At 66.5% G+C, this 55209-nt stretch carries 53 protein-coding genes, 1 tRNA gene and 2 pseudogenes (1 of these 56 only partly in view); 25 read left to right on the top strand and 31 right to left on the bottom strand.

What is annotated here, in order from left to right; translation table 11 throughout:
- On the bottom strand, positions 1 to 3 hold the start of the coding sequence (locus ACNA7R_RS03610) for a phosphopantetheine adenylyltransferase (RefSeq protein WP_416282176.1). It extends 483 nt beyond the left edge of the window; the window shows 3 of its 486 coding nt (coding positions 1-3); the start codon lies at positions 1 to 3; its stop codon lies beyond the left edge, outside the window.
- Between the two features lie 138 nt (positions 4 to 141).
- Here ACNA7R_RS03610 and ACNA7R_RS03605 point away from each other — a divergent pair, with 138 nt between their 5' ends.
- The 3 genes from ACNA7R_RS03605 (at position 142) to ACNA7R_RS03595 (ending at position 4368) form a co-directional block, all read left to right on the top strand.
- Positions 142 to 2400, top strand: coding sequence for an NADP-dependent malic enzyme (locus ACNA7R_RS03605; RefSeq protein WP_416282174.1), 2259 nt, complete (start codon positions 142 to 144; stop codon positions 2398 to 2400).
- Between the two features lie 105 nt (positions 2401 to 2505).
- Positions 2506 to 3924 carry a PQQ-binding-like beta-propeller repeat protein gene (locus ACNA7R_RS03600; protein WP_416282173.1) on the top strand — a complete coding sequence of 473 codons (1419 nt, stop codon included), beginning with the start codon at positions 2506 to 2508 and terminating at the stop codon, positions 3922 to 3924.
- Between the two features lie 72 nt (positions 3925 to 3996).
- Complete coding sequence (locus ACNA7R_RS03595) at positions 3997 to 4368, top strand: 30S ribosomal protein S8e (RefSeq protein ID WP_416282172.1); 372 nt, start codon at positions 3997 to 3999, stop codon at positions 4366 to 4368.
- Positions 4369 to 4431: 63 nt separating this feature from the next.
- On the opposite strand, the gene ACNA7R_RS03590 is transcribed toward ACNA7R_RS03595, so the two are convergent.
- Positions 4432 to 4656 (bottom strand): hypothetical protein, encoded by a 225-nt coding sequence (locus tag ACNA7R_RS03590; protein ID WP_416282170.1) that lies wholly within the window; start codon positions 4654 to 4656, stop codon positions 4432 to 4434.
- Between the two features lie 243 nt (positions 4657 to 4899).
- Complete coding sequence (locus ACNA7R_RS03585; protein ID WP_416282169.1) at positions 4900 to 5895, bottom strand: PhoU domain-containing protein; 996 nt, start codon at positions 5893 to 5895, stop codon at positions 4900 to 4902.
- 200 nt (positions 5896 to 6095) lie between these two features.
- On the opposite strand from ACNA7R_RS03585, the gene ACNA7R_RS03580 reads away from it, so the two are divergent.
- From ACNA7R_RS03580 to pstB, 4 genes are all read left to right on the top strand, one after another.
- Entirely contained in the window at positions 6096 to 7070 is a 975-nt protein-coding gene (locus ACNA7R_RS03580; RefSeq protein ID WP_416282168.1) for a PstS family phosphate ABC transporter substrate-binding protein, read from the top strand.
- A gap of 28 nt (positions 7071 to 7098) precedes the next feature.
- Complete coding sequence (gene pstC / locus ACNA7R_RS03575) at positions 7099 to 8022, top strand: phosphate ABC transporter permease subunit PstC (RefSeq protein ID WP_416282167.1); 924 nt, start codon at positions 7099 to 7101, stop codon at positions 8020 to 8022.
- Positions 8019 to 8954: a phosphate ABC transporter permease PstA gene (gene pstA, locus ACNA7R_RS03570; RefSeq protein WP_416282165.1), complete on the top strand. Its 936-nt coding sequence runs from the start codon at positions 8019 to 8021 to the stop codon at positions 8952 to 8954. The genes pstC and pstA overlap by 4 nt, the downstream gene beginning before the upstream one ends.
- A gap of 343 nt (positions 8955 to 9297) precedes the next feature.
- Positions 9298 to 10089, top strand: a complete 792-nt coding sequence (pstB, locus tag ACNA7R_RS03565) for a phosphate ABC transporter ATP-binding protein PstB (protein ID WP_416282181.1) — start codon at positions 9298 to 9300, stop codon at positions 10087 to 10089.
- A 171-nt stretch (positions 10090 to 10260) separates the two neighbouring features.
- Here the strand turns inward: pstB and arsB are convergent.
- Positions 10261 to 11379: pseudogene (gene arsB / locus ACNA7R_RS03560) on the bottom strand (ACR3 family arsenite efflux transporter).
- Positions 11380 to 11524: 145 nt separating this feature from the next.
- On the opposite strand from arsB, the gene phoU reads away from it, so the two are divergent.
- Entirely contained in the window at positions 11525 to 12196 is a 672-nt protein-coding gene (phoU, locus tag ACNA7R_RS03555; protein ID WP_416282164.1) for a phosphate signaling complex protein PhoU, read from the top strand.
- A gap of 276 nt (positions 12197 to 12472) precedes the next feature.
- Complete coding sequence (locus ACNA7R_RS03550) at positions 12473 to 12709, top strand: hypothetical protein (protein ID WP_416282163.1); 237 nt, start codon at positions 12473 to 12475, stop codon at positions 12707 to 12709.
- 69 nt (positions 12710 to 12778) lie between these two features.
- Here the strand turns inward: ACNA7R_RS03550 and ACNA7R_RS03545 are convergent, their stop codons facing one another.
- The 5 genes from ACNA7R_RS03545 to ACNA7R_RS03525 all read right to left on the bottom strand — a co-directional run bounded on the left by ACNA7R_RS03545 (position 12779) and on the right by ACNA7R_RS03525 (position 18421).
- Complete coding sequence (locus ACNA7R_RS03545; protein WP_416282162.1) at positions 12779 to 13168, bottom strand: hypothetical protein; 390 nt, start codon at positions 13166 to 13168, stop codon at positions 12779 to 12781.
- The gene (locus ACNA7R_RS03540; RefSeq protein WP_416282160.1) at positions 13168 to 14838 is read right to left on the bottom strand and encodes an FAD-dependent monooxygenase; all 1671 of its coding nucleotides are present in this window, start codon (positions 14836 to 14838) and stop codon (positions 13168 to 13170) included. Before ACNA7R_RS03540 ends, ACNA7R_RS03545 begins: the two co-directional genes overlap by 1 nt.
- On the bottom strand, positions 14835 to 16442 hold the full coding sequence (locus tag ACNA7R_RS03535) for an electron transfer flavoprotein subunit alpha/FixB family protein (protein WP_416282159.1): 1608 nt from the start codon (positions 16440 to 16442) through the stop codon (positions 14835 to 14837). The genes ACNA7R_RS03540 and ACNA7R_RS03535 overlap by 4 nt, the downstream gene beginning before the upstream one ends.
- A 2-nt stretch (positions 16443 to 16444) precedes the next feature.
- Positions 16445 to 17308, bottom strand: coding sequence for an electron transfer flavoprotein subunit beta/FixA family protein (locus tag ACNA7R_RS03530; protein ID WP_416282158.1), 864 nt, complete (start codon positions 17306 to 17308; stop codon positions 16445 to 16447).
- A gap of 246 nt (positions 17309 to 17554) precedes the next feature.
- Positions 17555 to 18421, bottom strand: a complete 867-nt coding sequence (locus tag ACNA7R_RS03525) for a polymer-forming cytoskeletal protein (RefSeq protein ID WP_416282157.1) — start codon at positions 18419 to 18421, stop codon at positions 17555 to 17557.
- Positions 18422 to 18541: 120 nt separating this feature from the next.
- On the opposite strand from ACNA7R_RS03525, the gene ACNA7R_RS03520 reads away from it, so the two are divergent.
- Positions 18542 to 18751, top strand: a complete 210-nt coding sequence (locus ACNA7R_RS03520) for a DUF5800 family protein (protein ID WP_278304646.1) — start codon at positions 18542 to 18544, stop codon at positions 18749 to 18751.
- 72 nt (positions 18752 to 18823) lie between these two features.
- On the opposite strand, the gene ACNA7R_RS03515 is transcribed toward ACNA7R_RS03520, so the two are convergent.
- Entirely contained in the window at positions 18824 to 19399 is a 576-nt protein-coding gene (locus tag ACNA7R_RS03515) for a hypothetical protein (protein ID WP_416282156.1), read from the bottom strand.
- A gap of 96 nt (positions 19400 to 19495) precedes the next feature.
- On the opposite strand from ACNA7R_RS03515, the gene ACNA7R_RS03510 reads away from it, so the two are divergent.
- Positions 19496 to 19849, top strand: a complete 354-nt coding sequence (locus ACNA7R_RS03510) for a DUF192 domain-containing protein (protein WP_416282155.1) — start codon at positions 19496 to 19498, stop codon at positions 19847 to 19849.
- Here ACNA7R_RS03510 and hpt read toward each other — a convergent pair whose 3' ends face one another.
- Entirely contained in the window at positions 19850 to 20410 is a 561-nt protein-coding gene (gene hpt, locus ACNA7R_RS03505) for a hypoxanthine/guanine phosphoribosyltransferase (protein WP_416282154.1), read from the bottom strand. It abuts the gene before it with no gap.
- Between the two features lie 243 nt (positions 20411 to 20653).
- Between hpt and ACNA7R_RS03500 the strand changes: the two genes are divergently transcribed.
- Positions 20654 to 22180: a (R)-citramalate synthase gene (locus ACNA7R_RS03500; RefSeq protein WP_416282153.1), complete on the top strand. Its 1527-nt coding sequence runs from the start codon at positions 20654 to 20656 to the stop codon at positions 22178 to 22180.
- A 151-nt stretch (positions 22181 to 22331) separates the two neighbouring features.
- On the opposite strand, the gene ACNA7R_RS03495 is transcribed toward ACNA7R_RS03500, so the two are convergent.
- The 5 genes from ACNA7R_RS03495 to ACNA7R_RS03475 form a co-directional block, all read right to left on the bottom strand.
- Positions 22332 to 22529, bottom strand: coding sequence for a hypothetical protein (locus tag ACNA7R_RS03495; RefSeq protein ID WP_416282152.1), 198 nt, complete (start codon positions 22527 to 22529; stop codon positions 22332 to 22334).
- A 46-nt stretch (positions 22530 to 22575) separates the two neighbouring features.
- Complete coding sequence (locus ACNA7R_RS03490) at positions 22576 to 23997, bottom strand: 4Fe-4S ferredoxin N-terminal domain-containing protein (RefSeq protein ID WP_416282151.1); 1422 nt, start codon at positions 23995 to 23997, stop codon at positions 22576 to 22578.
- Positions 23998 to 24381: 384 nt separating this feature from the next.
- On the bottom strand, positions 24382 to 24711 hold the full coding sequence (locus tag ACNA7R_RS03485; RefSeq protein ID WP_416282150.1) for a type II toxin-antitoxin system PemK/MazF family toxin: 330 nt from the start codon (positions 24709 to 24711) through the stop codon (positions 24382 to 24384).
- Between the two features lie 3 nt (positions 24712 to 24714).
- Positions 24715 to 25074: a hypothetical protein gene (locus ACNA7R_RS03480; RefSeq protein WP_416282149.1), complete on the bottom strand. Its 360-nt coding sequence runs from the start codon at positions 25072 to 25074 to the stop codon at positions 24715 to 24717.
- A gap of 235 nt (positions 25075 to 25309) precedes the next feature.
- Positions 25310 to 25394, bottom strand: a tRNA-Ser gene (locus ACNA7R_RS03475).
- A 125-nt stretch (positions 25395 to 25519) separates the two neighbouring features.
- Here ACNA7R_RS03475 and ACNA7R_RS03470 point away from each other — a divergent pair.
- On the top strand, positions 25520 to 26470 hold the full coding sequence (locus tag ACNA7R_RS03470; RefSeq protein ID WP_416282147.1) for an AAA family ATPase: 951 nt from the start codon (positions 25520 to 25522) through the stop codon (positions 26468 to 26470).
- Positions 26471 to 26520: 50 nt separating this feature from the next.
- On the opposite strand, the gene ACNA7R_RS03465 is transcribed toward ACNA7R_RS03470, so the two are convergent.
- From ACNA7R_RS03465 to ACNA7R_RS03445, 5 genes are all read right to left on the bottom strand, one after another.
- Positions 26521 to 26709: a hypothetical protein gene (locus ACNA7R_RS03465; protein WP_416282146.1), complete on the bottom strand. Its 189-nt coding sequence runs from the start codon at positions 26707 to 26709 to the stop codon at positions 26521 to 26523.
- 49 nt (positions 26710 to 26758) lie between these two features.
- Positions 26759 to 29449, bottom strand: a complete 2691-nt coding sequence (gene ppc, locus ACNA7R_RS03460; RefSeq protein WP_416282144.1) for a phosphoenolpyruvate carboxylase — start codon at positions 29447 to 29449, stop codon at positions 26759 to 26761.
- A gap of 587 nt (positions 29450 to 30036) precedes the next feature.
- Positions 30037 to 31011 carry an electron transfer flavoprotein subunit alpha/FixB family protein gene (locus ACNA7R_RS03455; RefSeq protein WP_416282143.1) on the bottom strand — a complete coding sequence of 325 codons (975 nt, stop codon included), beginning with the start codon at positions 31009 to 31011 and terminating at the stop codon, positions 30037 to 30039.
- Entirely contained in the window at positions 31008 to 31778 is a 771-nt protein-coding gene (locus ACNA7R_RS03450) for an electron transfer flavoprotein subunit beta/FixA family protein (RefSeq protein ID WP_416282142.1), read from the bottom strand. The genes ACNA7R_RS03455 and ACNA7R_RS03450 overlap by 4 nt, the downstream gene beginning before the upstream one ends.
- Before the next feature lie 2 nt (positions 31779 to 31780).
- Positions 31781 to 34312, bottom strand: a complete 2532-nt coding sequence (locus ACNA7R_RS03445; protein ID WP_416282141.1) for a GcvT family protein — start codon at positions 34310 to 34312, stop codon at positions 31781 to 31783.
- 313 nt (positions 34313 to 34625) lie between these two features.
- Here ACNA7R_RS03445 and ACNA7R_RS03440 point away from each other — a divergent pair, with 313 nt between their 5' ends.
- On the top strand, positions 34626 to 36341 hold the full coding sequence (locus tag ACNA7R_RS03440) for a formate--tetrahydrofolate ligase (RefSeq protein ID WP_416282140.1): 1716 nt from the start codon (positions 34626 to 34628) through the stop codon (positions 36339 to 36341).
- 6 nt (positions 36342 to 36347) lie between these two features.
- On the opposite strand, the gene ACNA7R_RS03435 is transcribed toward ACNA7R_RS03440, so the two are convergent.
- Positions 36348 to 36920, bottom strand: coding sequence for a hypothetical protein (locus tag ACNA7R_RS03435; RefSeq protein WP_416282139.1), 573 nt, complete (start codon positions 36918 to 36920; stop codon positions 36348 to 36350).
- Between the two features lie 143 nt (positions 36921 to 37063).
- On the opposite strand from ACNA7R_RS03435, the gene fdhF reads away from it, so the two are divergent.
- The 5 genes from fdhF to ACNA7R_RS03410 all read left to right on the top strand — a co-directional run bounded on the left by fdhF (position 37064) and on the right by ACNA7R_RS03410 (position 41043).
- Complete coding sequence (fdhF, locus tag ACNA7R_RS03430) at positions 37064 to 39199, top strand: formate dehydrogenase subunit alpha (protein ID WP_416282138.1); 2136 nt, start codon at positions 37064 to 37066, stop codon at positions 39197 to 39199.
- Positions 39200 to 39598: 399 nt separating this feature from the next.
- A complete protein-coding gene (locus ACNA7R_RS03425) occupies positions 39599 to 40036 on the top strand; it encodes a universal stress protein (protein ID WP_416282137.1) in 438 nt (145 codons plus the stop codon).
- A 138-nt stretch (positions 40037 to 40174) separates the two neighbouring features.
- Positions 40175 to 40357, top strand: coding sequence for a hypothetical protein (locus ACNA7R_RS03420; RefSeq protein WP_416282136.1), 183 nt, complete (start codon positions 40175 to 40177; stop codon positions 40355 to 40357).
- A gap of 25 nt (positions 40358 to 40382) precedes the next feature.
- Positions 40383 to 40538, top strand: coding sequence for a hypothetical protein (locus tag ACNA7R_RS03415; protein ID WP_416282135.1), 156 nt, complete (start codon positions 40383 to 40385; stop codon positions 40536 to 40538).
- Positions 40539 to 40620: 82 nt separating this feature from the next.
- A complete protein-coding gene (locus ACNA7R_RS03410) occupies positions 40621 to 41043 on the top strand; it encodes a universal stress protein (RefSeq protein ID WP_416282134.1) in 423 nt (140 codons plus the stop codon).
- Positions 41044 to 41129: 86 nt separating this feature from the next.
- On the opposite strand, the gene ACNA7R_RS03405 is transcribed toward ACNA7R_RS03410, so the two are convergent.
- Together ACNA7R_RS03405 and ACNA7R_RS03400 are read right to left on the bottom strand one after the other, a co-directional pair.
- Positions 41130 to 42926: a BCCT family transporter gene (locus ACNA7R_RS03405; protein WP_416282133.1), complete on the bottom strand. Its 1797-nt coding sequence runs from the start codon at positions 42924 to 42926 to the stop codon at positions 41130 to 41132.
- 308 nt (positions 42927 to 43234) lie between these two features.
- Positions 43235 to 43540: a hypothetical protein gene (locus tag ACNA7R_RS03400; RefSeq protein ID WP_416282132.1), complete on the bottom strand. Its 306-nt coding sequence runs from the start codon at positions 43538 to 43540 to the stop codon at positions 43235 to 43237.
- A 229-nt stretch (positions 43541 to 43769) separates the two neighbouring features.
- Here ACNA7R_RS03400 and ACNA7R_RS03395 point away from each other — a divergent pair, with 229 nt between their 5' ends.
- Both ACNA7R_RS03395 and ACNA7R_RS03390 read left to right on the top strand, forming a co-directional pair.
- The gene (locus ACNA7R_RS03395; protein ID WP_416282131.1) at positions 43770 to 45140 is read left to right on the top strand and encodes an aminomethyl transferase family protein; all 1371 of its coding nucleotides are present in this window, start codon (positions 43770 to 43772) and stop codon (positions 45138 to 45140) included.
- A gap of 3 nt (positions 45141 to 45143) precedes the next feature.
- Complete coding sequence (locus ACNA7R_RS03390; RefSeq protein WP_416282130.1) at positions 45144 to 46010, top strand: methylenetetrahydrofolate reductase; 867 nt, start codon at positions 45144 to 45146, stop codon at positions 46008 to 46010.
- Between the two features lie 85 nt (positions 46011 to 46095).
- On the opposite strand, the gene epsC is transcribed toward ACNA7R_RS03390, so the two are convergent.
- The gene (gene epsC, locus ACNA7R_RS03385) at positions 46096 to 46953 is read right to left on the bottom strand and encodes a serine O-acetyltransferase EpsC (protein ID WP_416282129.1); all 858 of its coding nucleotides are present in this window, start codon (positions 46951 to 46953) and stop codon (positions 46096 to 46098) included.
- A gap of 109 nt (positions 46954 to 47062) precedes the next feature.
- Here epsC and ACNA7R_RS03380 point away from each other — a divergent pair, with 109 nt between their 5' ends.
- Entirely contained in the window at positions 47063 to 47929 is an 867-nt protein-coding gene (locus ACNA7R_RS03380; RefSeq protein WP_416282128.1) for a bifunctional 5,10-methylenetetrahydrofolate dehydrogenase/5,10-methenyltetrahydrofolate cyclohydrolase, read from the top strand.
- On the opposite strand, the gene ACNA7R_RS03375 is transcribed toward ACNA7R_RS03380, so the two are convergent.
- Entirely contained in the window at positions 47926 to 48096 is a 171-nt protein-coding gene (locus tag ACNA7R_RS03375; protein ID WP_416282127.1) for a hypothetical protein, read from the bottom strand. The genes ACNA7R_RS03380 and ACNA7R_RS03375 overlap by 4 nt on opposite strands.
- A 248-nt stretch (positions 48097 to 48344) precedes the next feature.
- Between ACNA7R_RS03375 and ACNA7R_RS03370 the strand changes: the two genes are divergently transcribed.
- On the top strand, positions 48345 to 48797 hold the full coding sequence (locus tag ACNA7R_RS03370) for a hypothetical protein (protein ID WP_416282126.1): 453 nt from the start codon (positions 48345 to 48347) through the stop codon (positions 48795 to 48797).
- Here ACNA7R_RS03370 and ACNA7R_RS03365 read toward each other — a convergent pair.
- The gene (locus ACNA7R_RS03365) at positions 48782 to 49471 is read right to left on the bottom strand and encodes an O-methyltransferase (protein WP_416282125.1); all 690 of its coding nucleotides are present in this window, start codon (positions 49469 to 49471) and stop codon (positions 48782 to 48784) included. The genes ACNA7R_RS03370 and ACNA7R_RS03365 overlap by 16 nt on opposite strands.
- Before the next feature lie 56 nt (positions 49472 to 49527).
- A complete protein-coding gene (locus tag ACNA7R_RS03360; RefSeq protein ID WP_416282124.1) occupies positions 49528 to 50790 on the bottom strand; it encodes a Zn-dependent hydrolase in 1263 nt (420 codons plus the stop codon).
- Between the two features lie 90 nt (positions 50791 to 50880).
- On the opposite strand from ACNA7R_RS03360, the gene ACNA7R_RS03355 reads away from it, so the two are divergent.
- Positions 50881 to 51348, top strand: coding sequence for a dCTP deaminase (locus ACNA7R_RS03355; protein ID WP_416282123.1), 468 nt, complete (start codon positions 50881 to 50883; stop codon positions 51346 to 51348).
- 63 nt (positions 51349 to 51411) lie between these two features.
- Here ACNA7R_RS03355 and ACNA7R_RS03350 read toward each other — a convergent pair whose 3' ends face one another.
- Positions 51412 to 52449 carry a DMT family transporter gene (locus ACNA7R_RS03350; protein ID WP_416282122.1) on the bottom strand — a complete coding sequence of 346 codons (1038 nt, stop codon included), beginning with the start codon at positions 52447 to 52449 and terminating at the stop codon, positions 51412 to 51414.
- Between the two features lie 132 nt (positions 52450 to 52581).
- Positions 52582 to 54159 carry a long-chain-fatty-acid--CoA ligase gene (locus tag ACNA7R_RS03345; RefSeq protein WP_416282121.1) on the bottom strand — a complete coding sequence of 526 codons (1578 nt, stop codon included), beginning with the start codon at positions 54157 to 54159 and terminating at the stop codon, positions 52582 to 52584.
- A 158-nt stretch (positions 54160 to 54317) separates the two neighbouring features.
- Here ACNA7R_RS03345 and ACNA7R_RS03340 point away from each other — a divergent pair, with 158 nt between their 5' ends.
- Entirely contained in the window at positions 54318 to 54932 is a 615-nt protein-coding gene (locus ACNA7R_RS03340; protein WP_416282120.1) for a universal stress protein, read from the top strand.
- Between the two features lie 29 nt (positions 54933 to 54961).
- Here ACNA7R_RS03340 and ACNA7R_RS03335 read toward each other — a convergent pair.
- Positions 54962 to 55209, bottom strand: a pseudogene (locus ACNA7R_RS03335) (hypothetical protein); the annotation flags it as partial.

Raw genomic sequence — 55209 nt, 5'->3', positions numbered from 1 at the left:
CATACTCAACCCACTGGAGCGGTGCGTATAAAACGGTCGACTCCGCGAACGCGACGATCCCGACGCGCTCGAGCGGTAGTTCGACGATCGTCGATTGTGCCTTTCACATTGTTTTTAGTGGTGCCCCACAGTCCCACCGGTATGGGACTCGACGAGGACTCACTGGAGTATCACCGGACGGATCCGCCGGGAAAGATCGAAATATCGACGACGAAACCGACGAATACACAGCGGGATCTCTCGCTCGCGTACTCGCCGGGCGTCGCCGCTCCGTGTATGGAAATCGCCGACGACGAGGCGGATTCGTACACCTACACGGCGAAGGGGAACCTCGTCGGGGTCGTCTCGAACGGGTCGGCGGTGTTAGGCCTCGGTGACATCGGCGCAGCGGCGTCGAAACCGGTCATGGAGGGGAAGGGGGTGCTGTTCAAACGGTTCGCCGACATCGACGTCTTCGACATCGAACTCGACGAGGCCGACCCCGAGGAGCTCATTACGGCCACGAAGATGATGGGGCCGACCTTCGGCGGGATCAACTTAGAGGACATCAAGGCGCCCGAGTGTTTCACCATCGAGGAACGGCTCGGCGAGGAGATGGACATCCCCGTCTTCCACGACGACCAGCACGGGACCGCCATCATCTCCGGGGCCGCGCTCGTCAACGCCGCCGACATCGCGGGGAAGGCGCTCGAGGACCTCGAGGTCGTGTTCTCGGGTGCGGGCGCGAGCGCGATCGCGACGGCCCGCTTTTACGTCTCGCTGGGGGTCCGACGGGAGAACATCACGATGTGTGACTCCTCGGGGATCATCACCGCACGCCGGGCCGAAGCCGGCGACGTCAACGAGTACAAACAGGAGTTCGCCCGCGACCTGCCCGAGGGCGACCTCGCGGACGCGATGGAGGGAGCGGACGTGCTGGTCGGCCTCTCGGCGGGCGGGATCGTCTCCCAGGAGATGGTCCGCTCGATGAACGAGGATCCGATCATCTTCGCGATGGCCAACCCCGATCCCGAGATCGGTTACGAGGAGGCCAAGGCTGCCCGTGACGACACGGTAATCATGGCGACCGGTCGGTCGGACTACCCGAATCAGGTCAACAACGTCCTCGGATTCCCCTTCATTTTCCGAGGAGCACTCGACGTCCGGGCAACCGAGATCAACGAGGAGATGAAAGTCGCCTGCGCCCGCGCGCTGGCCCAGCTCGCCCGCGAGGACGTCCCCGACGCCGTCGTCAAGGCCTACGGCGACGAGCCACTGCAGTACGGCCCCGACTACATCATCCCGAAGCCGGTCGACCCGCGCGTGCTGTTCCGGGTCGCCCCCGCCGTCGCCGAGGCAGCGATGGAAAGCGGCGCCGCCCGCACCGAGATCGACCTCGAGGAGTACGAAGAACAGCTCGAGGCCCGGCTGGGCAAGTCCCGCGAGATGATGCGGGTCGTCCTGAACAAGGCCAAAAGCGACCCCAAGCGGGTCGCTCTGGCGGAGGGCGAGAACGAGAAGATGATCCGAGCGGCCTACCAGATCCAGGAGCAGGGGATCGCGATGCCGATCCTCATCGGCGACGAGAGCGAGATCCGCCAGACCGCAGCGAACCTCGGACTCGACTTCGAGCCCCAGGTCGCCGACCCCGCAGTCGGCGACTACGAGGCCTACGCCGACCGACTGCACGAGCTGCGCCAGCGAAAGGGGATCACCCGAACCGAGGCCGGCGAGCTGATCGCCACCGACTCGAACTACTTCGGCAGCGTGATGGTCGAACAGGGCGACGCCGACGCCCTGCTGACCGGCCTCTCGTATCACTACCCCTCCGCGCTGCGCCCGCCCTTACAGGTGATCGGCACCGCCGACGACGTCGACTACGCCGCCGGAGTCTACATGCTGACGTTCAAGAACCGCGTGATCTTCATCGCGGACGCGACGGTCAACCAGAACCCCGACGCGGACGTCCTCGAGGAGGTGACCAAACAGACCGGCAAGCTCGCCCGCAGGTTCAACGTCGAGCCCCGGGCGGCCCTGCTGTCGTACTCGAACTTCGGCAGCGTCAACAACGAGGGGACCCGCAAACCACGTCGGGCCGCGGCCCGGCTCCAGGACGACCCCGAGGTCGACTTCCCCGTCGACGGCGAGATGCAGGCCGACACCGCCGTCGTCGAGGAGATCCTCGAGGGAACCTACGGCTTCTCCGAACTCGAGGAGCCGGCGAACGTGCTCGTCTTCCCGAACCTCGAGGCCGGCAACATCGGTTACAAGCTGCTCCAGCGCCTGGGCGGCGCGGAGGCCATCGGTCCGATGCTCGTCGGGATGGACGAACCAGTTCACGTCCTCCAGCGGGGCGACGAGGTCAAAGACATCGTCAACCTGGCGGGCGTGGCGGTCGTCGACGCCCAGCAAGACGAGTAGTCGAACGGCCGGGAGCCCGGGCGCCCTCGAGTTCGCGAGCCCGAGACCGAACACCGAGATTCTTTTGTGGGATCGCTTCCTCGAATTTTCACAGAGCCTCCCGCCATGTCACACCGATCGCAGTCTCCGGTCGCCGATCCCGAATCGAACGACTCGCGTCCTCGCAGACGGTTCCTCCAGACCGCGGGCGTCGCCGCGACCGCAGGGCTCGCGGGCTGTGCCCTGTGGGAGCCGACGGACGACGACGAGCCCGGCGCGAACGGCGACGAACCGGACGTCGCCGACGACGTCTCGACGTACGCGACCCACCCCGACGACGACGTGACGATGTTCCGGCGCGGACTGCGACGGCTCGGCTACTATCCCGACGAGACCGTCCCCGATTCGGTCAGCGTCAACTGGTCGTTCCCGATCAACAACGTCGGCCACACCGCCGCGAAGTCGAGCCCCCTGCCGACGCCCGACGGCGACACGATCGTGATCGCCGGCGACACCGGATTCGTCCACGGCGTCCAGCCCTCGGGCGAACCCCGCTGGCTGACCGAAACCGGTGCGACGGACCTCGGATTCCACGGCTCGCCCGCGATCGTCGGCGACACCGCCTACATCGGCGGCTACGACGGCGACCTGTACGCCATCGACGTCGAGACCGGAGAAATCGTCTGGCGAACCCGCGCCCACGAACTCGAGGGGACGCTGGCGATCGGCTCGAGTCCAGCTTACTACGACGGGACGCTGTACGTGATCGCCGAGTACGGCAGCCCCTCCTCGGGGGCGCTGTGGACGTTCGACGCGGCGACCGGCGAGCCGACCTGGCACGACGACCGCATCTGGGGCCAGCCCCACCCCTCGCCGACGGTCGACCTCGAGACGGGCCGGATCTGTGCGGGCTCGAACGACGGCGTCGTCTACTGCTGGGAGTTCCCCTCCCTCGAGTTCGCCTGGGAGTACCAGACCGGCGGCGAGGACGGCCCCGACGGCGAGGCGAAAGCCGGCGGCGAGTTCAACCTCGGCGCGGAGATCAAGGGGACGATCGCGGCCCACGACGGCTACGGCTACGTCGGCTCCTGGGACGAGCGCTTCCACTGCATCGACCTCGAGGACGGCACCGAGGAGTGGACCTTCGAGTTCGAGAACCGATCAATGGCCAATCCCGCCCTCGATCCGGAGGAAGACGTCGTCTACACCGGGAGCAACGACGACCACGTCTACGCCATCGACTGCGAGACCGGCGAGGAGCTGTGGTCGACCGACGTCAACGGCTCGATCATCGGCGCGGTGACCGCCACCGCCGGGACGATCCTCGTCGGCTCCTACGACTCGTACCTCTACGCGCTGGACAAGGAAACGGGGGAACGGCGCTGGCGGGTGCAGAACCGCGGCCACGTCACGAGCGCGCCGGTTCCCCACGACGGCCGGATCTACTACGCCGAGCGGGGGGTCTTCACGAACTACTGGGACGACGATGCGGAGACGATCCTCGAGGAGCCGGGCCACGCCTACTGTCTGGTCCCGGAGGAGTGAGCGTCAGCCGGCCGGAATCGGCGGTCGATCCGAAAGCGTGGATTCAAGTATCCGCCGGGCCGTTGTCCGGGTATGCAAAACCAGGGACGCTCCACGCGCAAGCGAACCGGTGGCCGACTGAAGAACGTCCGAAAGCGCCGCAAGAACGAACTCGGTCGACTCCCGACCGAGACCCAGGTCGGCGAGCCCCGGTTCCGCGTCGTCGACGTTCGCGGTAGCAACACGAAGACCCGCGCCCTCGCGACGAACGTCGCGAGCGTCAACGAGGGTGGCGAGACCGTCACCGCGGAGATCGAGGACGTCGTCGAGAACGACGCCAACCCGAACTACGTCCGACGGAACATCATCACGAAGGGTGCCGTCATCGAGACCTCCGAGGGCCAGGCCCGCGTGACGTCCCGACCCGGTCAGACCGGTCAGGTCAACGCCGTTCTCCTCGAGTAGACTGCACGACCGTTCTCTCGGATACTCGCTTCGCCAAGCGACGGCGCCGCGAATCGAAGCGGCTCACCGCCACGCATCGAGGTCGACGAACGCGTCCGCGGTCGCGGTCAGCCACGCCGTCCGCGTCACGTCGTTCGAGCCGCCCGCCGGATAGACGGTCAGCCGATCCTGCCTGTTCTCCTCGCTGACGACGACGGCCACGAGTCGCTCGCACGTCGGTCTCGAGGGGGTAGCGCCCGTCGATCGCTCGCTGGTCGTTCTGCCGTCGGAAGTCGTGGGTTCGTGCATGGTCGGTCTGGCACCGAGTGCCACGTCCGATCGGAGGCGAGGTCCGAAGAAAGCGATTGCTAGTTGTGGTATCGATCCCTCCGTACCCGACCCGTTCGGACAGTACGGATCCGTACCGGAGACGACGGTGTGGGGCCGCGGTTCGGGCCGGGACTCGGAGTCATACGGACTGCTGTAAGTCATTTCCGGTGCAACCGCGAACCGTCCTGCGGTTGCATCGGTAAATCGTTACAGCAGACCGTATCAGGGACGCGGTGCCGCCTTCTGTAACGCCGTCTCGGCGATGTTGCCACCGTAGTCGGCGCTTCTGGACAGCGAGTCCACGATCAGTCCAAGCGACTGGGCCTGCACCGGCTCGAGGTCCCGGAGGATGTCGTCGATGTAGCGGGTGTGTTCGTCGATATCGAGGACGGCCTCGCGGGCGGCGTGTCCGAGCCGGTTGGCCTCGTCGGTCTCCTCGGCGAACAGCGCGTCCATCGCCTTCTCGAGGACGTCGGCGGCGTCGGTCCGCAGGGCGATCAGCGCCTCGGCGGCGTCCTCGGGGATCGCATCGAGCTTGAGCGCGAGATTGGAAATCTTGGCGGCGTGGTCGGCGACGCGTTCCAGCTGGCGGGCGCTCGAGTGGAAGTCGAAACAGTCCTCTCGAGGGACGCCGAGCTCCTCGGCCGCCCGCGGGGAGCGAAGCGTCGCCCGGAAGATCCGCGAGACGACCAGCCAGAGCCGGTCGACGTCGTCGTCGCGCTCGATGACGTCCTGGGCGATGTCGTCGTCGTTCTCGACGAGGGCCGTGACGGCGTCCTCGAGCATCGAGGTCGCGATCAGGCGCATCCGGGAGACGGCGTTGACGATCGAGAGTTCGGAGGAGTCGAGTAAGTCCTGGATAACGACGCTGTCGGTCGTCTCCTCTAAGACCTCGACACCGACGAGACTCTGGGTCGCGTCGCGGATCGCCCGGCGCTGGTCGGTCGTGATCCGGGTCGCCTCGAGGCGGATGATGTCGAACCCGCTGACGTACATCGTCATCACCGCCCGAGTGAGTCGCTCGCCCTCGAGATCCGAGACGTCGAGGGTCCCCTCCTGACGGTCGGTCTCGCTGGCCGGCGTGAGCAGCAGCGAGTCCTCCTCGGGGTAACACTCGACGGTCGTGCCGGCGCTGACGCCGTTTTCCGTCGCCCACTGTTTCGGCAGCGAGACCGTGTACGTAGAGCCGCCGGTCACCTGCACCTTGCGCGTCTCCATACCCGTGCGTTCGGTTCTGACCGTATAAACGACACTGATCTATAGAGGCGTCACAGATCGGTCTAGGTCTTTTATCGGCGGCTATTCGGTGCGTTCGTCCCGCTCTGTGGGTTCGCTGACACTGGGAACCGGTGTCGAACATAGGAGTATATAGAGAACATAGTAGGGTACTTAGACGCCATCGGCTATAGAGTCACCCGATGGGAAACGACCCGAGATCGGATTCTGGCGGCGCGGTTTCGCGTCGCCACGTGCTGCTCGGCGCCGCCAGCGCAGGGCTGGCGGGGACGGCTGGCTGTCTCGTCCGCGGCCAGGACAGCGGTCTCGAGGGCGAGATCGTCGTCGACGGTTCGAATACGCTGTTGCCGAACAGCGCGCTCGTCGCCGAGATGTTCGTCTGGGAGAACAACCAGGTACAGATCCCCGTCAGGGGATCGGGGACCGGCGCCGGGTTCCAGCAGTTCTGTCGCGGCGAAACGGCGCTGCAGAACGCGAGTCGCGAGATCGCCGACGACGAAACCGAGCTGTGCGATGCGAACGGCGTCAACTGGTTTCAGCTCGAGGTGGTTCGGGACGGGCTGGCGCTCATGAAACACCCCGAGAACGACTGGTGTGACTGTCTGACGACCGACCAGCTTCGCGAGCTGTGGCAGCGTGGCTCCGACGTCGAGACCTGGCAGGATCTGGACGACGACTGGCCCGACGAGGAGATCTCGCTGTACGGTCGGGACTCCGCGTCGGGAACGTTCGATTACTTTACGGAGACGATCAACGGGACTGTCGGGGACATCCGCAACGACTACAGCGGAACGCCGGACACGAACGCGATCGTCCGCGGCGTGAGCGGCAATCGGAACGCGATCGGGTTCGGCGGCGCGGGGTACTATTACGAGAACGAGGACGACCTCGGGCTGATCGCGGTTGACAACGGCGAGGGCTGTGTCTACCCCGAACCCGAGACGATCGAGGACGGGAGCTACGAGCCGCTGTCGCGACCCATGTACCTCTACGTCCGCGAGGACGAACTCGAGCGCCCCGCCGTTCGGGAGTTCCTGCGATTTTACCTGGACAACACCCAGGAGACGGCTCGCGAGGTCGGGTTCTACGCGGTTCCCGACGAGACGATCGACGAACAACACGCCAAACTCGACGAACTGACGGAGGCATACCGATGAACGACGCCGAAACCGGGAGGGAAGGCAGATGAGCACCGAACCGGTCGATCTTAGCCGCGAGAGCAACGACGTCGGCACCGTCGTCGACAGGGCCGCGAAGTGGATCTTCTTCTCGTGTGCGCTCGTCACCGTGCTGACGACGCTCGCGATCATCGCGGTCCTGGTCGACGGCGCGATCGACTTCTTCGCCGAGGTTTCGATCGTCGAGTACCTGACCGGAACCGAGTGGAACCCTCGAGACGCGGCGAACCCGGACTTCGGCGTGTTACCGCTCGTGTGGGGGACGATGGTCATCACGGTCGGCTCCGCGCTGATCGCGATTCCGGTCGGCACGCTGACGGCGATCTACCTCGCGGAGTACGCCGACGAGCGGGTTCGCCGGAGCGTCAAACCGACGCTCGAGGTTCTCGCCGGGATTCCGACGATCGTCTACGGCTTCTTCGCGCTCTCGTTTATCACGCCGATCATCCAGTTCTTCCACCCGGACGTCGGCACGTTCAACGCGCTTTCGGGGGCGATCGTCGTCGGGATCATGATCATTCCGATGGTGTCGTCGATCTCCGAGGACGCGATGAGTTCGGTGCCGGACTCGCTTCGGAACGCGGCCTACGGGCTCGGCGCAACGAAGTTCGAGGTGTCGACGCAGGTCGTGTTGCCGGCGTCGCTGTCGGGGATCCTCGCGGCGTACGTCCTCGCGATCTCGCGGGCGATCGGCGAGACGATGGCGGTGACGCTGGCCGTCGGCATGCTGCCACAGATCACGGCCAGCCCGTTCGCCGAGATGCAGACGATGACCGCCTACATGGTCGAGATCGGGACCGGCGACGCGTCGGTCGGTTCGATCGGCTACATGAGCCTGTTCGCGATCGGGCTCACGCTGTTCGTGATGACGTTTCTGATGAACGTCGGTAGCATGTGGATTCGATCCCGCTACCGGGAGGAGTACCAATGAGCACGCCGACAGAAATCGACGGCTTCGGGGGCGAGGACGAGTCGATCCGCCGAATGCGCCGCTACGGCCGACTCTTCCTCGGCGCCTGCATACTCGCCACGATGGTCGGGATCGTCGCGCTGATCGCGCTCGTCGCAGACGTCGTCTACGAGGCGTGGGGGTGGCTCACCTGGGAGTTCCTGACCTACCCACCCTCCTACCTGGTCGAACACTACGATCCGTCGAACTACGGCGACCTGCCGACCGGCCCCGGCGGAATGTACCCGGCGATCGTCGGCTCAATCTACCTCATCGCGATGACGGCCGTCTTCACGCTCGTGCTCGGGGTCGGCGCCGCGATCTACCTCGAGGAGTACGCCAGTGAGAGCCTGCTGACGCGGTTTATCGAGGCCAACATCGCGAACCTCGCGGGCGTCCCGTCGATCGTCTACGGACTGCTCGGGCTCGCCCTGTTCGTCAGGGCGATCGGGACGGGCTCGAGCCTGCTGGCCGGTGCGCTGACGCTGACGCTGCTGATCCTGCCGATCGTCATCGTCCAGACTCAGGAGGCGCTGCGGGCGGTTCCGGACTCGATGCGCCAGGCCTCCTATGGCACCGGCGCGACGCAGTGGCAGACGATCCGCAACGTCGTGCTCCCCGAGGCGATTCCGGGCATCATGACCGGGATCATCCTCTCGCTGTCCCGGGCGATCGGCGAGACGGCGCCGATCATCATGGTTGGCGCGGCGACGTCGATGTTCGCTCCGCCGAGTCTGACGAACCCGCTGGGATCGTTCGCGGCGATGCCGATGCAGATCTTCGAGTGGGCGAAAGCCCCGGAAGGTGACTTCCAGCACGTCGCCGCCGCCGGGATCATCGTTCTCCTCACCGTCCTCCTGTTGATGAACGCGACGGCGATCTACATTCGAAACAAGTACGATCGACGGGCGTAGCCGTCAATGCTGTCGGTCGATCCAGCCGTTTCGGTTTTTGTCACAAGAGAGTTCCCTGTATTGGCTCGGCTTCTCCGAAGAGTACTATAGCTCTATATAGAGGACATAGTACGGTATTTAGCAACGCCGCGCCTCCGTCGAACCGATGAGCGACGAGACGAGCGACCGACGAACGACGCTGCGATCGGCGGTCACGTCTATCGGGTCGGACCGCGGTCGTTTCGCAATACGTAACTTGCTCAGCACCAATGCCGAGACAACCGGTATGACTGCAAACAGCGGCTCGGAGGCGGTCGAGACGACAGCACCCGAACGGACGGCCGAGGCCGACTCCGGCGTCGAGATGTCGGCCGCCGACAGGCCGCTCGGCTCGCCCCGAGTCGACCGCGCGATCATCGAGTCCCGGGACCTCGACGTCTTCTACGGCGACACGCAGGCCCTCCAGGGAATCACCATGGACATCCCCGAAAAGCAGGTGACGGCCCTCATCGGTCCCTCGGGCTGTGGGAAGTCCACCTTCCTGCGGTCGATCAACCGCATGAACGACCTGATCGACGTCGCCCGCGTCGAGGGCGATCTCCACTTCCACGGGAAGAACATCTACGACGAGGACGTCGACCCCGTCGCCCTGCGCCGGAAGATCGGGATGGTCTTCCAGAAGCCGAATCCCTTCCCCAAGTCGATCTTCGACAACGTCGCCTACGGACTACGCGTCCAGGGAAAAGACGACGACGTCGAAGAGAAGGTTCACAAAGCTCTCGAGCGCGCCGCACTCATCGACGAGGTCGAGGATCAACTCGACTCGAGCGGCCTCGATCTCTCGGGCGGCCAACAGCAGCGCCTCTGTATCGCCCGCGCCATCGCGACCGACCCCGAAGTGATTCTGATGGACGAGCCCGCCTCGGCGCTCGATCCGGTCGCAACCTCGAAGATCGAGGACTTAGTCGAGGAACTCGCCCAGGAGTACACCGTCGTGATCGTCACCCACAACATGCAGCAGGCGGCCAGGATCTCCGATAAGACCGCCGTCTTCCTCACCGGCGGGAAGCTCGTCGAGTTCGACGACACCAACAAGATCTTCGAGAACCCCCAGAGCGACCGCGTCGAGGACTACATCACCGGCAAGTTCGGCTGATCCGTCACGGCCGATTCGTCGGCCGTCTCGCTTTTTTACTCGGTCGCTACCGTCGGTCGGAATCAGGAGTGTCTGGATCGTCATAGATTCATACGGTTTACTGTACGTCAGTTCCGGCGCAACCGAGACCCGGTCGGCGGTTGCGCCGGGACATCGGTACAGCAATCCGTATCAGTCGTGGTCGGTGGCCATCTTCGGTGTCGAGTCGTCGATCGTCGCCGTCGGTTCGGTCAACTGCCCGGTCTCGTAGCCGGCCCAGTCGAACTTCTGCTGGGAGTAGATCGCGACGTTGACCAGCGCGAGCAACACCGGGACTTCGATCAGCGGCCCGATGACGGTCGCGAACGCCACCCCGGAACCGACGCCGAACACCGCGACGGCGACGGAGATGGCGAGTTCGAAGTTGTTCGAGACGGCGGTAAAGCCGATGGCCGTCGTCGTGGAGTAGTCGGCGCCGATCCCCCATCCCATCGCGAAGCTCACGAGGAACATGACGACGAAGTAGATCGTCAGCGGAACGGCGATCCAGAGGACGTCGGTCGGCTGGTCGAGGATGTTGTCCCCCTGCGTCGCGAACATGACGATCACCGTAAAGAGGAGGGCGATCAGCGTGACCGGACTGATCTTCGGGACGAACTCCTCCTCGTACCACTCCTCACCTTTCGATCGGACGCCGCCGAATCGAGTCAGGATCCCGCCAGCGAACGGAATACCGAGGAAGATCGCGATCGCCCAGAACACCTGGGTGACGGTGATGTCGAAGGTGCCGATGCCGGCGACGAGCGCGTCCATTCCCAGAAGCGGCGGGAGGAACAGCGCGAAGAACCAGATGTACACCCCGTAGGTAACGATCTAGAAGACGCTGTTGAACGCGACCAGTCCGGCGACGTACTCGCTCGAGCCGTCCGCGAGGTCGTTCCAGACCAGCACCATCGCGATACAGCGGGCCATCCCGATGAAAATCAACCCGAGGAAGTACTCGGGGTGGGCCGGGAACGGCGGCACGAGCCCGCTGAAGAAGATCACGGCCAGCAGGAACATCAGCGTCGGTCCGATCAGCCAGTTCTGGATGAGGCTGAGACTGAGCACTCGCCACGCGCTGAACACCCGCGGGAGCCGTCCGTAGTTGACCTTCGCCAGCGGCGGGTACATCATCGCGATCAGCCCGATTTCGACGAGGTGGTACTCCTGGATCGGCTCGACGATGCCGGGCGCGACGTAGCCGAGACCGACGCCGATCCCTATCGCGAGGAAGATCCAGACTGTCAGGTACTTATCGAGAAAGTCCATCGACCGCGGATCACCACAGTCCGGACAGCCACAGTCGGGCGCGGGATCGAAACCGCTCGACTCGGTCCCGTACGCTTCGGCTCGCGGCCGAGACGGGGGTATCCCAGGCGCAAGCTACATCAAGACGGGACGAACTGTGTCTGGTATGGCCAGAAAGTCGTATCAGGAGAAACTCGCGGAGCTGCGCGAGGACGTCCTCTACATGAGCGAGGTCGTCATGGAGCGGCTCCGCATGGGGCTGTCCGCCCTCGAGCAGAAGGACACGGAACTCGCCGACGAGGTGATGGAGGGCGACCGCGAGGTCAACGAACTGTACCTCAATCTCGAGCAGGAGTGTATCGAGCTGCTGGCGCTCCAACAGCCCGTCGCCAGCGACTTGCGGTTTATCGCCTCGACGTTCAAGATTATCACCGACTTAGAGCGAATCGGCGACCTCGCGGTCAACCTCGGCGAGTACACCCACGAGGCTGAACACGACCGGTTCCCTGACGTCGACGTCCAGGCGATGGGAGAACTGACCCTCGAGATGATCGAGGACGCGATGCTCGCCTACGACGAGGAGGACACCGACGCCTGCCGGGAACTCGCCGACCGCGACGACGACGTCGACCACTTCGCCGAGCGAGCCAGCGAAGTCGTCGTCCGGGACCTGATCGAGCGGGAACTCGACTCGCCCGACGAGGTCGAGCGGATCCTCCAGGACGTCTCGCGGCTCCTGTTGACGATCCGGGACCTCGAGCGGGTCGGCGACCACGCGGTCAACATCGCCGCCCGCACCCTCTACATGGTCGAGAACGACGACGAACTCATCTACTGACTCGATCTCGCGTTCGGCTTGTCGAAACGATATTCGACTGAAAGTTCTTGTCGGGAGACGAGTTACTTCGACTCCCGGATGACCGAACTCCGATCCGTTAGTCGACGTCACGTACTCGGCGGTAGCGCAACCGTTACTGCCGCCGTAACCGGCGGCTGTCTCGGACGAGCGTCCAGCGAGTCGAGCACGGAGTGTTCGTTCCCGAACGAGGCGCCGTTCGAAACCGAGGCGATCAGTCAACTGACGGTTCGATCCGAACGCCTCACGGCGGATTCGGTGACCGACTTCGGGATCAGCGTCGTCCTCGAGACCGACCCCGATTCGGTCGACCTCGTCGAGATCAGAGCGGCGGACGGAACCATCCGAGCCGCAACGGCGGTCACCGAGGCCGAGGCGACGATCACCTGGCGGCACGGGTCGGAACCGCCGTCCGGCGTGCGCTACGACCTGTACGCGCGCTGGACGGGCGAAACCGTCGATCGGTCGACGATCAAGGCGACCTGTTCCGACTGACGGCCGTTCGGCTCTCTCGGTCACTGCTCGAGGTACCGTCGGCGAGCCGTGGCCTCGCGGCGCCGCCTGCTACCGGCTCGCCCTCGCCGATCGGTTTCGTCGCTCCGGGACGCCCGTCAGTAGCTGGGCCGTGTCGACGACGTTTCGCGTCTCGAGCAACAGCTCGGCGGCCTGGCGGACCGTGAACTCGGCCTCGAGTTCGACGCCGTGACACCGCGCGTAGCACTCGAGCCAGTCGTTCATCGCCCGCTCTATGGCCGCGAACTCGGCTTCCGAGAACGCGACGAGCCGTCCCCCGGTCCGGGCCTCGACGTAACACCAGATCGCCTGGCCCGCGCCCTCGCGGAGGTACTCGCGAGCGCGCTCGGAGTCGGCGGCCGCCTCGCCCGCCTCGAGTGCCGCTCGGTCGCGTTCGGCCCGCCGGGCGAGCGCGGCGATCCTGGGTCCGTACCGGCTCATCACCCTTCGCGGTACTCGACGCCCTTCCCGCCCCGGGGGTGCTCCCAGGCGGTGTCGGCGACGATCGCGCAGGTGCCACACTCCACGCAGGGCTGGGTGTCGAGGCTGACGACGGTCTCCTCGTCGCCGTTCGTCTTCACTTGCTCCGTGCGGTAACAGCCCCCGCCGAACTCCTCGGCGCTGACGGGGCAGGCGTAGACGGCGGCCCCGCTCGCTTCGGCGGAGTCGTCGCGAAGCTCGATGTGGGGGTTGCCGACGTCCGTGTCGTAGGTGAGGTCGCCGATCCGTTCCTCGAGGCTCGGCGGCTCGGCGTCGTTCTTCCAGCGGATGCTCTTCCCGCGGGCCTCGCCGATCACCGTCGGCACCGTCGTGTACCCGGTGCGCGTGTCGGGCAGCATCGACACCAGGAACGGCGAGTTGTACGCCCGCTCGAGGACGCGGTCGGCGAGCGAGTTCCCGAGCGCGACGCTTCCGAGCGGGGACTCGAGCACGCGGTCGACGGCGTTCGTGACGACGTCGCGCTCGCCGACGGCTCGGGCGAGGTCGTACTGTTTGGGGCGGAGTTTGGCCATCGTCCCCGAGTCCTCGAGCAGCTTCGCGTAGCGCCGGCCCGCGGCCTCGGGGTCGGCGTTACCCCGCGTGATCGCGAAGGCGTCGGCCGCGAGCGCGCCGGCCGTGACGGCGTGGTTCATCCCCTTGATGATCGGGCCCTGTGCCTGCATCTGGCCGGCGGCGTCCCCGACCAGCATCAGACGATCCCGGTAAGGCTCGCGATGGGCGACCTTCTTCGAATCGGGGACGAGCTTCGCGGCGTACTCCCGCTCCTCGTAGCCGTCGCCGATCCAGTGGGCCATCACGGGGTGGGTCAGTAGGGCGTCGAGCAGCTCGTGGGGTTCGGCCTGCTCGGCAACGAGACTGTCGAGGTGGAAGACGGTCCCGATCGACAGCGACTCCTCGTTGGTGTAGAGAAAGCCACCGCCGCGGACGTCCTCGAAGAGGTCGCCCGAGAACAGGTGGGCGACGCCCTCGTCGTCGTCGATCCCGAACCGGTGGTTGACCGCGTCGGGATCCATATCGACGACCGCCTTGACGCCCTGGAACCACTCGTCGGGCTCCTCCCAGTCCATGAGGCCGGCCTCGCGGGCCAGCTCGGAGTTGACGCCGTCGGCGGCGACGATCAGGTCGGCCTCGATCGGATCCAGTTCGTCGCAGGTGACGCCGACGATCTCTCCCCCCTCTCGGAGAAGGCCGTTCACCCGGACGTTCGTCAGGACGCCCCCGCCCGTCTCGCTGGTCTTCTCGTGGACTCGTTGCTCGAGCCAGGAGTCCATCTTCCGGCGGAGCACGGCGTCACACCAGTCGGTGTCGTGCTCGTGGAGGTCGGTCAGGTCGTAGGTCTTGACCTTGTCGCCGGCGATGTTGTGGATCCGGTAGTCCGTGACCGGGCGTTCGGCGGCCGCCTCGCGGAAGCCGTCGAACAGGTCGTCGATCGTGTAAGGAGCCGAGTCCTCGGCGTAGACCAGCCCGCCGGAGACGTTCTTCGAGCCGGCTTCGACGCCCCGCTCGAGGACGAGCGTCTCGACGCCGTGCTCGGCGAGCCTGGCGGCAGCGGCGGCGCCGCCGGGACCGCAGCCGACGACGACGGCCTCGTAGTGCTCCCGTTCGGTCATCGGTCCTCACCTCCGCTTCCGTCGGCGATCGCCTCGAGCCTCGTCTCCCCGGATTCGACCGCCGAAGTGAGTCTGGGGAGGACCTCGAACAGGTCGCCCTCGATGTAGTAGTCGCTGAAGTCCCGGATCCTGGCGTCGGGGTCCGTGTTGATCGCGACGATCGTATCCGATTCGTCCATGCCGACCTTGTGCTGGACCGCCCCGGAGACGCCCGCGGCGATGTAGACGTCGGGCGCGACGACCTGGCCGGTCTCGCCGATCTGGCGTTCCTCCTTCGAGTACTCCTCGACGTGACCCTCGAACTGGTAGGCCGAGGTGACGATCCCCCGGGTGATGCCGAGTTCGGCGTCCTCGAAGGCGTCGACGAGATCGAGCCCGAGTTCCATCCCGCGGGTGGGATCGTCGGCGATCCCCCGACCCAGACAGACGATCACCTCGTGCCCCGCGAGGTCGATCCCGGCCTCGAGCCGGTCGTGCTCGGTGATCTCGACGCGGACCCAGTCCTCGTCGAGTTCCATGTCGTGTTCGACCACGAGTCCCTCCCGCTCGTAATCGGGTTCGATCGGGTCGAAGCTACCCGGGATGATCGAGGCACCCTGTGGGTGGAAGTCCCGACCTGGATTGTCGAGACAGAGGATCGTCGAGTACTCGAACCCCGAGAAGTCGGGTCGTTTCATGTGCAGGACCTTCTCGAAGGTCTTCTTGACGCCCGGTTCGCCCGTCTTCACCGGATTGGAGACCTCGTTCTCCTCGATGTAGAGGTCCGAACAGTCGGAGGCGAGCCCGGAGTCGAGTTCCGCCTGCACCTTCGCCGAGAGGTCCCGCCCGTTGTTCGTCGCCGGGAACAGGACGTAGCGGGGCTCGTCGTACTCGCGCCAGTCGGTGCTCTCGACGGTTCCCTGACCGCGGGCCATGTGGGCCGCGATCTCCGTGTAGGGCTTGTGGAGGAACCGTTCCAACCTCCGGTCGTCGTGGTAGACCGCGACGTCGGCGCCGTAGGCGATCGTCTCCTCGGCCAGGTCCTCGCAGTCGTCGCCCATCAGAAACGCGACGACCCGCTCGTCGTCACCGTAATCGTCCTCGAACTGGTCCATCAACTCCCGGGCCTTCCCCAGCATCTCCCGGGAGACCTCGAGCAGTTCGCCCCCCTGGGTCTCGCAGAACACCCACATGTCGGCGTACTCGCCGCCCTCGAGCGCCCTGACGTGTTTCTTGTCCCGCGTCGGATGCGAGAGGTCGTCGTCTTCTTCCTCCTCGACCGTCGACTCGTCTTCGTCGCCGTCGTCCTCGGTCGTCGGCTCGTCGCTCTCGTCGGTGTCTTCGACGTCCTCGCCGATCTCGTCCATTTCCTCGCCCTCCGCCTCGTCGCCGACGTCCTCTTTGGTCTCCTCGTACTCGCCTTCCGTCTCGGTTCCCTCCTCGACGCCGTCGCCGCCCGTCTCGTCGAGTTCCTCGAGCCGGCGGTGGATCGCCTCGCGGGCGGTCTTGCGGTCCTTCCCCGCCTGTTCGGCTTCCAGCACCGCCTGGATTTCGTCGACGTCGTCGAGCGTCTCGAGTTCCTCGCCCAGTTCGTCGGCCGCGTACTCGTCGGGATCGAGTGCCATCGTCAGTCACCTCCAGCGAACGGCTGTAGTTCCTCGAGAACCGGTTCCATCGCCGCGCCGTCCTCGGGATCGATCATCGTCGCCTCCCGTTCGGAGGGCGCCTTCGGGATCGGGTCGACCGAGGAGACGATCGTCGGCGAGCCGTCGAGCCCGATGTAGTCGGGATCGAGGTTCAGGTCGACGTGGTCCCACGTCGTCAGGTGCTCGTCGTGGTCGGCGGCCCGTTCCTGCGTTTCGGCCCGAAGTTCCTTGTGGGTCAGCCGGTGGGACGCTTTCCGGTAGGTGGGCTCGAACTCCGGATCGGTGATGACCACGCAGGGGAGGGGCGCCTCGACGGTCTCGATCTCGTCGACGTCGCCCTCGACCAGCCGCTTCGCCCGCAGCCGGCGCTCGTCCGGGTCGATATCCAGCGCGATGACGTGGGTGACGATCGGCCACTCGAGCGCCCAGCAGGTCTGGGGACCCGTCTGGCCGGTCTCCCCGTCGGCGGTCTTGAAGCCCGCGAAGACGAGGTCGACGTCGGCGACCTCCTCCCGGTACTTTTCGATCCCCGAACTGAGCGTGATCGCCGTCGCCCACGTGTCGGAGGCCGCCAGCTCGCGGTCCGACAGCAGGTAGCTGTCGTCGGTGTACACCGACTCCATCGCCTCCTCGAGCACGCTCGTGTATCCGGGCGGTCCCATGCTCATGCCGCTGACGTGACCGCCGTGGCGCACCCGCGTCTGGAGCGCGGCCTCGAGCGCGAACGCGTCGTTCGGGTTCATCACCGTCGGCGTCTTCCCCCGTTCCAGGTGGCCGTCCTCGTCGAAGGAGACCGCACCCTCCGAGAAGTCCGGTACGCCCTTCGTCAACACGATCGATCGCACGATTTCACCCCTCTTTGATAGTTGATCTCTCGCACCATACTCGACTCGTGCTAACGCAGCTGACACTATTAAGAATGCGGGGTAGGAATCGCCGGGAGAGAGAACGGTCGAAAACCGCTCCGAGACGACCGAATCCGATCGGGCGAGGACTCCGAGAACCACCGGAACGACCCGTTAGATGATCGAGTGTGCGACCCTGGAAGCGGTTCGACGTTCGAGCATCCGTCCGACCTGCTCCCGAGTTCCCTACTCGAGGTCGCGCTCGGAAGTCCTCATCGTGATCTCGCCGTCGGCCCGGATCGAGCCGTCGACCTCGGCGCCCGGACCCAGCTCGAGGTCGCTACAGGAAACGTCGCCGAGGATCCGCGCGCCGGGCTCGACGACGACGTCGCCGCTGCGGGTGGTCAGATCGCCGTGGATGCGGGTCCCCTCGCCGACCGAGACGTCCTCTCGTGCCCGGAGGCTGCCGAAGATATTGCAGTCCTCGCCGACGTCGATCGACTCGGCACGGATGTTGCCGTGGAGCCGACAGCCGTCGCCGATCGTCGCGGGCGTCGAGACCCGCCAGGCGTCGTCGCTTACCGTCGCGTTGCGGGGGACGATCAGCGGGTCGGGAGTCGGTTCCGTATCTTCGTCCTCGTCGTCGTCGACGAGCTGAGAGACGAGCCGCTGGGCGGCGTCCTCCTCGCCGATCAGCAGGAGCTGTTTGAGGTAGACAAAGAGGAAGACGATCGTCGGCATCGGGTTCCGGATGACGATCCAGCCGTTGGCCTCGAACCCCTCGTCGATCTCGACGTCGTCGCCGATATCGAGGTCGCCGGCGACCTTCATCTCGCCGCCGATGTGGACTCGCTCGCCGATGTAGGCGTCCTGGCCGACCAGCACGTTGTCGGCGACGTCACACCACATGTCCAGCCGGCAGTCCGCTTCGGCCTCGATGTCCCCGCCGAACTCGACGCTCTCGCCCGCGAGAACGTTCCGGCCGCGGACGCCGAACTCGATAGACGAGCGGGCGCCGACGAGGACGTCCCCGTCGGTCTCGAGGGCGACCTCCTTGGCTTCGGTCCCGTCGGGAACGACGAGTTCGTCGAGCGGATCCCTGCGAAACGCCACGTTCGCAACCAATGTGATCGGCAGGTAATAAAGGTCGCGCGATTCGACGGCGGGCGCGACGGTGGGGTGCCCGCGAGTACAGCCGTCCGGTTTTTACCACCCCGTCTCCTACTGGCGCTCATGACGACGCTTGCGTTCGACGACGAGGGTGTCGACGTCGTGTACGAAGGCACCGAGTTCCGCCTCGAGCGGGAACTCATCGAGGAAGCCACCGAGAAATCCTACTACGACGTGACCGACCACGAAGTGCTCAAGATCGTCGCCGAGCAGCCGAACCTGCAGGGCGAACCGCGACGCGTTGGCGACATCCTGCCGCGCGGAAACAACTGAGACGCGTTCTGGCGTCGGTCGCACGTTCTGGTACGATCGTGTGGCTGCGTTCGCCGATCCACAGCGGGATGCTCACTCGTCGGCGCCGTATCGTTCGGCCGCCGACTCGAACCCCAGTTCGTCCAGCTCGCGCCCGCGTCGGCCCTCGAGCTCGGCGACCGCTTCCGGCTCCGGTGCGACGTCGTCGGTGATTCGGGCCCACGAGGAGTGGACCTTCGAGTGACACCACCGACAGAGGTAGACCGTGATCTCGTGGGAGAGTTCGTCCTCGTCCTCGGCTTCGGCGGTGGGACTCTCGCTTCCGGCCGTCGATCCGCTCCCGTCGGCGTACGAGAGGTGGTGTTCCTCGAGCAGCGGTCGCTCGTCGTCGTGGGCCAGGCGCTTCTGCTCGAGGCCGCAGCGCACGCACTCGCGGTCGCGGTTTCGCGACCGGAAGTGGGGGCAGTCGGCCGGCGTCTCCTCGCGCTCGGGGTCGTGGACGGGACAGGCGTACTCCTCGGCTGCCCGCTCGCGGGCGAAGGTGGGGTCGGCGTCGGGCCGTTCGAAGGCGTACCGACACCGCCCGTCGTCGGTGCAGCGGTCGCAGACGCCGGCGAACGCGTAGGGGTCGTCGACGCCGACGGACGTTCCTCGCGGCGTTTTCTCCATCGCCGTCCCGTTGGCGAGCGCGACGTTTCAACCCCTCGCCACTCACCGCTCGAGTTTCACGGGAAGTTTTTGCCCTCGCAGCGGGCACTCGAGGTCGTGCGACTGCGCCACCACCCGAAATCCGGTGCCGCCCGCCAGCTGGCCGCGACCGTCGAGACGGCCGACTCCGCGCTCGCTCAGCTCCGCGGGCTCATGTTCCGCCGTTCGCTGCCCGAGGAGTACGCGCTGGCGTTCCGGTTCGGATCGGCGCGGCCCCGCGACGTCCACATGCTGTTCGTCTTCGTCCCGCTGGACGTGATCTGGGTCGTCGACGGCGTCGTCGAGCGCGTCGAACGGCTGCGACCCTGGCGGGGGATCGCCCGCAGCGAGGCCGACCTATTGCTCGAGCTGCCCGCAGGGGCGGCCGACGGCGTCGAGCCCGGCGACGAACTGGTCCTCGAGCCGGCCTGACTACTCGACGACCTCGAGCGCGCCGTCGACAACCCGGACGTCGAACAGCGCCGTCACCGACCTGTCGAACCCCTCGCGGTCGCGGTCGACGCGCCGGAGGACGACCGCGACGTCGACGAGCTCCGCGTCGACGGCCTCGAGGGCCTCGCAGACGGCCTCGATCGTGTGGCCCGTCGAGAGAACGTCGTCGACGAGGACGGCCCGGTCGCCCGCTTCGACCCCGTTCAGGAAGAGTTCGCTCTCGCCGTAGCCAGTCTCCTGGTGGATCGCGACCTCGTCCGGGAACCCGTAGGAGCGCTTGCGGACGACGACGAAGGGGACTCCCGTCGCCGTCGAGAGCGCCGTGGCGTGGTGGATCCCCATCGCCTCGGGCGCGACGAGGACGTCGACGTCCGCGAAGTCGATCCGCTCGCGGAAGCCGGCGACGACCGCCTCGAGAACCTCGGGCTCGACGATCGGAATCCCGTCGGTGACGCCGTGGACGAAGTAGTCGTAGCCGTCGCGATCGACGACGGGCGCCGCACGGAGCGACCGCGCGAGCGGCTCCAGCGTGGGGTCCATGTCCTCGCCTACGTCGAGAGGGGCGATGGTCGTTGGGGTCCTCGCGTCGAACGGCGACGACGGCTCGACGGTGGCGCCGACGGATGCAGATGGTGCCGAGACCGGCGAGGTTAAGTCGCCCCGTCCGAATAGGTCGTGATACGATGGCACGAGATTCGTTCTCAACGCCGGAGTCCGAGGATAGAGGAAGTCGGGGCAACCCGGCTGGGCGCGAAATTCCAGGGCCGAGATAACCCCTCCTTCGTGACTACGACTCCGGAACAGACGATCGCAGCCGACCGTACAGTGCGCCTTCTCGATACGACGCTTCGCGACGGCGAACAAGCCCCGGGTGTCTCGCTCTCCCCCGACGAGAAAGTCGAGATCGCCCGCGGGCTCGAGCGAGCCGGCGTGTCGGTCATCGAGGCCGGCAGCGCCTGTACGGGCGCGGGCGAGCGACAGGCGATCTCGCGGGTGACCGACCTCGACCTCGACGCCCGCGTGACGAGTTTCTGTCGCGGAATGAAAGGCGACGTCGACCTCGCGCTCGACTGTGACGTCGACGGCGTCCACGTCGTCGTCCCCGCCAGCGACCGCCACGTCGAGGGGAAGGTCGGCACCTCCCGCGAGGACAACCTCGCGAAGACCGCGGAACTCGTCGAGTACGCGACCGACCACGACCTCTGGGTCGAGGTCATCGGCGAGGACGGCTCCCGGGCCGATCTGGACTACCTCGAGGAGCTGATGGGAACCGCCCTCGATGCGGGCGCCGACCGGACCTGCTTCGCCGACACCGTCGGCCACACGGGTCCCGAGCGCACCGCCGAGGCGGTCTCCAGGCTGGCCGAACTTGGTCCCGTCAGCGCCCACACCCACGACGATCTGGGGCTGGGCGTCGCGAACGCGATTTCGGCGGTCTCGGCGGGCGCGGACCTGGTCCACTGTACCGTCAACGGACTGGGCGAGCGGGCCGGCAACGTCGCCCTAGAGGAGGTCGCGATCGCTCTCGAGCACGTCTACGGCGTCCACACCGTGGAACTCGAGGAGCTGTACGACCTCGCACAGCGGGTCTCGCGGGCGACGGGCGTCCCGCTGCCGCCGAACAAGGCCGTCGTCGGCGAGAACGCCTTCACCCACGAGAGCGGGATCCACACCGACGGCACGCTGAAAGACGACAAGATGTACGAGCCCTACGCGCCCGAGACCGTCGGGCGCGAGCGACGGCTTGCGCTCGGCAAACACACCGGCCGGGCCGGCGTCGCAGCGACGCTCGAGGAACACGGCGTCGAGGCCGACGGCGACGAGGTCGCCGAGATCGCCACCCGTGTCACCGAACTCGGCGACCGCGGTCGCCGGGTGACCGACGCCGACCTGCTCGCGATCGCCGAGGACGTCACTGGCGACGACCGCGAGCGCGTCGTCGAACTGCTCGACCTCACCGCGACCAGCGGGGGCGCGGTTCCGACCGCGAGCATCCGCCTCGAGGTCGACGGCGAGGAACGGGTCGCGAGCGGCACCGGATCGGGTCCGGTCGACGCCGCCGTCTCCGCGGTGCGGGAGGCGCTGGGCTCGATGGCCGACGCCGAACTCGAGTCCTACCACGTCGATGCCGTCACCGGCGGCACGGACGCCGTCGTCACCGTCGAGGTGACGATGGTCCGCGACGATCGCTCCGTGACCGTCGCCCGCAGCGAAGCCGACATCACACGAGCGAGCGTCGAGGCGATGGTCGACGCGCTCGATCGGCTGCTCGGACACGACACGCAGCCGCTCGCGCCGGCCGACGACTGACTCTCGTTACTCCCTTCAGTTCGACCGAGAAGCGTTTCGACTCGAGTGACGACGCCGTAGAGACCCCGTCGCCGACTAAGCAGCGCGCTCGAGGGACAGGTCCTGTTCGTGAGCTATTCAGCGTCGCATCCGATCGTACCGCCGGCTCCCGCTAGTGGAACGGCTGCCGGCTGAGTATGCCCCAGGGATCGAGGAAGTACACGCCCGCGAGAAACAGCGCGAGGGCGACGACGAACAGCCGAAGCACCACGTCGGTCCCGAACGACGACACCGGGTACAGCGTGTACGCGATCAGCGCCGCGACGCCGATCCAGAGCGTCCCGACGGCGACGCGCTGACGGAGTTCCATACCGGGCGGTCTCGCTCGAGCGGTATGAAGCTCCCGAAGGCCGCCCTCACAGCGAGAGGTCGCTGTCGCCGACCGTCCCCTCGTCGAGGACGTTCTTGCGGTTGTCGACCTGACCGACGTCGTCGTAGGCGACCGGTCCCGGAACCTGCTCGGCGTCCGGGCCCGGCTCGTTGCCGAGGTAGAGGACGTTCGGATCGGTGTTGTACTCCTGCAGGAGTCGGAACGTCGAGTCGGGCTCGCCGTACTCGCCCCGCAGGAGCCGTTCGGCCTCCTCCTCGGTCAGTCCGTCTTCGTCGCCTTCCTCGGCTGGCTCCTCCTCGCCCTCGAGGACGGCGATGGCGTCCTGTAGCTCCTCGTCGTCCGGATCGTGCTCCAGGGCGCGGGCGAGCGGGACGTTCTCGGCGTACCGCTGGGGGTCGCTGTCGGGATCGTTCATGTCGCCGAACTGGATCGCCCCCGGCGGACAGGCGTCCTCGCAGGCCGTCGTGCCGACCATCTCCTCGCCCATGTTGCCGTCCTGGCGGGCCGGGTCGAAGATGCACTTCTCCATGACGCCGCGGGGGCCGCGGCCGCTAACCCAGCGGTCGCGCTGGTCGTACATCATGTCCTCGCCGAGCTCATCGGAGGGGGCGTCGACCTCCGGCTCGCCCCACTGGAAGTAGTTGACGCCGTACGGGCAGGCGACCTGACAGTACCGACAGCCGATGCAAACGTCGTAGTCGGTGAGCACGAGGCCGCCCTCGTCGCGGGTGTGACGGGCCGTCGTCGGACACACCTTCTCGCAGGGGGCGTCCGTACAGTGCTGACAGGGCCGGATCAGGTAGTTGAAGTCCCGCGTTCCCTCGAAGTCGTCGGCGTCGGGCGACTCGACGGTGCCGTCCCCGTAGGCGATGATGTACATCCAGTTCGCGCCCTCGTTCCAGTTGTGCTCCTGGTTACACGCGACCACACAGGAGAGACAGCCGTCACAGACCTCGAGGTCGAGTGCCATCCCCCACTGGACGCCGTCACTGTCGCCCTCCTCCTCGCCTTCCTCCTGGGCCGCGACGATATCGGGTTCCGACCCGTCCCCGTTCTCGGCGGTCCCCCAGGCACCCAGGCCGACAGCGGCCGCGCCGGCGCCCATCTTCTTCATCGTGTCGCGCCGGGACTCCTCGCCGTCACCGCCAAAGCGAGAGAGCATTCCCGAGAGCGTTCCCTTCGCCTCCCGTTTGGCGTTCTCGTAGGCCTCCTTCGTCGGCCGCTGGTCCTCGCCGAACTCCTCGAGAACGTCCTCGTGGTAGCGCTCGTGGAACGCGGCCTCCGAGAGTTCGCCCTTCGTGACCCGCATCGCGTCCTCGGCCATCGCCATCCCGAGGTCCGCGTCGTACTCGGTCTCCTCGAGCATGGCCCGGAAGTCCTCCTCGGCGGCGTCCCCGAGGGGATGGAACGGGTCGTCCCCGAGGCCACCCTCGTCGTCGGAACTCATCGCGTCCGCTCACCTCGTCTCGCCGTCGGGAAGTTACTGATTTCTGACATTGTATCCGTTCGGGACTCCCTCCCATAGCTGCAGAGATAAAGCGGTTCCCTGCAAGGGATGGCAACTCATACCGAGGTTGGAGAGTGGTACGGATGTCGAACGGTCGGTGGACGTCCTCGTCGGTTCGGCGGGCGTCGTCGATCGTTCGGTCCTCGAGGCATTCGCGTCGGACGATTATTTTGTCCCAAACTATCATAAAAAGCCTCTCTCTGTGCAGCGAACGAATCGTCGAGGACTGCTTAGTGAAAGGCGACAACTCGCTACGTATCCGTGATCCCCATTTCACGGTCTTCCTCGCGGCGCTGACGACTCGAAACGGAGCAAAGAACGCTCCTAACGGAGGTAGGTCTGAACTACGTCCACGATACGCTCGGTGCAGTTCTCGGTGAGACGGCCTTGCCACGCAACGAGATCCTCACGACGCGGAGAGTGTACCGCCCACGGAGACGCAAAAGACTCTCGCGGGACACCACCTGTCTCCCAAACCGCTGGCCGAAGCGCGATGGAGTGATCGTACTCCTTGGTCGAGATCGCGACTGCAAGATACTGTTCCTCGCTGAACGGATGCTTCCGGTTGCTAACGATCAGCCACGGCCGCTGTTTCTCACTACCGAGTTTGAACGGATCTCGGCTTCGAACGACATCGCCTCGTTCGGGTCGCATCGATTAGGAGTCCTCGCTTGGATGCGGCGTATTGGGCGCGGCTGCATCCCACTCTTCCGGATCGATACCGCCATCGTCCTCATCGAGACGAGTGCTCGCAGTACGGAGGTCGTATGCTGCAGCAACTCGATCTTCATCCTCTGTAATGGCCCAATACTCGCCCTTGTGTCGCACGAGGTTACGTTCTTTGAGCCTCGAGAGGGCGGTTCCGACCGTGTTTGGGTCGGCATCGATCGCTGCCGCGATTTCGGCTCGGGTGAAGGCTTTGTCCCGCTGTCCGTACAGGTACGTGACTACCGCTTCCGGTACGCTCGGGCTCTGTGGTAGGTCACCGGATTCGAACTCGTCGATGCCCACGGGCATATAACGTACTTTGTGTGCTAGCGTAATTAGTGTGCTGGAGTACCAGTGTACTTCTATTTCTGCTGATAACGCATCCTCGCGCTCAGTTTGAGCGTCACCGTTCCAGACTTTCGGGCGAGTTGAACCACAGAAATTCCGCTCACGTCACTCCCTGATTCAAATCCCGTCGTTGTTTACAGCGACCAGATGACTCGCGCCGCTACGCGTTGCTCGTCGGTTGTGGTCGCTGCAAAAGCGCCGAGAGGGAGATTTGAACTCCCGAGTCCGTGAGGACAGCAGATTTCGAATCTGCCGCCTTGGCCGGGCTAGGCTATCTCGGCTCACTCCTACCTACCGCGGTGACGTTTTTATCGGTTTCGAATCGTCGCGCCGTCTGGGAACCGCTGGCGTGCGAACGTGACAGTCGGACGAAAGACGTTTCACGCGAGCCTTCGAGGTCGACGCCATGGACGTCACCCAGGCCAGCCGCGAGTGTTCGACCGTCCTCGAGGAGATCGGCGGCGCCGTCGTCTGCGATCGGTCCTTCCTCGAGGAGATCCTCGTCGGCGTCGTCGGACGGGGCCACGTCCTCCTCGAGGACGTCCCCGGGACGGGCAAAACGCTGACGGCTCGCAGCGTCGCCACCGCGCTCGGGCTCTCCTTCTCCCGGATCCAGTTCACGCCCGATCTGTTGCCGACCGACGTCACCGGCACGCACGTCTTCGACGAGCGCGACCGGAGCTTCGAGTTCAACGAGGGGCCGCTCTTTGCCAACGTCGTGCTCGCCGACGAGATCAACCGCGCGCCGCCGAAAACCCAGGCCGCCTTGCTCGAGGCCATGGAGGAGGGCCAGGTCACCGTCGACGGCGAAACCCGACCGCTCCCCGATCCGTTCTTCGTCATCGCGACCCAGAACCCCGTCGAACAGGAGGGAACGTTTCCGCTTCCCGAGGCGCAGGTCGATCGCTTCCTCGTCAAGACGTCGATGGGCTACCCCGACGCCGAGGGCGAGGTCGAACTGCTGCGACGGCGCGCGAGCCGCGAGGCTGGGAGTCCGACCGTCTCGACGGTCCTCGAGCCCGAGCAGATCGACGCGCTCCGGCAGGTGCCCGAGACGGTCCGGGTCGAGGCCGACCTGCTCGAGTACGTTGCCGCGCTGGCTCGCGAGACCCGCGGCGACGGCCGCGTCGAGGTCGGCGTCTCCCCGCGGGGCACCCAGCGGCTGTTCGAGGCCGCCCGTGCGTACGCGGCACTGGTCGGTCGGGAGTACGTCACGCCCGACGACATCAAGCGAGTCGCCGAGCCGGTCCTCGCCCACCGACTCGTGTTGACGCCCGACGCGACGGTCAACCGGGTCGAGAAGGCCGCGATCGTCGAGAGCGTCCTCGAGTCGGTGCCAGTGCCGACGGTCGAGTAGGCCGCCGGTGGAGGGAGAGCCCGCTCGGGGAACCGCTTCGGTGCAGGGGGTTACCGGTTCCCCATCGCCACGCCGAGTGCGACGCCGATCGCGACGCCCATCGGGAGCCACAGACCGAGGTCGTCGGTCGCGACGCCGATCGCGGTCCCCAGTGCGATCCCGACGGCGATTCCAGCGCCCAGTTCGGCTCCGTCGGTTCCGTCGGTGTCGTCGCCCGCCTCGGCGGTATCGTTCGCCATGTCCAGTCGTTCGTCGGAGCGACGATAGCTGTTGACCCCGTGAGCGGGCTTACCCCGTGTTCTTCATCCCGGCGGCGATCCCCTTGACCGTCAGCCGCAGGGTTCGCTCCTCGATATCGGTGCGGTGGGTGCGATCGAGCAGGTAGACCTGCAGCAGGTTCAGCGGGTCGACGTAGGGGTTGCGTCGCTCGAGGTTCTCGCCGAGCCAGTCGCGGGTGTGGAGCTCCTCGCGCTGGCCGATCGTCGTCACCAGCTCGGCCGCACGCTCGTACTCCTCGCTCAGCCGCGGGAAGAACCGATCGCGCAGGTCGGCGTCGGCCATCCCCGCGTAGGTCTCGGCGATCTCGAGTTCGGTTCGCGACAGCGAGAGCGCGGCGTTGTCCAGCGTCGATCGGAAGAACGCCCACTCGTCGTACATCTCCTGGAGGGTCTCCTCGGAGCCGCCGTCCTCGAGGTAGGCGTCGATCCCGCTCGCGAGGGCGTACCAGCCGGGCAGGATACACCGCGACTGGGTCCAGGAGAACACCCACGGGATCGCCCGCAGGTCCTCGACGGTGCGCTCGCCGGATCGCGAGGCGGGTCGCGATCCGAGGTCGAGGTCCTCGATAACCGTGATCGGGGTCGCCTGCTCGAAGTACCGGACGAACCCCTCGCTCTCGAGCAGATCGCGGTACTCCTGGCGAGCGGCGTCGGCCATCGTCTCCATCGCCTCGATCCACTCCTCGTCGACCCGCTCCTCGGGCCGTTGCTCGGCGTAGAGGCGGGCCCGAAGCTGGGCGTTCAGCATCTGCTCGATGTTGCGTTCAGCGATGCGGGGGTTACCGTACTTCTCGGCGATCGCTTCGCCCTGTTCGGTGAACTTCACCTGGCCCGTCACCGTCGAGTTCGGTAGCGCGAGCAGCGCCTCGTTCATCGGGCCACCACCCCGCGAGATCGAGCCCCCGCGGCCGTGGAACAGCCGCATCGTCACGTCGTAATCGTCGCAGATCTCGCCCAGGCGGCGCTGGTTCTTGTACAGCGACCAGTTCGCGGCGAGGAAGCCGTTCTCCTTGTTCGAGTCGGAGTAGCCCAGCATGATCTCCTGGGTCCGCCCGCGGGCCTCGAGGGCCTGGACGTAGGCCTCGTTCTCGAACAGCGTCCCCATGATCCGGCGGGCGCCCGAGAGGGCGTACTCGGTCTCGAGCAGTGGGACGATGTCGAGCCCGCAGTGTTCGGGCAGGGAGACGACGCCGGCCTGGTCGGCGAGGAAGAGGACCTCGAGGACGTGACTCGGCTCCTCGGTCATCGAGATGGCGTAGGTGTCGATCGCGTGGACGCCGTACTCGGTCTGCCAGTCGCCGAGTTCGTCGAACAGCGTCAGTACCCGCTCGGAGTCCTCCGAGAGCCCCTCGGTGTCGGTGAGGTCGATCACGGGCTCGTCCTGGAGGACCGCATCGGTCAGGAGTTCGACCCGTTCGTCCTCGTCGAGCCCGTGGTAGTCGATCCCCTCGCGCTCCAGCGCCGCGGCGATGGCGTCGGTGTGTTTCTGCTGGTGGTCCCGAAGGTCCATGCTGGCAAGCGAGAAGCCGAAGGTTGCGACCTGGCGACGGATCGGGTCGACGTGGGCGTCGACGACGCTCTCGGCGCCGTTGTTCCGCAAACTCTTGGCGACGACCTCGAGGTCCTCGAGCAGTTCGTCGACCTCCTCGTAGCCGCCCGGTCGGACGTCGCCGACCCGCGCCAGGCGCTCGCGCATCAGTTTGAGCTTCTGGCGGTAGGGCTCGCCCGGGTAGCGGTTCTCGGCGGTGCGGGCGCTGCCGGGCAGCAGCTCCCGGTCGTCCTCGAGTCCGGCCTCGAACTCCAGCCCGACGTCGATCCGGCTGCCGTCCTGGCTCAGCACGCCCGAGAGGCGCTTGAGCTGGGTGCGGTACTGCTCGAGGACGACCTCCCGCTGGCGCTCGAGGGTGTTGGCGGTCACCTCCGGCGTCACGTACGGGTTGCCGTCTCGGTCGCTGCCCGCCCACGAGCGGAACTCGAACAGCTTGGGAATCTCGAGGCTGTGGCCGATCTCCTCGTCGATGGCGTCGTCGAGTTCGTCGTACACCTCGCCGACGACGTCGAACAGCGTGTTCTCCAAGTACCACTGGACGTTGCGGGCCTCGTCGGCGACCTCCGGCTGGCGCTTGCGGACCTGCGGGGTCTGCCAGAGGCTGGTCACCTCGGCGTCGACGTCCCGCCAGACCTGATTGCGCTCCTTGTCGGTCAGCAGTCGCTCGTCGAGCGTCTCGAGGTGGGTCGCGATCGTCCGCAGCTTCGATTTGACCGTCTTGCGCCGGGCCTCCGTCGGATGGGCGGTGAACGTCGGCTCGATCAGCACGTCCTCGAGGACCTGCTGGACCGTCTCGACGTCGGTCTCGGCGAGCTCGGCCGCGGCCGTCTCGAGGCTGTCTTCGAGGGTCTCCTCCTGGGAACCGGTTCGGATCGAGCGCACCCGCTCGCGCTCCTCGGCGAGGTTGATCAGCTCGAAGTACGTGGTAAAGGCCCTGGCGACGACCCGCTGCTGGTGGGGCGAGAGGTTGTTGAGTTCCGTAGCCAGCGGCTCGCGGGACTCGAGGTCGCCCGAACGGTAGTCGATCGCGGTCGTCCGACAGGATTCGACCGTCTCGAACGCCCGTCGCGAGGTCTGCTCCTCGAGGACGTCTCCCAGAAGCGTTCCGAGTTCGCGAACGTCCTGGCGCACGGTCCTGTTATGCAGTGTCATTGCAGGGTCGTACGGACCGGAGCTTAAAAAGCCCGGTAGCATCCCGAAGCCTTGCCTCACACATCTTTTTCCCTGATAGTTACGTCGTTCGGCACGAACTCGACGATCCCGAGGTCCGAACCGATCCGTCTCGAGTGCTGTCGATTCGACGGTGTCCAGAACAGACGTTTCGCTCGGTTTACCAATTCCATTCCCTACACTACTCCGGATATGTCGAATTATATATCTAAGGTCATGACAACTCGAGACAGATATCTCGACTTTCGGACCGTACCTTCGCATCTGAGATCCCCTCTTGGTTCCTGTTCGAGGGAACAGCGATACTCGTACGAGGGGTGGCTCGCTCGACGGCGATGGTCTATCGACCGTAGTATCGGAATCTCTTACTGAGTCTCATCGAAGGAGGTCAGCCAAACCGTATAGTTAATTACACACATACGAACGTGATAACAGAATGTTTAACCACCAATAATTATATCGTAGATAGGTCGTGGATCGGACGGGACGACGTCGGGAGCGACGACTCCGATCGGAACGGGAGAAGTCGGGTTTCGACCGGGTCTGACCGACCGGGGGAGGCGACTTGCTCACTTCGCGTCGCGAACGGCCTCGTTCAGCTCCGGCACGACCTCGTGGAGGTCGCCGATCACGGCCCAGTCGGCCTTCTGGATGATCGCCGCCTCGGGGTCGGTGTTGATCGCGAGCAGCGTCTCCGCACCCTTACACCCGACCATGTGCTGGATCGCGCCGCTGATCCCGCAGGCGATGTAGATATCCGGACTGATCTTCGCGCCGGTCTGTCCGACCTGGTCGTCGTGGGGGCGCCACCCCTCGTTGACCGCGGCGCGAGAGGCGCCCACCGTTCCGCCCAGCAGCTCCGCCAGCTCCTCGAGCTGGTCGTAGTCCTCGGCGCTGCCGACGCCCCGGCCGCCGCCGACGACGACCCGGGCCTCGCCCAGCGGGATCCCCTCCTCCTCGCCCGTTTCGACGCGATCGACCTGCACCGCGAACTGGTCGTCCTCGAGGTCGGGCTCGAACGTCGAAACCGACGGCTCCGTCGGCGACGCGGCGGGCTCGATCGGAAACTCGTGTTCCGCCGCCGTCAACAGTTTGTGCTCGCCCTCGAGGCGGGCGTGCTCGATCAGACTGCCGCCCCAGCGGTTCCGCCGGAGTTCGTAGGCGCCGTCGTCGGTGACGTCGACCGCGAGACAGTTCGTCGCCATCGGCGCGTCGAGAGTCGCGCCGACGCGAGCCAGGACCTCGCGGCCGCGGTCGGTTCCCGGGGCCGTGATCGTCCCGGCCTCGCGCTCGGACGCGAGCTGAACGATGCTCTCGGCCCAGGCATCAGGCGCATAGCGCTCGAGGCGGTCGTGGGTCACGCGATGAACCGCCTCGACGCCGTGGTCGCCGAGGTCGTCGCCGAGCGCGTCGGCCTCGTCGCCGAAAGCGACGGTCTCGAGCGAGGCCTCCTCGGCGGTCGCCAGCTCGCGGGCCATCGCGAGCCCCTCGAGCGACGTCTCTTCGGGCGTTCCCTCGTCGTGCTCGACGAGCGTGAGGATCATATCACCTCCACCTCCTCGGCGAGAATCTCGACGATTTCGGGCACCGCTTCCGAACCCTCGCCCAGGATCTCCGCGGGCGAGTCGTCGGTCTCGGGCGCCTCCAGACGAACCTTCTCGAGTCCGCCCGCCCTCGTCTTGGCCCGGGGCTCCACGCTCTCGATCTCCTGCTGGCGAGCCTGCATCTTGGCCCGCATCGAGGCGTACCGGGGCTCGTTGAGCCCCTCCTTGACGGTGACGACGGCCGGCAGGTCGACCTCGTACACCTCCTCGCCGCCGGAGATCTCGCGTCTCGCGATCGCGGTTCCGTCCTCGATCTCGAGGTCCTTGATCCCGGTGACGCAGGGGTAGCCCAGTTCGTTCGCGACGCGGACGCCGACCTGGTAGTTGGCCGCGTCGGCCGACTCGTTGCCGAACAACAGCAGGTCGAACCTCTCGTCGTCGGCGAGCCGATCGATTCCGTCCGCGAGCGCGTCCGCGGTCGCCCGCGGCGACCACTCCTCGTCGTCGGTCTCGAGCAGCGTCGCCTCGTCGGCCTGCATGGCCAGTCCCGTCCGGAGCTGTTCGTCCGCCTCGGGCGGCCCGAGGGTGAGCAGGTGAGCGGAGCCACCGTGGGTCTCGACCTGCGCGACGGCCTCCTCGATCGCACACTCCTCGTGGGGGCTCATCGTAAAGCCCAGCCCGCTCGCGTCGATTCGCTGCTCGTCCTCGGTGAGGACGATCTTGGCGCCCGTGTTCGGGACGCGTTTGAGACAGGCGAGTACCTTCATCGTTAGCTCCGGATGCGGTCGTTCTCGGGGTCGAACAGCGGCTCGCTGCCGGCGACCTCGACAGTGACGGGGTACTGCGTTCCCATGTACTCGACCGCGAGTTCGCGGCCCTCCTCGGCGTACTCCGGCGGGAGGTACGCCATCAGGAGGTGCTTGCCGACGGTCGGTCCCGTCCCCGCGCTGGTGACGTAGGACTCGCGACCGTCCTCGTCGACGATCACCTCGCCGTCGCCGTCGAGGACCGGTTCACCGCCCAGCATGAATCGGGGCTCGCCGCCCTCGGGGGCGTGGTCGGCCACGGAGAGAGTACACAGCGTCGCCGCGTCCTCGCTCTCGAGCGCTTCCTCGTACGCTTCCTTCCCGACGAAGTCGGCGTCCTTGACCCCGTGGAAGGTCAGGCCCGCCTCCGAGGGGTCGTACTCGAGTTCGAGCTCGTGGCCGTAGAGGCGGTACCCCTTCTCCATGCGGCCGGTGGTGCCGTAGACCCCCATCCCGACCGGGCGAATGTCGTGGTCCTCGCCGGCCTCCTCGATCACCTCCCAGAGCCGTCGGCCCTGACCCATCGGGGCGTAGATCTCCCAGCCGCGTTCGCCGACGTACGACAGCCGCATCGCCCAGGCGTCGACCTCGCCGACGGTGATCTCCTGTGCTGTGTAGGGCGGGAACGCCTCGTGGGAGACGTCCTCCTCGGCGACCGACTGGACGACCTCGCGGGCGTTCGGCCCCCAGACGCCCAGCGTACACAGCGACTCGGAGTTGTCGATCATCGTGACGTCGGCGTTCTCGGGAATGTGGCTCCCGAACCAGGCACGATCGGAGCCCGCGGCGGCCCCGCCCGTGATCAGCCGGAAGTGATCGGGGCCGAGGCGGGCGATCGTCAGGTCCGAGACGAAGCCGCCGTTTTCCGCCAGGATCGGCGTGTACACCGTCTTCCCGACGTCGACGTCGATCCGGCCGACGGCCATCTCCTCGAGGAACTCGCGGGCGTCCGCACCTACGAAATCGAAGATGCCGAAGCCCATGTCGCCGACCATCGCGACCGCGTCGCGCATGTGTAAGTGTTCGGCCAGGATAATCGGCGACCACCACCGCGAGTCCCACTCGTTGGGTCGCTGCAGGTCCTCGAGGTCGTCGGCGTAGCGCTCGAGGAGGTCCTCGTTGGACTCGTACCACTGCGGGCGTTCCCAGCCCGCGGCCTCGAAGAAGCGCGCCTCGAGGTCGTCCTGGCGGTCGTAGAACGGACTCGTCCGCAGCGGACGCGAACTCTGCCACTGCTCGTGGGGGTGGACGATACCGTAGATCTTCTGGAACCCCTCGTGGGCGCGGTTCTTGACGAACCGCCTGGAGTTGCCGTACTCGTAGAAGCGGTTGACGTTCGAGCCGTGGAGGTCGATGTCGGACCACCCCCGGGTCATCCACTGGGCGACGGCCTCGCCGACGGCGGGGGCCTCCTTGATCCAGACCGCGGCGCAGGACCACAGTCCCTCGACGTCCTGGAGCGGGCCCAGAAGCGGCGCGCCGTCGGGGGTCACCGACAGCAGCCCGTCGATCTCGTGGCGGACGCCTGCCTCGGGATCGTCGAGCAGTTCGGGAACCATCTCGAGGGCGTCGTGCATCGACTGCTCGAACGCGTCGTCGGTCAGCGGCGGCTGGGTCGGCGACAGCGGTGCCTCGTCGATCGAGGGGATCTCGTCGACGTCCCAGAGGATCGGCCGGTGTTGGTAGGAGCCGACTTCGAGGTCGTTACCGTGCTGGCGCTCGTACATCTGGGTGTCCATGTCGCGGAGGACCGGGAAGGAGATCTCGCCCTCGTAGTCCTCGAAAAACGAGATCGGGCCGACGCTGACCATCTGGTGGACAGCCGGCGTCAGCGGGATCTCGACGCCGGCCATCGCGGCGATCTTCGGGCTCCAGAGCCCGCAGGCGATGGCGACCTCGTCGGCCTCGACCGTCCCTCTGTCGGTCTCGACAGCCTGGATCTCACCGTCCTCGACGTGGAGGTCGAGTACCGCCGTATTCGGTGACACTGTCAGCCCGCCGTCGGAGTACTCGTCGGCGCGCGCCCGCATCACCTCGCCGGCTCGAAGCGGGTCGCAGGTCCCCGCACCCGGGCTGTAGAAGCCGCCCTCGATCAGGTCGGTGTTAGCGTACGGTACCATCTCCTCGACCTCCTCGACCGAGAGCAGTCGTCCGGGCTCGCCCCAGGCCTTCGCGGACTGGACGCGGCGTTCGAGCTCCGCCATGCGCTCCTCGGTCCGGGCCACCTCGATCCCGCCGCTGTTGGTGAAGGTGTCCATGTCCTCGTACTGTTCGATGCTCCGGCGGGTGAGGTGGGTCATCTCCTTGGAGTGTTCGACCGGCATCAGGAAGTTCGACGCGTGACCCGTCGATCCTCCGGGGTCCGGCAGCGGTCCCTTGTCGAGCAACAGGATGTCCTCTCGCCCGCAGTCCGCGAGGTGGTACGCGAGGCTGTTGCCGACGACTCCCGCACCGATGACGACGGTGCCCGCACTCGAGGGAAACGCGTCGCTCATCTCCGGTCGCCCCGCTCGAGCGTCTCCGTCCGTGTTCCGTGTGAGTGCCGACCGTCCGAGCCGCGTCTGTTGTTAACTCTCATACTACGTTCCAGTTTCGTAGCAACGACATCCAGGATATTAAATTTCCCCAGGAGCGGCGAGGACGCGGCCGAACGAGTGCGAACTGGTTCGGGCGATCCCGCGGTCATTAAGTGACCGACGCGGTGGATCCGAGACGCCGGCCGAACATGATCCCGGCCGGCTCCTCGTCGTATCCGGAACGCTATACGTGAGCTAACACTTATCACGCTTTCCAGAAAACATATGCTAGATGACGGATCCGAACCAGGACGGGGCGATCCCGACCGACTACGAGATCGCACAGAACGCCGAGAAGCGCCCGATCGCCGACGTCGTCGAGCCGTACGGGCTCGCGGAGGAGGACCTCGAGCCGATCGGCGACTACAAGGCGAAGGTCTCGCTCGAGGCGATCGAACGGCTCCGGGACGAGCGGTCGGACGACGGGAAGCTGATCCTCGTCACCGGGATGACGCCGACGCCGCTGGGCGAGGGGAAGACGGTGACGACGGTCGGGCTCGGCCAGGCGTTCAACCGGATCGACCGGGACGCACTGGTTGCGATCCGGGAGCCGTCGCTGGGACCGGTCTTCGGCGTCAAGGGCGGCGCCGCGGGTGGGGGGTACTCCCAGGTACTCCCGATGGAGGATATCAACCTCCACTTCACGGGCGATCTGCACGCGCTCACGTCGGCGCACAACCTGATCTCGACGATGCTCGACAACCACATCAAGCAGGGCAACGAGCTCGATATCGCGGTCAACTGGGTCAACTGGCCCCGCGCGATCGACATGAACGACCGGGTCCTCCGGGAGACGGTGGTCGGACTGGGCGGCGAGGTCACCGGCGTCCCCCGCGAGGACGGGTTCATCCTGACGGCTGCCTCCGAGATGATGGCGGTGCTCTGTCTCGCCGACGGCCTCGAGGACCTCAAGGCCCGCATCGGGCGGATCATCGTCGCCTACGCCGAGGACGGCGAGCCGGTCACGGTCGACGACATCGGCGCGACCGATTCCGCCGCCATCCTGCTGAAGGACGCGCTCAAACCAAACGTGGTCCAGACGATCGAGGGAACGCCCGCGTTCGTCCACGGCGGGCCGTTCGCGAACATCGCCCACGGGACCAACTCCCTGATCGCCGACGAGGTCGCCTCCCACCTCTCGGAGTACCTCGTCACCGAGGCCGGCTTCGGCTCCGACCTCGGCGCCGAGAAGTTCATGAACATCGTCTGCCGGTTCGGCGAGATGGAACCCGACGCGGTCACGCTCGTCGCGTCGGTCCGCGCGCTAAAGTACCACGGCCAGGACATGTGGCCGCCGAACCTCGAGGAGTTAGCAGACGAGAACGTCGAGGCCGTCGAGCGCGGCCTCGAGAACCTCGACAAACACGTCGCGAACCTCCGGAAGTTCGGCGTCCCCGTCGTCGTCGCGCTCAACCGGTTCCCCGACGACGCCGACGCGGAGGTCGAGGCCGTCCTCGAGCACTGCCGTGAGGACCTCGAGGTACGTGTGGCGGAGTCGACGGTGTTCGAGGACGGCGGCGAGGGCGGCGTCGACCTCGCCGAGAACCTCGTCGACGCCGCCGAAACGGAGTCGTCGTTCGAACCGCTGTACGACCTCGATATGTCGATCGAGGAGAAGATCGAGACCGTCGCGACCGAGATCTACGGCGCCGACGGCGTCGAGTACCACAGCGACGCCCAGAGCGACATCGAACGGCTCACCGAGCACGGATTCGACGACGTCCCGATCTGCATCTCGAAGACGTTCCACTCGCTGAGCGACGATGCCAGCCGCAAGGGCGTCCCCGAGGACTGGACCCTCGAGGTCAACGAGGTCTACCCCTCCGCGGGCGCGGGCTTTCTCGTCGTGTTGACCGCGGACGTCCTCACCCTCCCCGGCCTCCCCGAGGAGCCGGCGGCAGCGAACATGGAACTGTATCCCGACGGGAGCATCGACGGGCTGTTCTGAGCCGGCTTACGCCCCCGTTTCCGACCGGTGACCGAGCAGCCACAGCGCGCGGTAACAGTCCCGGAGTTCGCAGTCACAGCGGTCGGCGATCGTCCGACAGCGCTCGAGGTAGCGCTCGTAGTCCTCGACGCTCGGTTCGTCCGGATACGGTTCCTCGAATTCTCCCCGCTCGCGCAACACGCCCCACTCGCGGGCGCTCATCACCAGGTACCGCTCGGGTTCGAGAAACTGCAGGAACGCCGTTCCGACCGACACGTCGACGCCCGCGAGGTTCGTCAACGACTCGAGTTTGGCTGGGGTCGTCTCGGCCTCGACGGCGCCCTCGAGAGCCGTTTCGAGGTCCTCGTACTCGTTGTCGCCGAAGCGCTCCTCGGCGGCGCGTCGCTCGGCGTCGGGGAACCGACCGAGGAAGCGCCGGAAGTACCACTGGACGATCCACTCGACGTCGCGCCAGCCGTACGATCCCTCGGCGAGGGTCGCGGGCAACAGCTCGCGGTGTTCGTCCTCGACGGCTGCGAGCGGCTGTTCGTCCGGGTACTCGTCGGCGAGCGCTGCGACCGTCTCCGGAGAGAGAACCATCGTCGGTCGGTTATCCGCCTGGCAGTGTGAACGTTTCCCTCACGAGAGTGGGAGAAACTTTCATACCCTGTCGAGGGAAACGGTACACTAGATCATGAGTAGCTCCCACACAGTCCCGAGTGGATCCCGAACAGGTGATTCCGATGGCGACTGAGGAATCAGAGCCCGTCAAGACGATCTGTCCGTACTGCGGCGTCGGCTGCGGCATTCAGGTCAACCAGGGCGAAGAGCCCGGCGATGTCCAGTTCATGCCCTGGGGCGATGCCCCGGTCAACGAGGGACGAATCTGCATCAAGGGCGGCGCGGCGACGGAAGTCGTCGACCACGAGGACCGACTCACCGAGCCGCTGATCAAGGAGGACGGCGAGTTCCGCGAGGCGACGTGGGAGGAGGCCTACGACCGCATCGTCGACGAACTCGAGCGCATCCGCGAGGAGTACGAGCCCGACGCGATGGGCTTTTTCGGCTCCTCGAAGACGATGAACGAGGAGAACTACCTCCTCCAGAAGCTCGCGCGCCGCTACGGCACCAACAACGTCGACAACTGCACCCGGATGTGTCACGCCTCGACGGTGTGGGCGCTGCGGACGAGTCTGGGCGCCGGCGCGATGACCAACAGCATGGCCGACTTAGAGGAGTCGGCCGACGTCTTCTGGATTCAGGGGGCAAACCCCGGCGAACAGCACCCGATCGCCAACAGCCAGTACTTCCGCCAGGCCGTCCTCGAGGGGGCGACGGTGATCCAGGTCGACCCCCACGCCAACAAGACGACGAAGTCGTTCCAGATCGACGAGACCGATCGCCACCAGCACCTCCAGCTCGAGCCAGGGACCGACATCCCGCTTTTGAACGTCGTCATCAAGACGATCCTCGAGAACCACGAGGAAGAGCCCGACGCGGGCTGGATCGACGAGGCGTTCATCGAGGAGCGCACGGAGGGGTTCGACCACTTGAAAGAGACCCTCGAGGACTTCGACAAGGAGGAGGCCGCCGAGCAGTGTGGCGTCCCGCTCGAGGATATCGAGATGGCCGCCGAGAAGTACGCGATGGCGAACAACGCGGCCATCTTCACCGGGATGGGGATGAGCCAGCACACCTGCGGGGTCGACAACGTCCAGAACGAGATCAACCTCGCGCTGATCACGGGTAACCTCGGCAAGCCGGGGACGGGCGTCAACCCGCTGCGGGGCCAGAACAACGTCCAGGGGACCTGCGACGTCGGCGCGATGCCGAACGTCCTGCCGGGCTACCAGCTAGTCGACGACGACGAGGCCCGCCAGTCCGTCGAGGAGGAGTGGGGGTTCGAGGTGCCCGACGAGCCTGGACTGACGAACGTCGAACTCTCCCACGAGTTCGGCAACTCGGTCAAGGGGCTGTACGTGATGGGCGAAAACCCGGTCGTGAGCGAACCCGACGCCAACCGGGTCATCGAGCGGATCCAGGATCTGGAGTTCATGGTCGCCCAGGACATCTTCATGACCGAGACGGCCGAGTACGCAGACGTTGTCCTGCCGGCGACGACCTGGGCCGAGCGCGGCGGCACCGTCACCAACACCGACCGCCGGGTCCAGCGGATGCGCGGCGTCGAGAAGGTTCACGAGAACACGAAACACGACCTCGAGATCCTCATGGAGGTCGGCAGCCGGCTGTTCAGCGAAGACGAGTTCCGCTTCGAGGACGAGGAGGCCGTCTTCGAGGAGCTCCGGCAGGTCTGTCCGAGCTACTACGGGATGACCTACGACATCCTCGGCGAGGAGGGGATCCAGTGGCCCTGCTACGAACTCGGCGACGAGGGCGACCGGTTCCTCTACGAGGACAGCTTCGACACCGACAACGGCCTCGGGCAGATCGAGGGCGTCACCCACCAGCCCCCGAAGGAGACCCCCGACGAGGAGTACCCGCTAATCTTGACGACCGCCCGGCTCGAGGAACACTACAACACGGGGACGATGAGCCGGCGCTCGCCGACGCTGAACCGCCAGACGCCGGAAAACTTCGTCGACGTCCACCCCAACGACGCCGAGCGCTACGGGATCGAGGACGGCCAGGAGGTCCGCCTCAAGTCCCGACGGGGCGAGATCACCGTCGAGGCCCAGGTCACCGACGCGATCAAGGAGGGATCGGTGTGGACGACGCCGCACTTCGCGGCCGCCTCCGCGAACCGTCTGACCAACGACGTCCTCGACGAGCGCGCGAAGATCCCCGAGTACAAGGCCGCCGCGGCCGAGATCGAGGTCGGTATCGAGCCGGCCGACCCGGAGGCGCCGGCCGACGACTGACGACCCGACGTTTCTTTGAGCTCTCGAGTTTCAGCGACGAGTCCTGTCGCACTCGGCCCGACTGGCTGAGATGTGACAACCCGGTACCGACCGAGAGCACCGCGACGGGTTCGATCAGTACCACTGTCGCTTTCGCGCCGGAGGGCCCCTCCCAGCGGACGAGCCGTCTTCTCTCCGGACGGTAGACCAACCGCTCGAGTGCAGTTTCGTCGAAGACGGGGGGCGATACCTCCGGATTCGACGGAATCGAGCTACTTGACGCCCTCCTCGCCGGTCGGCCGACGGCGGAAAACGGTGCCGACGTCGCCGAACCGCCAGCGGTATCGTGCTGCATGGTAACAAAAGCAAGGACTATATGAGCGACCCTCGATGTTTCGGACGAGCGGAGGACGAGCACACATGTACGACAACGTTCTGATCGCGACGGACGGGAGCGACGAGGCCGAGGGGTGTGTCGAACACGGGCTCGACGTCGCGGCCGAAGTGGGTGCGAAGGTACACGTGCTGTACGTGGTCGAGACCAAGGCGAGCTACATCCTGACCGTCGGCATCACCGACGACGAGCTTCGATCCTACCGGAAGTACGGCGAGGAGGTCGTCAGCGAGGTGATCGAACGCGCCTCCGAGCGCGGTCTCAGCGGGGAGGGGGTGATCAGAACCGGGCGGCCGGCCGAGGAGATCGTCGAGTACGCCGAGGAGAACGACGTCGATCTCGTTTTGATGGGCAAACAGGGTCACGGAGCGATCGACAGACATCTCGGGAGCACCTCCGAGAAGGTCATCCGAATGGCCGACACACCGGTGACGGTCGTCGCGGGCACACAGTGGACGGGTTAGTTTCGACCGACCCTCGAGTCGCCGTCTGCCCGTCCCTCGCCGGGGTAGTTCGGTGTTCGACCGGCGCCGACGCGGCTCGCGAAGCCCCGTCCTCGAACCGTCAGCTTTGAGCCGCCTCCCGACCGACGTCCCGAACGCATGCGCTGGACCCTGCGGACGTACCTGCGGCTGTTCCTGCTCGGCGGCGGCCTCCTCCTGCTAGGAAGCGGGCTCCTCGCCGGCGATCGCCTCGAGATCCTCCTCGGCGCTGCCGGCGCAGGCCTGGGCGGGATCGGTCTCGCCGCCGAGTGGCGGGCCGCCTCGGACCGACGACACCAATAAGTCGCGCCCGGACAGTTCCCACGGTATGTCCAGATTCGTCGCGATCACCGCTACGGCCCTCGCGGTGGTACTGGCGGTCGCGAGCCTCCTCCTGTTGCTGGCGGGTCGGCACTTCATCGCCGGCACGCTGTTGACGTTCGTGGCGTTCTCGATCTATCTTCGCGAGATCAACCTCGAGTAAGCCGCCGGTTGGTCGGCGCTACGCTCCCTCGATACCGACCCAAACTATTTGCGCGAGTCCTTCGAAAAGCCGCAGTAGGAGGATGTTCGACAGGATACTGATCGCGACTGACGGGAGCCGGAAAGCGGCGGCGGCGATCGATCACGGACTGGATCTCGCGGAGACGTTCGGCGCCGAGGTCCACGTGATCTACGTCGTCGAGACGAAGGCGTCGTACATCCTCAGCATCGGCGCGAGCGAGGAGGGGCTCGAGGAGTACCGCCAGTACGGCGAGGGGATCGTCGACGAGGTCGTCGATCGGGCCGAACGGCGGGGGCTCGAGGGTGTCGGCGTGGTGAAATCCGGGAAGGTCGCACGGCAGATCCTCGAGTACGTCGACACGGAGGAGATCGACGCCGTCGTGATGGCCGAACGCGGTCGGGGGACTCTCGAGAAGTACCTCGGTTCCAACGTCGAAAAGGTCGTGCAGCTGTGTCCGCAGCCGGTCACCGTCGTCCGCTCGTAGGACGACCGAGGGCACATCAGCCGGTCTCCCGTAGGTCGGTTCCGGTGTGACCGCGATTTCTGTCGGGACACCGGACAGCAGCCGTCTCAGTCGTCGCCGACGTCGACGACGGTCCCGTCCCTGGTTCTGACGTGCGTGACGAGGTCGCCGGTCTGGCTCGTGACGACGATCTCGTCGTCCTCCTCGAGGTCGTCTATCAGCTCGGCGAACTCGTCGGACTGGAGGGTCCTGTACTCCCGTCTGAGACCCACCAGCACGGCGTACATCATGAACAGCAGGATGAACGTGAACGGAAGCCCGCTGGCGATGGCGGCCGCCTGCAGCGCCTCGACGGCAGCGTCGCCGCCGGCGATCAGCAGGGTGGCGGCTACCAGCCCCTCCGAGGCGGCCCAGAACACCCGGCCGGCCGGCGGCGTCTCGTGTTTTCCGCCGGTGCTCAGGTGCTCGAGGACGAGCGATCCCGAGTCCGAGGAGGTCACGAAGAACGTCGTGACGAGGACGATCGCGAGCAGCGAGAGGATCACCGTGCCCGGCATCAGTTCGAACATCGCGAACATCGCGACCTCCTCGCCGACCTCGAAGACGGGACCGCTGATCACGCCCTCGGTCGCCTCGCTCAGCTCGAAGTTCAGGGCGGTTCCGCCCATCGCCGCGAACCAGGCAAAGGAGAAGATGACCGGGATCAGGAGCACGCCGCCGACGAACTCCCGGATGGAACGTCCCTTCGAGATCCGGGCGATGAACATCCCGACGAACGGCGACCAGGAGATCCACCACGCCCAGTAGAACACCGTCCAGTCGACGAGGAAGTTCCCCTCGCCCTCGCCGCCCGGCCCGTAGAACTCCGAACCCTGGAAGTAGTGGCTGTCGAAGGTGTTCCCGAAGAACGACAGCTCGAAGAAGTTGCCGAGGTAGCCCCCGATCGCCTGCGGGAGCGCGCCGAGGATGAACAGCGTCGGTCCGAGGACGAACACCGACGTCAGCAGGAGGATCATCAGCGTCAGGTTCAGATTACTAAGCCGGCGGATCCCCTTGTCGAGACCGAGGTAGACCGAGATGATCGCCAGCCCGGTGACGACCCCGATGATAGCGACGGCCACCCAGATGGAGTCGGGGACGGCGGGGAACGCGCCGACTTCGTCGCCGACGAACGTCAGCCCCGCGTTGATCTGTAACGCGCCCAGTCCCAGCGAGGTAACGAGGCCGAACAGCGTCGCGAAGACCGTGAAGATGTCGATGACGTGGCCCGGCCAGCCGTAGATCCGGTCACCGAGGACGGGGTAGAACACCGACCGGAAGGTCAGCGGGAGCCCGCGGTTGAACGAGAAGAAGGCGAGTCCGAGCGCGACCAGCGCGTAGATCGCCCACGGGTGAAAGCCCCAGTGGAACAGCGACACCGCGAGCGCTACTTCGCCGGCCCCCTCGGTTCCCGCCTCGGCGCCCAGGTGCGGATCGAAGAGGTGAAACACCGGTTCGGCGACGCCGAAGAACATGAGGCCGATCCCCATCCCCGCGCTGAACAGCATCGCGACCCAGGAGATGTCGCTAAACTCCTTCTCGCCGTCGACGCCGCCCAGCCGGATGGAGCCGTACTTGCTGATGGCGAGGTAGATCATGAAGATGATGAACGTGTTCGCCGCCAGGATGAACAGCCAGTCGAAGTAGTCCGAAACCGCGACCCTGGTGTCCTGATACACCGCTCCGGCCTGGTCCGGGAACACGAGCGAGAGGACGATAAAGAGGACGATCAACCCACCCGCGATGAGGAAGACGGGCGGGTTGATGTCGAATCCGTACCCCTGCCAGTTCCTGTCGCCCGGTTCTCGGTCCGTCTCCGCGTGGAAGAGTTTTCCCTGTATTCCGCGCTTATCTTCGTCTGCCATAGTTTCCCTCGATGTTCGTGCCGTCGTGGTTGCGCCGTTCGAAGCCGTCCACCGGCCTTGTTTCGAAGCGGTAGTTCGCGACACTCCGCTCGAGCCGATCGATCCGACTCGCCAGCCCCGACCGCTCGGTCCGCCGCTACGGCGGATCACCGTGCGAACATATCACGAGTGACATGCCCTACCAATCCGTTCTAGCGATTCCCTGCAGTTAGGTATATAGTTTTGGTAACTATCCGTGCAGTTGTCAGAGGAACACACCGTCGGATAGTCCTTTCGGCCTGCGGCGAGCGCAACCGCCGGGTTGGCCGTCAGAACCGAGCAAAAACGAACCCGAGCCGCGACGGCGTGACGAGAAACGAGACGACGAAGGTCACGACGGAGAGCCCGAACGAGAGGGCCGCGAGCCCGACGAGAAACGGCGCCAGTCCGGTCCAGACGGGGATCGAGAGCACGATCGCCGTCATCGAACAGACGACGATCAGGAGAAATCCCATCGAGACGCGCAACCCCAGCTGACGGGGGTTGAACCCACAGCGGGGACAGCCCTCCTCGTCCCCCTCGAGTTCGCACCCGCATCGGTTACAGCGTGGCACGCCGTCCGTGAACGGGCCCATATCGCACCGGTCTCGCCGGAGCGACAAAAAGGCGCGGCTCCGAACCCGGAGCCCGCCGCCGGAGCGACGAACCGGCCGTCGCGTCGTTCGAACGCCGGCCGGTCGCGGTCGGGACCGACGTTCTGGAGGATCCACAACAGTCACGAACACAGTAACGTAGAGGTTTTACAGCGCCCGTTTTCGGCCTCGACGCCCATATTTATGTGTCCCCGAAGACACGTACATGGTAATGTCTGACAAGGAATCAGGACGGACCGAGAGCCACCCGAACTATCCGACAGTCGACCAGTCCGATCGGACCCTCCCGCGGAATCTCCGCCAGTCCGGCGATCCGGGGATCGAGATGCTCGTCTCCACGCGGGTTCGGAAGTCGCCGTTCTTCCACAAGTCGTTCGTGGAGAACGGCGCCTGGCGCGCGACGGTGTACAACCGGCTTTACCACCCGCGAGGGATGCTAAAACCCGAAGAAGGCGGAATGATGGAGGAGTACGACGCGCTGGTCAACCACGTGACCCTGTGGGACGTCGCCGTCGAACGCCAGATCCGGGTCAAAGGCCCCGACGCGGAGGCGCTGACGAACTACGTCATCACGCGGGACGCGACCGAGATCGAGCCGATGCACGGGAAGTACGTCATCCTCTGTAACGAGGACGGCGGCATCCTCAACGATCCCGTACTGCTGCGACCGGGCGAGGACGAGTTCTGGTTCTCCATCTCGGATTCGACGCTGATGCAGTGGCTCCAGGGCGTCAACGTCGGGATGGAGTTCGACGTCGAGATCGACGAGATCGACGTCGCCCCGGTCCAGATCCAGGGCCCCAAATCCATCGACGTGATGATCGATCTCGTCGGCGAGGAGGTCGACGACATTCCCTACTACGGCCTGATGGAAGCCGAGATCAACGGCGTCCCGGTGCTGGTGAGCCAGACCGGGTTCTCCGGCGAGAAGGGATTCGAGATCTACGTCAAGGAAGCCTCGAAGAACGCCGAGCGGGTCTGGGATCCCGCCATCGAGTCCGTCCGCGCCCACGGCGGCATGCAGGTCGCCCCGGCCCACCACCGTCGTATCGCCGCGGGCATCCTCTCGTGGGGCCAGGATATGGACCACGAGACCTCGCCGTTCCAGGTCAACCTCGGCTACCAGGTTCCCGACGACAAGGACGCCGACTACGTCGGCAAGGAGGAACTCGAGCGCCAGCAGGAACTGATCGAGGACGGCGAGTACCCGTTCGTCCACAAGATGGTCGGGCTCAAGATGGCCGGCGAGCCGGTCCGGGACTACGCGCCCGACTTCTGGCTCATCTCCGACCCCGACACCGGCGAGGAGTGTGGCTACGTCACCTCGCCGTGGTACAACCCCGAACTCGAGACGAACCTCGCGCTCGGGTTCGTCCCCGCAGAGAAGCTCGACGGCGACGTCAGGGACGTGTACGACGGCGACATCGAGACGGAGTTTGAGGTCCACCTGCCCGACGAGTACGCCGAGGAGCCCGGCGAGCCGGTGTACGCCAAGGTCTCGGAGGTGCCGTTCAAACCCTCCGTCAACCCGAGCGCGCGCGAACAGGCGAAGCTGAACGCTCGCGAGGAGGCCTCCGAGTAGGGAATGTCCGGAGAAATCCAGTCCGCACCGACCGCCGAGGGGATGGTCGAACTGCTCGAGGAACCCCGCTTCGAGCTGATGCCGTTCGAGAGCATCGACGAACAGCTCGGCCACCTCCCAGAGGGATCGGAGATCGCCATCACCACCTCCCCGACGCTCGGGCTCGAGGCGACGATCGAGTGGGCCGAGCAGGCCAGCGAGCGCGGGTACGAGATCGTCCCCCACGTCGCCGCCCGCTACGTTCGCGACGAAGCGCACCTCGAGGAGATCGCCCGCCGGCTCACCGAGGCCGGCGTCACCGACATCTTCGTTCCGGGCGGGGACCGCGAGGAACCGGCCGGCAAGTTCGAGTCGGCCCTGGATTTGCTCGTGGCTCTCGAGGAACTGCCCTACGCGTTCGCCGAGGTCGGGATCACGGGCTATCCCGAGGGCCACGCCTTCCTCGACGACGAGACGCTGGCCGAATCGATGGCCGAAAAGGAGCCCTACGCCACCTACATCGTCACGCAGCTGTGTTACGATCCCGACGCGATCCTCGAGTGGATCGAGGAGATCCGCGACCGCGGCGTCGAGCTTCCCGTCGAGGTCGGCATCCCGGGCGTGATGAAGTACCAGCGGCTGCTCGGGATCTCGAAGAAGGTCGGCGTCGGCGACTCCGTCCGTTTTCTCAAGAAGACCAGCGGGATCGTCGGCTTCGTCCGCCAGCTCGTCGGTTCCCGGGGGACCTACTCGCCCGACACGCTGCTCGAGGGACTCGCGCCGTACGCGACCGACCCCCGATACGACATCAGGGGGGTCCACATCTACGCGTTTAACCAGGTGCCGGATCTCGAGTCCTGGCGGGCGGAAACGCTCGAGAAGCACCGCTGATACGGTCTGTTGTCCCGATTTCCCGGTGTAACCGCAGGACGGTCGCGGTTACCCGGAACTGACGAACAACGGTCCGTATGACGATTCATCCGTTTCGCTTTCGCTCCTGTTCGGGGTGTTCGGAGACGAACACGCTGGTGTGATCCGGGATGTCCTCGGTCACCCAGGAGTTGGCGCCGATGCTGACGTGATCGCCGACGCTGATCGCACCGAGCACCTTCGTTCCGGCGCCGATCACGACGTTGTCGCCGATATCGGGGTGGCGCTTGTACCCCTTCTTCAGCGCCTTCTCGTCGTCCTCTTCCTCCTCGAAGTGCAGCGCCCCCAGGGTGACGTCCTGATAGAGTCGGACCCAGTCGCCGATCGTCGCCGTCTCGCCGATGACGACGCCGGTGCCGTGGTCGACGAAGAAGTGGTCGCCGATCCGCGCCCCCGGGTGGATGTCGATTCCCGTCACCGTCTTGGCGTACTCCGTGAGCTCCCTCGCGTACTCGGGGACACCGGCCTCGTAGAGGCAGTGGGCAACCCGCTGGACCATGATCGCCTGCAAGCCGGGGTAGGACCGAACGATCTCGACGACCGATCGCGCTGCCGGATCTCCTTTGTAGGCGGCCTCGACGTCCTTCTCGAGGGTTCGGCGCAGCTCCGGCAGCCGATCGAGCACGTCGGTCGTCGTCCCGGCCGGATCCGACCCCGAGTAGGCTCGGATCCCCACGTCGTAGTGCGAGCCCAGCTCCGTGAGCGTGTTTCGAACCGCCGACTCGTCCTCGAGTAACCCGTCGGCGTTCCAGCAGCCGGGAAACAGGAGCCGCCTGAGCAGGTTCAGCTCCGGCCGCCTGCGGTCCTGCGGGAACGGCGCCGACGACGTCGGCCCGGTCGCGGCGTCGGTGTCGTACGTCTCGATGAGACGCGCGGCGGCATCACCCGTGTACTCGTATGCCATGGTCGAGTACTCGAACGGGAGGACCAAATGCTTTCCAATCGGTCCGGTTTCCGACCCGTCGGCTCGAGGGCGGCGAACCCTACAAGGAGTCGGTCGACGAACCACGAGTGTGTCACCCGAACTGCTCCGCGGCGAGCCGGTCGCGGCGCCGATCCGCGAGCGCGTCGCCGAGCGGGTCCGAGTCCTGCGAGAGGAGGGGACGACGCCGACGCTCGCGACGGTCCTGATGAGCGACGATCCGGCCGACGAACGGTTCGTCGAGCTGAAACACGAGACCTGCGACGACGTCGGGATCGCCACCCGAGACGTCCGGCTCGAGCCCGACGCACCCGCCGAACGGCTCTACCGTGAGGTCGAACGGTTGAGCGACGATCCCGCGGTCGACGCCGTGTTCGTCCAGGTTCCGCTGCCCGACGCCGTGTCGCTGGCGGCGGTCAGACGACGACTCGAGCCGTGGAAGGACGTCGACTGCCTCCACTACGAGAACGTCGGCCGGCTCGTCGCCGGCGAGCCGCGGTTCGTCCCGGCGACGACGGCCGCGGTGTGTCGCTTGCTCTCGGCGTACGACATCCCGGTCGCGGGAGCCGACGTCGTCGTCGTCGGTCGCTCCGGCGTGATCGGCACACCGCTGGCGAACCGACTGCTGTGGGATCGGTCGGTCGGCAACGCGACCGTCACGGTCTGTCACTCGCGGACGGCCGACCTCGCCGCCCACACGCGCCGGGCCGATATCGTCGTCACCGCGGCCGGCACTCCGGGGGTGGTCGACGGCTCGATGCTCTCGAGCGGTACCGTCGTCGTCGACGTCAGCGCGAACCGAAAACCGGAGGGGGTCGTCGGCGACGTCGTCTTCGAGAGCGCCGTCGAAAAAGCGAGCACGATCACGCCGGTTCCCGGCGGCGTCGGCCCGGTGACGCTCGCGACCCTCGTCGAAAACGTCGCCCGAGCCGCGACCCGGGGCGACGGCGAGTGTTAACGGTTCGTCCGCTCGCCCTCCCGCTCCGCTCCGATCCGTCCTCGCGGCCCGAGCAGCCGCTCGAGCGTCCCCATCAGGCTGTCGGAGGTTTCGAACGCCGTGGGCGTTCCCGGGAGGTAGTAGTCGATACCGTACTGTTCGTTCGAGTCGATACGGTCGTTCTTCATACTCGAGGATCGGGATTCGATCGGGTTAAAAATTTGGTATTGAACACAATGCCGCCCTGAGGTTCGAAGTATCGAGATTATCTCGAGTTATCGCGAGATATTCGTCTATACGGCACAAAACGCTGAAAGACGTAAACACGAGGATCGCCGGTCACATCGTCCGGATTTCGGTCGTTCGCGGCGAATCCGTGCCGTTCGGAGACAGCCAACAGGTATTTGTACGGTCGAGTGCTGCTCCCAGGAAAACCGTGATCGACGTGCTTTCGACAGTTCACCGTTCGAATCGGCGGTTGCTCGCCGTCTCGTTCGCCCTCTTTGCCGGTGCCGGCGCGGCCACCGCCGCGGGCGTCGGTCCCGCGATGACCGTCGGCGCGACCGCGCTGGCGGTCGGCGGCGTCTACTGCGCTGCGCTGTACGCCGATCGGGTCTCCCGCCCGACGCTGGCCCGGCTCTCGCTCGGCCTCTGGATCGCCTTCCTCGGCGTCGCGGGGCTGCACCTCGTCGGCCTCGAGACGGTCGCGGGAGTCGCTCCCGGGTCGACGGCAGCGGGCGTCCACTCGCTGTCGGCGCTGACCTGGGCCTCGCTGCTGTTGCCCTGCTCGACGACGGTCTTTCTCGGCTTCCGGGAGTACGCGAGTTCGGGCGCCGTCGCCGACGAGCAGGCCCTCGAGGGCGAGACCTCGGACTACTCCACCCGGTAGCTGACGGCGATCCCCTCGCCGAGCGGAAGGACGACGGTCTCGAACGCCGGGTCGCGGGTTACGCGCTCGAGGTAGGCCGCGATCCCGCGGGTGTGTTCGTTGGCCGAGTCGGGGATCGTCCACTCTCCGCCTCGGTCGTTCGCCTCGACGACCTCGAGCAGCGTCTCGAACTCGATCGGGCCCGCGGTGATCGCGTTGTCCGCGACGACGACCCCGCCGACGGGGAGCTTCGGGCGGATCGCCTCGAAGGCGTCGACGTACCGGTGTTTCTGGTGATCGATCAGCGCGACGTCGAACGGCCCCGCGTACTCCTCGATCGTCTCGAGGGCGTCGCCGAGTTCGTAGCGCGCGCGGTCGTCGTACCCGCCCGCGGCCATGTACTCGCGGGCCAGCTCGAGTTCGTCCGCGTCGACCTCGGTGAGGACGATCTCGCCCGTCTCCGGGAGCGCGTCCGCGAACCAGTACGCCGAGTAGCCGTAGCCCGAGCCGAACTCGAAGATCCGTTCGGCGCCGACGACGCGGGCGAGAAATCGCAGGAACCCGCCCACCTCCGGACCGACGTGGGGAAAGTCGGCCGAGTCGGCGTACTCGTCCATCTCGCGCAAGGTCTCGTCGGGCTCGGGACCGACCGCGCGAACGAACCGCGCCATCTCCTCGCTGAGAACGTCCGTCATACTCCCCCTTGCGGGAGGGCGTACCAAAGCGTTCTGGAACCCCTCGAGCCGTCCGGCTACGCCTCGGCGCCGGCGAGCCGCGCCAGTGCCCCGGCGAGAACCTCGGTCGCCGCCGCACAGTCCGCCCAGTCGGTCCACTCACGCGGGGTGTGAGAGAGCCCGTCTCGCGAGGGGGCGAACAGCATCCCCGCGTCGGTGACCCGCGAGACCCGCATCGCGTCGTGGGCGGCCCCCGAGTGCATCGCGAGGGTGTCGATCCCCGCCTCGAGCCCGGCCCGCTCGAGGGCGTCCCGACACCGCCGGTCCATCGGCGCCGGCTCGACGTCGATCTCGCGTTCGAAGCGCGTCTCGACGCCGCGTTCGGCCTCGAGTCGCTCGAGAGTCGCCGTCGCCTCCTCGAGGATCGACTCCATCGTCCCGTACTCGACGTCCCGCACGTCGACGCCGAGTTCGACCCCGCCGGGAACGACGTTCGTCGCGTTCGGCCGAACCCGGCTCTTGCCGACGGTCGCGACGGCCGTCCCCTCGCCGGCCGCGGCGTGTTCTCGGCCCGCCGACTCGAGTTCGAGCACGAACTCGCTGGCGGCCGCGAGGGCGTCCGTTCGCTCGTCCATCCCCGTCGCCCCGGCGTGGTTCGCCTCGCCCTCGATCTCGACGGTGGCGTGGGCGATTCCGGTGATCGTCGTCACGATTCCGACCAGGACCCCCCGCTCCTCGAGGCGGGTGTCCTGCTCGACGTGCAACTCCAGGAAGCTATCCCACGCACTCGCGTCGAGAACCCCCTCGCCGCGGTAGCCGATCGACTCGAGGGCGTCCTCGACGGCGATCCCCTCGTCGTCGGTCGCGGCGAGCGCGTCGTCGACGCTCCGGCGACCCGTGGCGACCGACGAGCCGAACATCCCCCCGCCGAAACGGGTGCCTTCCTCCTCGGTGAACGAGACGACCGTAATCGGGCGCTCGAGGCTGTGCTCGAGGTCGGTCTCCTGCAGTGTCCGGATCGCCTCGAGGGCGCCGTACGTTCCGAGCGGGCCGTCGAAGATCCCGCCCTCGGGCACCGAGTCGAGGTGGCTGCCGGCCGCGACGGGCGCGGCCTCGGGGTCGGCGCTCTCGGGGAGCCAGGTCGCGGCGACGTTGCCGACGGCGTCGATCTCGACCTCGAGGCCCGCGTCCGCACAGCGGTCGACGAACCGGTTCCGCGCCTCGCGGTTGGGTTCCGTGCCCGCGAGGACGGTCCGTCCGCGTCCCGTCTCGGCGTCGATCGCCCCGAACGCCGCGTTCGCCTCGATGTCGTCCCGCAGTCGCCGCTGGTTGACTTCCATGCCCCGTCGTTTTCCTCCCCGGGACGAGACGGTTTCGCTCTCCCGCTGGCGGTATATTTTTTGTCGCTCCGACTCCTCGTTTCGACCGAGATGAGCGACGACCACCCGATCGCCGACGCCGTCGACAACCTGGTGTACGAACCGGTACAGGTCCACGACCGCGGGATCGACCTGACGGTGAGCGCGATCTACGAGGTCGCCGCCCCCGGAAGCCTCGACTTCGGCGGCGACGAACTCGCCGACGCCGACCTCGAGCCCGTCGAAACCGCCCGGCGCGACCCCGACGACGAGTACGGCTGGTGGAACCTCGAGGGCGGCCGGTACGTCCTCCAGCACAACGAGTTCCTCACCGACCTCGAGGAGCCGCTCTTGCTTCAGCCCAACAACGAACTGCTCGCTCGCGGGGGCTCCCACCCGACCGTGCAGGTCAGCTCCCACCTCCCGCTGCTCCCGCTTTCGATCCCCGACGGCGGGCTCGAGATCAAGGAGAACGCTCGCGTGTCGACGCTTTCCCCCATCGGAGGTGGCGCTATCGGCGACGACCTCGAGAGTCCGTAACGGGACCGATTTCGTTCGTCCCCCGCTCCGTTGCCAGTAATCGCGAGCGACGCGAGCGGTTCGTCAGTCGTCCGCGGTCGGGATTCCGTTGGCGTCCCGATCGTAGTCGTCGACCTCCGGTTCGGGGGGCATGCAGGCGTACTCGTTCCCGCCGATCCGTATCGAGTTCGGCTCGAGGGTGGTGCGAGCGCGTCGGGACTGCTGCATACCGCGGAGAAGCCGCCAGAGCGGACGGATCTGGAAGAGGGCGAAGCCGGCGAGGATCAGCGCGAAGCCGGCCGCCATCGTGGCCGTGATCGGCTCGCCCAGCAGGGCCGCGCCGAAGACGGCCGCGACGATCGGCGTCGCGTAGCTGACCAGCCCCGAGTTGGTCGCGCCGATCCGGTCGAGCAGCGTGAAGTACAGCAGGAACCCGCCGACGGTGGAGACGAGCCCGAGGTAGGCGACCGCGGCGAGCGCCGGGGCGGTCAACTCGAGGCCGAGCGCGGACTCCGCGGGGTGGACCAGACTCGTTACGTGTAACGTCGCCGCCCCGACCAGCATCGCCCAGGCCTGCAGCGAGACGAGCGGGAGCGTCCGCGTGAACCGCTGGGTGAGGACGGAGCCGAGCGCGAACGAGAGCGCCGCACCGAGCAGGAGCGCGATGCCGATCAGTCGGCCGCCGAAGGACCCTCCTGCGGTGGCGATGGCGACGACGCCGGTCAGGCCGACGAGCAGGCCGAGGACGTCGGTCGCCCGGATGCGCTGATTCGGGAGCAACTTGAGCGCGAACGCGGGCGTGACGATCGGCGCGACGCTCAGGACGATCGCCGCGACGGCGCTGGTCACGTAGCTCTGGCCGACGAACAGCAGTGCGAAGTGAACGCCGACGAGGAGCACGCCCGTCGTGAGGACGAGTGCGACGTCGTCGCGCGTCTGTGGGCGCCATCGGGCGCCGCTGGCAACGATTAGCGCGAAGAAGGCGAGCGCGGCGACGTCGAAGCGAAGCGCCGCGAACAACACCGGGGGAAGCGACTCTAGCCCGATCTCGATTGCGGTGAATCCCGATCCCCAGACGACAGCGAGCGTTCCGAACAGTGTGATGTCTCGTCCATTTTTCATTCTTGCCTCGCGCCCTACCACAGGAAAGGCGACGTGCTAGATCCGAGATACGAAAATAAACGACTTTCGAGAACCGTGATATCGAATCACAGCGAAACGAACCCTCGAGACCGCCCCGCCGCGGGCCGGCAGCTACTCGGCTTCGGCGTCTTCCTCGCGCTCGCGGAGCTTGAACTTCTGGACCTTCCCGGTCGTCGTCCGCGGGAGTTCCTCGACGAACTCGACCTCGCGGGGGTGTTTGTACTCCGCGAGGTTCGCCAGGCAGTACTCCTTGATCCCGTCGGGGTCGACGTCGGCGTCGGGAACGGGGACGACGTACGCCTTCACCGTCTCCCCCCGGCGCTCGTCGGGGATCCCGACGACCGCGGCGTCGGCGACCGCCTCGTGCTCGAACAGGAGTTCCTCGACCTCCCGCGGGTAGACGTTGTAGCCGCCCGTGACGATCGTGTGTTTCTCGCGGTCGACGACGTAGAAGAAGCCGTCCTCGTCGCGGTAGCCGAGGTCGCCGGTGTGGAACCACCGCTTTCCGTCGCGCTCGGTGAACGCCTCCTCGTTGGCCTCGGGGAGGCCGTAGTACCCTTGCATCACGTTCGGCCCGGCGACGACGATCTCGCCGGTGATCGCGTCCAGCTCCGTCTCATCCTCGTCGATCGGCCCCGCCTCGACGGGGGGGACGTCCTCGAACGCCTCGTCGACGACTCGAGCGTCGACGCCGGGAACGGTCCGCCCGATGCTGCCGACGCGTCGTCCGTCGACGGGGCTGTTGAAGTGGGTGATCGGGCTGGTCTCGGTCAGCCCGTACCCCTCGTACAGCTGAACATCGTACAGCTCCTCGAAGCGCCGGAGGACCTCGACGGGGATGCCCGAGCCACCGACGCCGCAAAGGCGCAGCGAGGAGAGGTCGAACGACTCGGCGTCGGGCTGGTTGATGATGTCGTTGTACATCGCCGGCACGCCGTGCATCAGCGTCAGCTCCCGTTCTTCGATGATCGAGACGGCCTCCTGGGCGTCCCACTCGGGAACCGCGTGGTAGGTCCCCCCGGCGAACAGCGTCGCGTTCATCACGACGGTCATCCCGTAGATGTGGAACAGCGGAAGGACGCCGAGCTGTTTGTCGTCCGGGCGGATCCCATCCGGGATGAGTTCGTTCGCCATCCGGGCGTTGGACTCGAGGTTGCGGTGGGTGAGCTGCACGCCCTTGGGCCGGCCCGTCGTCCCGCTGGTGTACGGTTGGACCGCGACGTCGTCGTCCGCGCGGTCGACGACGTCCGGATCGCCGGGCTCGAGGAACGACTCGAAGGCGGTCGCGCCGTCGGCCTCGCCGCCGACCGCGACGACGTGCTCGACGTCGGTTTCGTCCCGCACTTCCTCGACGAACGGGACGAGGTCGGCCAGCGCGACGACGACCTCGGCCCCGCTGTCGGCGAGCAGGTGGCCGATCTCGCGGGCTTTGTACTGGGGGTTCATCGGGACGACGACCCCGCCGGCCCGCAACGTCCCGTGGAAGGCGACCACGAACGGCGGCACGTTCGGGAGGTAGATCGCGACCCGATCGCCCTCGCCGATCCCGCGTTCCTCGAGCGCGGCGGCGAAGGCGCCGGTCTGGCCCCAGAACTCCTCGTAGCTCGTCTCGCTCCCCCGGAATCCGATCGCGGCGTCGTCGCCGTGCTGGCGGACGGTCTCCGCGACGTGGTTGACAAGATTTGCCATGGCTCACGACAACGTTTTCGCGCATCCTCAAAAGCGTTTACACTGTTCGCGGTATCTCGACGTTCTGCTACCGGAGTAAACCGTCCGGCGGCGGACGGACCCGCGTCGCCGATCGCCGGCCCCGCCTATTTATCCCCGCCGCGCGAACGTTCGGCCCGATGTACCAGAACGTCCTCGTCCCGACGGACGGGAGCGACGGGACTCGACGAGCGATCACCCACGCGCTGACGATCGCGAACCGCTTCGACGCGACGGTCCACGCGCTGTCGGTCGTTCCCGAAGGACCGCTCGGCGCCCTCGAGGACCGGGCCGACGTGACGGCGGGCGCCCGCCGGGCGGTCGAGCGGGTCGAGACCGAGGCCGTCCGCGACGGGGTCGCGGTCACGACCGCGATCGAGAGCGGCGTTCCCCACGAGGTGATCCTCGAGTATATCGAGGACGAGGGGATCGACATGGTCGTGATGGGGACCCAGGGACGGACGGGGCTCGACCGCGTGCTGGTCGGGAGCGTCGCCGAACGGGTCGTCCGGCTCTCGGACGTCCCGGTCGTCAGCGTCCGGCTGACCGACGAGATCGAGATCGAGGATCCCGAGGCGGCCGAGCGGATCGCCCGCACGAAGGCGACCGACGAGGGGTACGCAGAGCTCTCGCTGCGGGAGCGACCGTACCGAACGAGCGGCACCTGGACCGTCACGCTCGAGACCGACCGCGGGCTCGTCGCGGTCGACGTCGACGCGGTTACGGGAACGGCTCGAATAACGGAAACGGAATAACAGACACCCACCCTCTCGTTCTCGAGTCCCTACTCCGAGAACGAACCGAACGACGGCCTGTAGTTCGTCCCGACTCGCAGTGCGAACGCCGCGGTGGCGATCGTTCCGAGCGCCAGCCCGGGGATCGCGATCGCGCCGATGACGGCCGCGAGCACGAAACTCGTCGCGACGGCGTTGACGGCGGCGTAGACGCCGATCGCCGAGGCCAGCAGCAGGCTCGCGCTCGTCACGGCGAGGACGGTTTCGCGGCGCTCGAGTCGGCCGCCGGCGTCGCCCT

It is taken from the genome of Natronococcus sp. (genome assembly GCF_047921035.1).
In the GTDB taxonomy this organism is placed as follows: domain Archaea; phylum Halobacteriota; class Halobacteria; order Halobacteriales; family Natrialbaceae; genus Natronococcus.
Note: the sequence above shows the minus strand (reverse complement) of the source record. Positions and strands in the feature narration are given on the sequence as shown.

Coding starts and splice junctions, on each gene's coding strand:
- ACNA7R_RS03580 (WP_416282168.1), top strand. CDS start 6,096: ATGGGAAACGACCCGAGATCGGATTCTGGCGGCGCGGTTTCGCGTCGC.
- ACNA7R_RS03540 (WP_416282160.1), bottom strand. CDS start 14,838: ATGACCGAACGGGAGCACTACGAGGCCGTCGTCGTCGGCTGCGGTCCC.
- ACNA7R_RS03535 (WP_416282159.1), bottom strand. CDS start 16,442: ATGGCACTCGATCCCGACGAGTACGCGGCCGACGAACTGGGCGAGGAA.
- pstC (WP_416282167.1), top strand. CDS start 7,099: ATGAGCACCGAACCGGTCGATCTTAGCCGCGAGAGCAACGACGTCGGC.
- ACNA7R_RS03440 (WP_416282140.1), top strand. CDS start 34,626: ATGACGGATCCGAACCAGGACGGGGCGATCCCGACCGACTACGAGATC.
- ACNA7R_RS03415 (WP_416282135.1), top strand. CDS start 40,383: ATGTCCAGATTCGTCGCGATCACCGCTACGGCCCTCGCGGTGGTACTG.
- ACNA7R_RS03585 (WP_416282169.1), bottom strand. CDS start 5,895: ATGGAGACGCGCAAGGTGCAGGTGACCGGCGGCTCTACGTACACGGTC.
- ACNA7R_RS03470 (WP_416282147.1), top strand. CDS start 25,520: ATGGACGTCACCCAGGCCAGCCGCGAGTGTTCGACCGTCCTCGAGGAG.
- ACNA7R_RS03605 (WP_416282174.1), top strand. CDS start 142: ATGGGACTCGACGAGGACTCACTGGAGTATCACCGGACGGATCCGCCG.
- ACNA7R_RS03490 (WP_416282151.1), bottom strand. CDS start 23,997: ATGAGTTCCGACGACGAGGGTGGCCTCGGGGACGACCCGTTCCATCCC.
- ACNA7R_RS03340 (WP_416282120.1), top strand. CDS start 54,318: ATGTACCAGAACGTCCTCGTCCCGACGGACGGGAGCGACGGGACTCGA.
- ACNA7R_RS03395 (WP_416282131.1), top strand. CDS start 43,770: ATGTCTGACAAGGAATCAGGACGGACCGAGAGCCACCCGAACTATCCG.
- ppc (WP_416282144.1), bottom strand. CDS start 29,449: ATGACACTGCATAACAGGACCGTGCGCCAGGACGTTCGCGAACTCGGA.
- hpt (WP_416282154.1), bottom strand. CDS start 20,410: ATGGACCCCACGCTGGAGCCGCTCGCGCGGTCGCTCCGTGCGGCGCCC.
- phoU (WP_416282164.1), top strand. CDS start 11,525: ATGGCCAGAAAGTCGTATCAGGAGAAACTCGCGGAGCTGCGCGAGGAC.
- ACNA7R_RS03435 (WP_416282139.1), bottom strand. CDS start 36,920: ATGGTTCTCTCTCCGGAGACGGTCGCAGCGCTCGCCGACGAGTACCCG.
- ACNA7R_RS03420 (WP_416282136.1), top strand. CDS start 40,175: ATGCGCTGGACCCTGCGGACGTACCTGCGGCTGTTCCTGCTCGGCGGC.
- fdhF (WP_416282138.1), top strand. CDS start 37,064: ATGGCGACTGAGGAATCAGAGCCCGTCAAGACGATCTGTCCGTACTGC.
- ACNA7R_RS03400 (WP_416282132.1), bottom strand. CDS start 43,540: ATGGGCCCGTTCACGGACGGCGTGCCACGCTGTAACCGATGCGGGTGC.
- ACNA7R_RS03425 (WP_416282137.1), top strand. CDS start 39,599: ATGTACGACAACGTTCTGATCGCGACGGACGGGAGCGACGAGGCCGAG.
- ACNA7R_RS03405 (WP_416282133.1), bottom strand. CDS start 42,926: ATGGCAGACGAAGATAAGCGCGGAATACAGGGAAAACTCTTCCACGCG.
- ACNA7R_RS03495 (WP_416282152.1), bottom strand. CDS start 22,529: ATGGAACTCCGTCAGCGCGTCGCCGTCGGGACGCTCTGGATCGGCGTC.
- ACNA7R_RS03350 (WP_416282122.1), bottom strand. CDS start 52,449: ATGAAAAATGGACGAGACATCACACTGTTCGGAACGCTCGCTGTCGTC.
- ACNA7R_RS03455 (WP_416282143.1), bottom strand. CDS start 31,011: ATGATCCTCACGCTCGTCGAGCACGACGAGGGAACGCCCGAAGAGACG.
- ACNA7R_RS03480 (WP_416282149.1), bottom strand. CDS start 25,074: ATGCCCGTGGGCATCGACGAGTTCGAATCCGGTGACCTACCACAGAGC.
- ACNA7R_RS03450 (WP_416282142.1), bottom strand. CDS start 31,778: ATGAAGGTACTCGCCTGTCTCAAACGCGTCCCGAACACGGGCGCCAAG.
- ACNA7R_RS03445 (WP_416282141.1), bottom strand. CDS start 34,312: ATGAGCGACGCGTTTCCCTCGAGTGCGGGCACCGTCGTCATCGGTGCG.
- ACNA7R_RS03485 (WP_416282150.1), bottom strand. CDS start 24,711: ATGCGACCCGAACGAGGCGATGTCGTTCGAAGCCGAGATCCGTTCAAA.
- ACNA7R_RS03375 (WP_416282127.1), bottom strand. CDS start 48,096: ATGAAGAACGACCGTATCGACTCGAACGAACAGTACGGTATCGACTAC.
- ACNA7R_RS03590 (WP_416282170.1), bottom strand. CDS start 4,656: ATGCACGAACCCACGACTTCCGACGGCAGAACGACCAGCGAGCGATCG.
- ACNA7R_RS03360 (WP_416282124.1), bottom strand. CDS start 50,790: ATGGAAGTCAACCAGCGGCGACTGCGGGACGACATCGAGGCGAACGCG.
- ACNA7R_RS03465 (WP_416282146.1), bottom strand. CDS start 26,709: ATGGCGAACGATACCGCCGAGGCGGGCGACGACACCGACGGAACCGAC.
- ACNA7R_RS03410 (WP_416282134.1), top strand. CDS start 40,621: ATGTTCGACAGGATACTGATCGCGACTGACGGGAGCCGGAAAGCGGCG.
- pstB (WP_416282181.1), top strand. CDS start 9,298: ATGTCGGCCGCCGACAGGCCGCTCGGCTCGCCCCGAGTCGACCGCGCG.
- ACNA7R_RS03595 (WP_416282172.1), top strand. CDS start 3,997: ATGCAAAACCAGGGACGCTCCACGCGCAAGCGAACCGGTGGCCGACTG.
- pstA (WP_416282165.1), top strand. CDS start 8,019: ATGAGCACGCCGACAGAAATCGACGGCTTCGGGGGCGAGGACGAGTCG.
- ACNA7R_RS03365 (WP_416282125.1), bottom strand. CDS start 49,471: ATGACGGACGTTCTCAGCGAGGAGATGGCGCGGTTCGTTCGCGCGGTC.
- ACNA7R_RS03355 (WP_416282123.1), top strand. CDS start 50,881: ATGAGCGACGACCACCCGATCGCCGACGCCGTCGACAACCTGGTGTAC.
- ACNA7R_RS03345 (WP_416282121.1), bottom strand. CDS start 54,159: ATGGCAAATCTTGTCAACCACGTCGCGGAGACCGTCCGCCAGCACGGC.
- ACNA7R_RS03545 (WP_416282162.1), bottom strand. CDS start 13,168: ATGAGCCGGTACGGACCCAGGATCGCCGCGCTCGCCCGGCGGGCCGAA.
- epsC (WP_416282129.1), bottom strand. CDS start 46,953: ATGGCATACGAGTACACGGGTGATGCCGCCGCGCGTCTCATCGAGACG.
- ACNA7R_RS03600 (WP_416282173.1), top strand. CDS start 2,506: ATGTCACACCGATCGCAGTCTCCGGTCGCCGATCCCGAATCGAACGAC.
- ACNA7R_RS03390 (WP_416282130.1), top strand. CDS start 45,144: ATGTCCGGAGAAATCCAGTCCGCACCGACCGCCGAGGGGATGGTCGAA.
- ACNA7R_RS03520 (WP_278304646.1), top strand. CDS start 18,542: ATGACGACGCTTGCGTTCGACGACGAGGGTGTCGACGTCGTGTACGAA.
- ACNA7R_RS03515 (WP_416282156.1), bottom strand. CDS start 19,399: ATGGAGAAAACGCCGCGAGGAACGTCCGTCGGCGTCGACGACCCCTAC.